Source organism: Vibrio sp. V30_P3S12P165, assembly GCF_009904905.1.
GTDB lineage: Bacteria > Pseudomonadota > Gammaproteobacteria > Enterobacterales > Vibrionaceae > Vibrio > Vibrio fujianensis.
This window is the reverse complement of the sequence record NZ_WXWH01000007.1, coordinates 1-48,403: the sequence shown is the minus strand read 5'-3', so window position 1 is coordinate 48,403 and position 48,403 is coordinate 1. Positions and strand designations below refer to the sequence as shown.

At 43.5% G+C, this 48,403-nt stretch carries 40 protein-coding genes; 21 read left to right on the top strand and 19 right to left on the bottom strand.

What is annotated here, in order from left to right:
- Positions 1 to 188 precede the first annotated feature (188 nt).
- A complete protein-coding gene (locus CAG57_RS02110) occupies positions 189 to 1,121 on the top strand; it encodes a LysR family transcriptional regulator (RefSeq protein ID WP_161427659.1) in 933 nt (310 codons plus the stop codon).
- 56 nt (positions 1,122 to 1,177) lie between these two features.
- On the opposite strand, the gene CAG57_RS02105 is transcribed toward CAG57_RS02110, so the two are convergent.
- Positions 1,178 to 1,567 carry a cytochrome b562 gene (locus CAG57_RS02105; protein ID WP_099610910.1) on the bottom strand — a complete coding sequence of 130 codons (390 nt, stop codon included), beginning with the start codon at positions 1,565 to 1,567 and terminating at the stop codon, positions 1,178 to 1,180.
- 197 nt (positions 1,568 to 1,764) lie between these two features.
- Positions 1,765 to 2,520, bottom strand: a complete 756-nt coding sequence (locus CAG57_RS02100; RefSeq protein ID WP_161427658.1) for a phosphatase — start codon at positions 2,518 to 2,520, stop codon at positions 1,765 to 1,767.
- Positions 2,521 to 2,730: 210 nt separating this feature from the next.
- Between CAG57_RS02100 and CAG57_RS02095 the strand changes: the two genes are divergently transcribed.
- The 5 genes from CAG57_RS02095 to CAG57_RS16015 all read left to right on the top strand — a co-directional run bounded on the left by CAG57_RS02095 (position 2,731) and on the right by CAG57_RS16015 (position 9,799).
- Positions 2,731 to 5,604, top strand: a complete 2,874-nt coding sequence (locus CAG57_RS02095) for an HD domain-containing phosphohydrolase (RefSeq protein ID WP_099610912.1) — start codon at positions 2,731 to 2,733, stop codon at positions 5,602 to 5,604.
- Between the two features lie 245 nt (positions 5,605 to 5,849).
- On the top strand, positions 5,850 to 7,352 hold the full coding sequence (gene zwf, locus CAG57_RS02090; RefSeq protein ID WP_161427875.1) for a glucose-6-phosphate dehydrogenase: 1,503 nt from the start codon (positions 5,850 to 5,852) through the stop codon (positions 7,350 to 7,352).
- The gene (pgl, locus tag CAG57_RS02085) at positions 7,349 to 8,065 is read left to right on the top strand and encodes a 6-phosphogluconolactonase (RefSeq protein WP_099610913.1); all 717 of its coding nucleotides are present in this window, start codon (positions 7,349 to 7,351) and stop codon (positions 8,063 to 8,065) included. Before zwf ends, pgl begins: the two co-directional genes overlap by 4 nt.
- 13 nt (positions 8,066 to 8,078) lie before the next feature.
- Complete coding sequence (gene gnd, locus CAG57_RS02080; protein ID WP_161427868.1) at positions 8,079 to 9,527, top strand: decarboxylating NADP(+)-dependent phosphogluconate dehydrogenase; 1,449 nt, start codon at positions 8,079 to 8,081, stop codon at positions 9,525 to 9,527.
- A gap of 134 nt (positions 9,528 to 9,661) precedes the next feature.
- Entirely contained in the window at positions 9,662 to 9,799 is a 138-nt protein-coding gene (locus CAG57_RS16015; RefSeq protein ID WP_170887331.1) for a hypothetical protein, read from the top strand.
- Between the two features lie 123 nt (positions 9,800 to 9,922).
- Here the strand turns inward: CAG57_RS16015 and CAG57_RS02075 are convergent, their stop codons facing one another.
- Positions 9,923 to 10,861 (bottom strand): LysR family transcriptional regulator, encoded by a 939-nt coding sequence (locus CAG57_RS02075; RefSeq protein WP_161427869.1) that lies wholly within the window; start codon positions 10,859 to 10,861, stop codon positions 9,923 to 9,925.
- A 123-nt stretch (positions 10,862 to 10,984) separates the two neighbouring features.
- Here CAG57_RS02075 and CAG57_RS02070 point away from each other — a divergent pair, with 123 nt between their 5' ends.
- Both CAG57_RS02070 and CAG57_RS02065 read left to right on the top strand, forming a co-directional pair.
- Positions 10,985 to 11,848: an MBL fold metallo-hydrolase gene (locus CAG57_RS02070; protein ID WP_099610916.1), complete on the top strand. Its 864-nt coding sequence runs from the start codon at positions 10,985 to 10,987 to the stop codon at positions 11,846 to 11,848.
- Complete coding sequence (locus CAG57_RS02065) at positions 11,842 to 12,489, top strand: DsbA family protein (protein WP_161427870.1); 648 nt, start codon at positions 11,842 to 11,844, stop codon at positions 12,487 to 12,489. Before CAG57_RS02070 ends, CAG57_RS02065 begins: the two co-directional genes overlap by 7 nt.
- A 103-nt stretch (positions 12,490 to 12,592) precedes the next feature.
- Here CAG57_RS02065 and katG read toward each other — a convergent pair whose 3' ends face one another.
- Positions 12,593 to 14,770 (bottom strand): catalase/peroxidase HPI, encoded by a 2,178-nt coding sequence (gene katG, locus CAG57_RS02060; protein WP_161427871.1) that lies wholly within the window; start codon positions 14,768 to 14,770, stop codon positions 12,593 to 12,595.
- A 676-nt stretch (positions 14,771 to 15,446) separates the two neighbouring features.
- On the opposite strand from katG, the gene gdhA reads away from it, so the two are divergent.
- A complete protein-coding gene (gdhA, locus tag CAG57_RS02055) occupies positions 15,447 to 16,799 on the top strand; it encodes an NADP-specific glutamate dehydrogenase (protein ID WP_161427872.1) in 1,353 nt (450 codons plus the stop codon).
- A 60-nt stretch (positions 16,800 to 16,859) separates the two neighbouring features.
- On the opposite strand, the gene CAG57_RS02050 is transcribed toward gdhA, so the two are convergent.
- Both CAG57_RS02050 and pncB read right to left on the bottom strand, forming a co-directional pair.
- Positions 16,860 to 17,918 (bottom strand): oxidoreductase, encoded by a 1,059-nt coding sequence (locus CAG57_RS02050; protein WP_161427873.1) that lies wholly within the window; start codon positions 17,916 to 17,918, stop codon positions 16,860 to 16,862.
- Positions 17,919 to 18,050: 132 nt separating this feature from the next.
- On the bottom strand, positions 18,051 to 19,358 hold the full coding sequence (gene pncB, locus CAG57_RS02045) for a nicotinate phosphoribosyltransferase (protein ID WP_161427874.1): 1,308 nt from the start codon (positions 19,356 to 19,358) through the stop codon (positions 18,051 to 18,053).
- 302 nt (positions 19,359 to 19,660) lie between these two features.
- Here pncB and CAG57_RS02040 point away from each other — a divergent pair, with 302 nt between their 5' ends.
- Both CAG57_RS02040 and CAG57_RS02035 read left to right on the top strand, forming a co-directional pair.
- Positions 19,661 to 20,377 carry an NUDIX domain-containing protein gene (locus tag CAG57_RS02040; protein ID WP_099610921.1) on the top strand — a complete coding sequence of 239 codons (717 nt, stop codon included), beginning with the start codon at positions 19,661 to 19,663 and terminating at the stop codon, positions 20,375 to 20,377.
- Positions 20,378 to 20,447: 70 nt separating this feature from the next.
- Entirely contained in the window at positions 20,448 to 21,071 is a 624-nt protein-coding gene (locus CAG57_RS02035) for a PGAP1-like alpha/beta domain-containing protein (protein ID WP_099610922.1), read from the top strand.
- Positions 21,072 to 21,129: 58 nt separating this feature from the next.
- On the opposite strand, the gene CAG57_RS02030 is transcribed toward CAG57_RS02035, so the two are convergent.
- Together CAG57_RS02030 and CAG57_RS02025 are read right to left on the bottom strand one after the other, a co-directional pair.
- Positions 21,130 to 22,755, bottom strand: a complete 1,626-nt coding sequence (locus CAG57_RS02030) for a methyl-accepting chemotaxis protein (RefSeq protein WP_161427518.1) — start codon at positions 22,753 to 22,755, stop codon at positions 21,130 to 21,132.
- A 120-nt stretch (positions 22,756 to 22,875) separates the two neighbouring features.
- Positions 22,876 to 23,160: a DUF134 domain-containing protein gene (locus CAG57_RS02025; protein WP_099610923.1), complete on the bottom strand. Its 285-nt coding sequence runs from the start codon at positions 23,158 to 23,160 to the stop codon at positions 22,876 to 22,878.
- 308 nt (positions 23,161 to 23,468) lie between these two features.
- On the opposite strand from CAG57_RS02025, the gene nhaD reads away from it, so the two are divergent.
- Positions 23,469 to 24,905: a sodium:proton antiporter NhaD gene (gene nhaD, locus CAG57_RS02020; RefSeq protein WP_099610924.1), complete on the top strand. Its 1,437-nt coding sequence runs from the start codon at positions 23,469 to 23,471 to the stop codon at positions 24,903 to 24,905.
- Between the two features lie 49 nt (positions 24,906 to 24,954).
- On the opposite strand, the gene CAG57_RS02015 is transcribed toward nhaD, so the two are convergent.
- The 8 genes from CAG57_RS02015 to CAG57_RS01980 form a co-directional block, all read right to left on the bottom strand.
- Positions 24,955 to 25,344, bottom strand: a complete 390-nt coding sequence (locus tag CAG57_RS02015) for a hypothetical protein (protein ID WP_161428264.1) — start codon at positions 25,342 to 25,344, stop codon at positions 24,955 to 24,957.
- Positions 25,345 to 25,355: 11 nt separating this feature from the next.
- The gene (locus CAG57_RS02010) at positions 25,356 to 25,835 is read right to left on the bottom strand and encodes a methylated-DNA--[protein]-cysteine S-methyltransferase (protein WP_099610925.1); all 480 of its coding nucleotides are present in this window, start codon (positions 25,833 to 25,835) and stop codon (positions 25,356 to 25,358) included.
- A gap of 182 nt (positions 25,836 to 26,017) precedes the next feature.
- The gene (gene gltS, locus CAG57_RS02005; protein ID WP_099610926.1) at positions 26,018 to 27,247 is read right to left on the bottom strand and encodes a sodium/glutamate symporter; all 1,230 of its coding nucleotides are present in this window, start codon (positions 27,245 to 27,247) and stop codon (positions 26,018 to 26,020) included.
- Between the two features lie 260 nt (positions 27,248 to 27,507).
- Positions 27,508 to 28,734 (bottom strand): sodium/glutamate symporter, encoded by a 1,227-nt coding sequence (gene gltS / locus CAG57_RS02000; RefSeq protein ID WP_099610927.1) that lies wholly within the window; start codon positions 28,732 to 28,734, stop codon positions 27,508 to 27,510.
- A 580-nt stretch (positions 28,735 to 29,314) separates the two neighbouring features.
- Entirely contained in the window at positions 29,315 to 30,196 is an 882-nt protein-coding gene (locus tag CAG57_RS01995; RefSeq protein ID WP_161427367.1) for a L,D-transpeptidase family protein, read from the bottom strand.
- 19 nt (positions 30,197 to 30,215) lie between these two features.
- Positions 30,216 to 31,643 carry a deoxyribodipyrimidine photo-lyase gene (gene phrB, locus CAG57_RS01990; protein WP_099610928.1) on the bottom strand — a complete coding sequence of 476 codons (1,428 nt, stop codon included), beginning with the start codon at positions 31,641 to 31,643 and terminating at the stop codon, positions 30,216 to 30,218.
- 2 nt (positions 31,644 to 31,645) lie between these two features.
- Positions 31,646 to 32,455 carry a MerR family transcriptional regulator gene (locus tag CAG57_RS01985; RefSeq protein WP_161427363.1) on the bottom strand — a complete coding sequence of 270 codons (810 nt, stop codon included), beginning with the start codon at positions 32,453 to 32,455 and terminating at the stop codon, positions 31,646 to 31,648.
- Entirely contained in the window at positions 32,445 to 33,398 is a 954-nt protein-coding gene (locus CAG57_RS01980) for a YbgA family protein (RefSeq protein ID WP_099610930.1), read from the bottom strand. Before CAG57_RS01980 ends, CAG57_RS01985 begins: the two co-directional genes overlap by 11 nt.
- Positions 33,399 to 33,780: 382 nt before the next feature.
- Here CAG57_RS01980 and deoD point away from each other — a divergent pair, with 382 nt between their 5' ends.
- The 9 genes from deoD to sstT all read left to right on the top strand — a co-directional run bounded on the left by deoD (position 33,781) and on the right by sstT (position 44,383).
- Positions 33,781 to 34,497, top strand: a complete 717-nt coding sequence (gene deoD, locus CAG57_RS01975) for a purine-nucleoside phosphorylase (protein WP_161427364.1) — start codon at positions 33,781 to 33,783, stop codon at positions 34,495 to 34,497.
- Positions 34,498 to 34,519: 22 nt separating this feature from the next.
- Positions 34,520 to 35,989 carry an IS1 family transposase gene (locus CAG57_RS01970; protein WP_161427365.1) on the top strand — a complete coding sequence of 490 codons (1,470 nt, stop codon included), beginning with the start codon at positions 34,520 to 34,522 and terminating at the stop codon, positions 35,987 to 35,989.
- A 224-nt stretch (positions 35,990 to 36,213) separates the two neighbouring features.
- On the top strand, positions 36,214 to 37,701 hold the full coding sequence (locus CAG57_RS01965; RefSeq protein WP_161427366.1) for a hypothetical protein: 1,488 nt from the start codon (positions 36,214 to 36,216) through the stop codon (positions 37,699 to 37,701).
- The gene (locus CAG57_RS01960) at positions 37,682 to 39,265 is read left to right on the top strand and encodes a GGDEF domain-containing protein (RefSeq protein WP_161430544.1); all 1,584 of its coding nucleotides are present in this window, start codon (positions 37,682 to 37,684) and stop codon (positions 39,263 to 39,265) included. Before CAG57_RS01965 ends, CAG57_RS01960 begins: the two co-directional genes overlap by 20 nt.
- Before the next feature lie 725 nt (positions 39,266 to 39,990).
- On the top strand, positions 39,991 to 40,908 hold the full coding sequence (locus tag CAG57_RS01955; protein ID WP_161428072.1) for a DUF368 domain-containing protein: 918 nt from the start codon (positions 39,991 to 39,993) through the stop codon (positions 40,906 to 40,908).
- Between the two features lie 157 nt (positions 40,909 to 41,065).
- The gene (locus CAG57_RS01950) at positions 41,066 to 41,491 is read left to right on the top strand and encodes a hypothetical protein (protein ID WP_161428073.1); all 426 of its coding nucleotides are present in this window, start codon (positions 41,066 to 41,068) and stop codon (positions 41,489 to 41,491) included.
- Positions 41,488 to 42,090 carry an SCO family protein gene (locus CAG57_RS01945; RefSeq protein ID WP_161428074.1) on the top strand — a complete coding sequence of 201 codons (603 nt, stop codon included), beginning with the start codon at positions 41,488 to 41,490 and terminating at the stop codon, positions 42,088 to 42,090. The genes CAG57_RS01950 and CAG57_RS01945 overlap by 4 nt, the downstream gene beginning before the upstream one ends.
- Positions 42,087 to 42,584, top strand: coding sequence for a copper chaperone PCu(A)C (locus tag CAG57_RS01940; RefSeq protein ID WP_161428075.1), 498 nt, complete (start codon positions 42,087 to 42,089; stop codon positions 42,582 to 42,584). Before CAG57_RS01945 ends, CAG57_RS01940 begins: the two co-directional genes overlap by 4 nt.
- Before the next feature lie 488 nt (positions 42,585 to 43,072).
- Entirely contained in the window at positions 43,073 to 44,383 is a 1,311-nt protein-coding gene (gene sstT, locus CAG57_RS01935; protein WP_161428076.1) for a serine/threonine transporter SstT, read from the top strand.
- 79 nt (positions 44,384 to 44,462) lie between these two features.
- On the opposite strand, the gene CAG57_RS01930 is transcribed toward sstT, so the two are convergent.
- The 3 genes from CAG57_RS01930 to CAG57_RS01920 form a co-directional block, all read right to left on the bottom strand.
- Positions 44,463 to 45,632: a tetratricopeptide repeat protein gene (locus CAG57_RS01930; RefSeq protein ID WP_099610940.1), complete on the bottom strand. Its 1,170-nt coding sequence runs from the start codon at positions 45,630 to 45,632 to the stop codon at positions 44,463 to 44,465.
- A gap of 358 nt (positions 45,633 to 45,990) precedes the next feature.
- Complete coding sequence (locus CAG57_RS01925; protein ID WP_161434074.1) at positions 45,991 to 47,601, bottom strand: alpha-amylase family glycosyl hydrolase; 1,611 nt, start codon at positions 47,599 to 47,601, stop codon at positions 45,991 to 45,993.
- A 275-nt stretch (positions 47,602 to 47,876) separates the two neighbouring features.
- Positions 47,877 to 48,383: a glycosidase gene (locus tag CAG57_RS01920; RefSeq protein WP_161430698.1), complete on the bottom strand. Its 507-nt coding sequence runs from the start codon at positions 48,381 to 48,383 to the stop codon at positions 47,877 to 47,879.
- Between the last annotated feature and the right edge of the window lie 20 nt (positions 48,384 to 48,403).

The window sequence follows — 48,403 nt, the reverse complement described above, 5'->3', positions numbered from 1 at the left end:
AGCATAGACAGGCTAGTTGATTGGGGTGAAAGAACGTAGCCAACACCCGTGCAGCTTCAAGTAGGAAGGGGATATTGATAAATAAAAATAAAAACATAATAAAAGCGAATAATTTAGCCATACAACTATCCTATCGATAGATGGTTATAAACTCCTATTAGCAATTTATCAGAGTAAGCACACCCATTATGCTTAATACGAAACTCATCAGCCTACTCCCAGATCTAGCCACTTTTATTTTAGTGGTTAATGAAGGTAGCTTTACTGCTGCCGCCCAAAAACTGGGGGTTACGCCATCAGCATTGAGCAAGCTGATTACTCGCCTAGAACTGGCGCTTTCTGTTAAATTATTTGAAAGAACGACCCGCAAACTGGTCATTACTCAAGCCGGACAAAGAGTCTATGATCAGTGCTTAGTGATGGTTAATGCCGCCCAGCAAGCTTTTGAATTATCTCATGCTGACCATACTGAACCCTCTGGAGCATTAACGATTGCAGCTCCCGAAGCCTTTCTTAATTCGGTTCTCCAGCCTTTCGTCATTCCTTTCCTCAAGCAGTACCCTCTCATTCAGCTCAAATTGCGGGTTATCGATGGAGAGATTGATCTGTTCCGCCATAACATCGATGTGGCTTTTAAACTAACAGATAAACCCGATGAAAATTTAGTGCTACGTGAATTGTGCAAAACAAACTTAGTGCTGTGCGCGAGCCCTACCTATTTGCAGGAGCGAGGCACGCCTTGTCACCCAACAGAGTTGAAAGAGCATGATTGCTTATATCTTGCAGAGACGGAACACGATCATATTTGGGATTTTCTTAAAGAGGATGAATTCCATACCGTGCCCATTTCAGGTCGCTATGCCGTCAACCATTCGCAAATGCGCCTAAATGCAGTAAAAAGTGGACTGGGAATTGGAATTTTCCATGATTTTGTTATACAAAATGCTTTAGTAAAGGGGGAAGTGGTTCAATTACTACCAGATTGGACGATAAAAAGTAACTACCACGGAGCCATTGCCATGCAGTATGCTCAAACCAAATATATGCCCGCTCGATTACGCGTCTTTATTGATTTTATTCTGCTGCACCTCAAACCTAAATTAGCAACACCAGCAAAATGATTCCCCATCCCCAAACGCACATGGGCGATGGGAGAATCATTATCATCGCCTAACCGCTAGCCAAATAAACGTTGCCACAGACTCGGCTTTTTTTTCTCATGATATTCAATACGAAGATCATCGACTTCTTTTAGTGACCGTTTAGCCGCATCAAATTCACCTGCTGAGAGTTCATTCGTCACTTGATCTAAGGCCACCGTCAGCTTGTTAAACCCTTCTTGATAAATACTTGCTCTTTCTGGTGGGTATTGCGCCTGTTTTGCTTGTGTTACCAACACGCTCAACTGTGCAATGGGCACTTGCATGTCTTCAACAGTTTGCGCTTCTGCTGCGGCCTTAAATTCCAATTTCATCTGTTGCATGAGTGGTTTCAGATCCATATTAGCCGCCCATGCCTGACTAGCGACTAATAATAGTCCCGTACTCAACAGTAAACGTTTTTTCATTGTATAACTTCCTTATAATGTCTATGTCCAAACGACTTGCAGTTGCCGGTAGGCGGCAAAGGAGTTTATCCCCATTAACATAGACCAACTATGTGATTGGGGTAAACGAAAACAGCTAGCACCACTGCGTCTTCAAGTAAAAGGGGATATACCTATTTTGCTTAAACAACCGATCAAAAAACCAGACATATTTACCTTTATTGATATTCAAAAATAGATTGATATTCAGAAATAGGCTGGCGTCCGCGTAGTGCAAGAAAGGCCAAAAATTGTTGCGGGCAATGAGTAATAACGCTGGATGGCTTCACACCAACCTTATCTAATAATTCACTCGCGAGCGTTAAATTGCCGACGTCATGACAAAAGTGCGCGTCACTCCCTGTTGTGATCCAGGCTCCCACCGATTTGGCTATTTCAGCGATATGATAACAACGCTCAACACTGCCCACTCGACTATGTCCTTTTAAGGTACTGTTATTAATTTCTATTGCAACATTATACTCTGCCGCACACTTAATCACGGTTTCAAAGTCAAAATCAAAATTGGGATTGCCTAAGTGTCCTAATGCATCTACCCGACCGCTTTTTATCGTGTTGATCAGCGCTTGGGTATGAACAGCTTGGGTACTCGGCTGAAAAACTGGCTCATGAAAACTAGCGATAACCCAATCTAGATGTTGATCAACGGAAGGGTGAAGATCCACCTCACCTTGTACATTAAGAATATTTGATTCTATTCCTCGAATAATCGCTACATCATGTAAAAAGCGGGGTAAAATTCGTTGATTGGCAAAAAACCAATAATGAGGAGCCCCAGGCATCGACTCAGCATGATCGGTAGTACAGAACATCTGCAGCCCTTTTTCTTGCGCCGCTTTAGCATTTTCGATTAACGTACTATAAGCGTGACCACTAGCGTATGTGTGTGTATGAGTATCGACCGCAAGTTTCATAACCAACTCCCTTATATTTAGCAGGTGAACAGTTTACCAGCCTGAGAATCAGCTTACCAATCGTATACCCAGAGGCCCTTTCAATGTCATATATCGGATCAAATCTCGCCCTCCGTCATCTTGGGTGAGATTCACACAATCACTCCATCCGCTTGGCAACTCAATCGACCTGAACAATACTTAATCCATGACCTAACTTAGGATGTGATCATGGTGAAGCGCTATTTCTCCCTCAGCATACAAATCAGTACACTATTCATGGTACTGGTTGTGTTTATTGGCATGATACTTATTATGGTGGGCTCCCATTATTCTAAACAACTGGTTCAAGTTAGCCTGACACAGAGCCATCAAGAAAAACGAGAAAAAATAGAGCAGACTTTCCAGCAAGGTATTGCCCCAATCATCACCACGCTTGATTTTATGGCCTTCAGCCATTTTATTGATGGGCACTATCCTATTGATGAAGACATTCGCTCACTCAACGCATTAAATCTAATTTTTCAGCAAAATCCATATTTAGTAACGGTTTATTTCGGCAATGAAAATGGCGATTTCACCATGCTGGTTCCTTTATTTAACGAACAGAGCAAACAACGTTATCAAGCTCCGCAAGAAGCTCACTTACTGATTAATGAAACACTAGTCAATGGATATAGCCGCATCACCTTTTTAGATCAACACTTTATTCCTATTCAACAAACAGAACATCACGACACACCATTTGATCCACGTGTCCGCCCGTGGTTTGTGAATGCAAAAAGTGATGGTGCTATCCGCCTGACTGAACCTTATTTTTTTTACTTTATCAATCAGTACGGTGTATCGCTCTCGCGCCGATCCTTGGATCAAAAAAAAGTGGTGGGTGCCGATTTCACCCTAGATGGCCTCTCAGAACAGTTGTCAAACATCGCTTATACCGCCAATACTCAACTGGCACTCTTTGATCAAAATTTCCAACTATTGGCACAGCACAACACTTCAATGACATTCCGTGAACCTAGCTCAGGAGATCAAACCCCGTTTTCATCCAGTATCTTTGCCAATTTAACATCAGAAGCAGCCAAGAAAAGTACGCTGAAAACCTTCACTTTTGCGGATCAATCCTGGATTGGAGCAAACTCCTTGATTAAGTTAAGCCCAGAGGTAAACCTAATTCTTGCCCATGCAACCCCAGAAAATGACCTAATGGCAACCTTATTAAGCATTCGGGATAAACAAATATTCTTAGCTTTGTTCATGTTGAGTATTAGTTTTCTTTTTGTCCGGTTTGTTTCGAATAGAATTGCCAAGCCACTCAGTGATTTAGTCGTGCAAACCGGTAACATTTCTCGTTTTGATTTCCAAAAAACTCGCTATCCCAAAAGCATCATTAAAGAAGTTGCCGATCTAACGAAATCGATCGAATTGATGGAACACACGCTGCATGACTTATTACGCCTACTGCGTGATGCTGCCTCTAACCAAGACTTTGACGTTTTTGCGAAAACCATTACTCATCAAGGTTATTTGATCACGAAGGCTGAAACTATTTTACTTTATACCTATAACCACGATCAGCAGCAGTTCACCACCGCCGCCAACCACGCAATCATACCATTTAAAATTGACATCAATACCTTAGTACAAAGCACACCTTGGCTATTGACCAAGCTACGTCAAGGACAAATCATACATTTAAATCGTAACGACAATGTATTATTCCCTTATAAAGATCAGCTATTTAATAGCGATATTTATCTGTTTCCATTAATTAATAAATCACGTCAACTGATTGGTGTACTGAATTTGGGGTACGAACGGGCAATCAAAAAATCGCAACTTGACAAACACGCGTTCCTGCGTGAAGTGCTTAGCTTTGCAGAAATTGCCAAAGATAATATTGATAAAATGCAGCAGCAAAAAGAGATGCTGAATGCTTTTATTACCTTAATCGCCTCGGCCATTGATACTAAATCTCCCTATACAGGAGGCCATTGTCAACGAGTGCCTGAATTGACCCAAATGCTCGCCAAAGCCGCAACTAAAGATAAGCGTTATTTCCCCGACTTCATCTTATCTACCGAACAGTGGGAAGAATTAATGCTCGCCGCTTGGATGCACGATTGCGGGAAAGTCACCACGCCCGAATATGTGGTCGATAAAGCGACCAAACTTGAGACGATTTATGACCGAATCCACGAAATACGTATGCGTTTTGAATTGCTGAAAGTACAAGCTGAAGCCGATTACTGGCAAGCCATCGCTAACGGTGGTAATCCCGTCACTCTACAAAAAACACTCACCAAACAACACCAGACGCTTGATGATGAATTTACCTTTGTCGCACAGTGCAATATTGGCAGTGAATCAATGACGGAGCAAGATATCGCCCGACTTGGACAGATTGCTCAACGACAATGGAAGCGCACCTTAGATGATCAAATCGGTATCTCTTGGCTGGAAGCTCAGCGTCATCGCAACAAACCCACCTTGCCAGTGATGGAAAACGTTCTGGCTGATAAAGTGGTTCATCAAATAAAATGGGATAGCGCTCCACTAGCAACAATAGAACAAGAAGGCTTTGTACTTAAGCCCAAACCGCTGCGCTATAACCGCGGTGAGCTGTATAACCTCAGTGTGCGCCGCGGCACCTTAACCGAGGAAGAACGCTTTATGATCAATGACCATATTATTCAAACAATTGTCATGCTAAAACGTCTTCCCTATCCAGAACATCTCAAAAATGTGCCCGACATTGCAGGAGGACATCATGAACGAATGGATGGAAAAGGCTACCCAAGAGGATTAAATGAACAACAACTTTCCATTCCAGCTCGCATTATGGCCATCGCCGATGTTTTCGAAGCACTGACATCGAGTGATAGGCCATATAAAAAAGCCAAAACACTCACCGAATCGATAGACATCATGACGACCATGGCGACCAGTGGCCATATTGATCCAAAACTTTACCTACTTTTTTTAGAACAGAAGGTGTACCAAACCTATGCCGATCAATTTCTCGATGAAGCACAACGAGACCAAGTCGCGATTGATCAACACATTCAAGCCGTGAAAACTTATTTACGCGACCAGTTTTAATTTATCTCGCACTTTGAACACTCAATATTTAATCGATTGCGTCATCAATAGTTGATGTATGTCAAATTGTCGTAGACAATACCTGCCAAAGAACGGTAGCCATTTCACTCACTGTGTGATCTGGATATCGGTTTTGACTATGAGCATGATAGCCAAAAACTACTTTTTATACGTGTACTGCGCTGCTAAAGTCAACAATCCTAGAGTTGGCGCATACTAAGTACTTCGTTTTTAAGGGAAAGATGATGGTAATACCTGAAAACAGCTGCATCGTTATTTTTGGTGCATCGGGAGATCTCACCTACCGTAAGTTAGTTCCTGCTTTATATCATTTATATGCAAGCAAACAACTTCCTGAATCCTTTTGTATTTTAGGTGTTAGTCGAACGGAATATAGCGATCAAACTTATCGAGAAAAATTAACACGCTCCCTGCAAGAGTTAGAAAAAACCGAACCCGCCATTCTTGATGCTTTCAGTGAACACCTTCACTATCAAGCCATTGACACTTCAAACGTTGATGATTATGCCAAGTTATCGACACGCCTTGATCAACTTGCGCTGCAATATCAACAAACCAAGCGTAATACGCTGTTTTATCTTGCTACCCCACCCAGCTTATATGGTGTCATCCCGAGTAATTTGGCCGCTCACGGATTAAATAGTGAACAAAATGGCTGGAAACGATTAGTTATCGAAAAACCATTTGGTTATGATTTAAAATCTGCACAGGCATTGGATATCGAAATCCACCGCTATTTTTCCGAACACCAAATCTACCGAATTGATCATTACTTAGGCAAAGAAACCGTCCAAAACTTACTGGTTTTCCGCTTTGCCAACGGTATGTTTGAGCCATTATGGAACCGGAATTTTATCGACTATGTCGAAATTACTGGCGCAGAATTTCTTGGCGTCGAAGAGCGTGGCGGTTATTACGATGGTTCCGGTGCAGTGCGTGATATGTTCCAAAACCATTTACTCCAAGTACTGGCTATGATGAGTATGGAGCCTCCGGCTGAAATTAATGCCAATGCCATTCGTAATGAAGTGAATAAAGTGTTGCAGAGCTTACAACCACTGTCTGAACAAGATCTACGAAATAACCTAGTACTCGGTCAATACACAGAATCAGAAGTACGAGGTAAGTTTTTACCCAGTTATCGAAATGAGCCAGGCGTGGCCGATGATTCTCGTACTGAAACGTATATTGCTTTGAAAATGTTTATTAATAACTGGCGTTGGAATGGTGTACCTTTTTACGTGCGCTCAGGTAAACGTCTGCCGACTCGAGTCACTGAAGTCGTCATCCATTTCAAACGTACACCCCACCCAGTTTTTGCTCACAATGCGCCAGAAAATAAATTAATCATCCGTATTCAGCCTGATGAAGGTATTCAGATGAGCTTTGGATTAAAAGAGCCAGGTGCTGGTTTTAAAGCCAAAGAAGTCGCAATGGACTTTCACTACACGTCACTCTCTGAGAAAAAAATGCTGACAGCTTATGAGCGTCTATTACTTGATGCTCTTAACGGTGATGCGACCTTGTTTGCAAGAACTGACGCGGTAGAAGCCTGTTGGAAATTTGTGCAGCCTATTTTAGATTTTAAACAAGATCCCCAATCACTTTATGGCTATGCTTGTGGCACTTGGGGGCCCAAAGAGTCAGATGATTTATTACAGCGAGATGGCCGTGAATGGCGCTTCCCATGTAAAAATTTAACCGATACGGATTATTGCGAATTATGATTAAAAATAAGATTTTTCCAACGGCAAACGCGGTTGTTGAATCCTTAGCGAAGGACTTACAGGCATACAGCCAACAAGGCCAGCCAATACATATCTCTCTTTCTGGCGGCAGCACACCGAAGATGTTGTTTAAATTGTTGGCTTCTCAACCGTACGCCTCCAACATTCAATGGCAAAACTTACATTTTTGGTGGGGTGATGAGCGCTGTGTGGCTCCCGATGATGCCGAAAGTAACTATGGCGAAGCGAACACGCTTTTATTTAGCCAAATCAACATTCCCGCGGAAAATATCCACCGTATTTTAGGCGAAAATGAACCCCATGCCGAAGCAAAACGTTTTGCCGAAGAAATGACGCAAATCGTTCCGGTGGAAAATGGCGTCCCAGTTTTTGATTGGATTCTATTGGGAGTCGGCGCTGATGGACATACCGCATCGCTCTTTCCTAACCTGACCAACTATCAAGATGAACAGCTATCGGTCGTGGCCACTCATCCAGAATCGGGGCAACTTCGTATTTCTAAAACAGCAAAAGTATTAGAAGCGGCAAAACGGATTAGTTACCTTGTTCTGGGCTCAAGTAAAGCCGAGATCGTCCATCAAATTCACACCACTCCAGCCGTAGCTCTCCCTTATCCAGCGGCGAAAATTCAGTCATCTCACGGTGCAACGGAGTGGTATTTAGATTTAGACGCAGCAGCAAAAATTGCGTAAAGGAGAATAAGAAATGAAAGGTGATATCGGTGTTATCGGCCTAGCAGTCATGGGCCAAAACCTTATCTTAAATATGAATGATCATGGCTTTAACGTGGTGGCTTATAACCGTACTACCGCGAAAGTGGATGAGTTTTTACAAGGCCCAGCCAAAGGCACCAAGATTGTCGGTGCTTACTCACTACAAGACTTAGTGGATAAACTTGCCACACCACGCAAAGTCATGCTGATGGTACGAGCTGGAGATGTGGTGGATGCATTTATCGATCAATTAGTTCCTTTACTCGATAAAGGCGACATCATTATCGATGGGGGCAATACTAACTACCCAGACACCAACCGCCGAGTCGCTGCGCTACGAGAGAAAGGTATTCACTTTATTGGTACTGGTGTTTCTGGTGGAGAAGAAGGTGCACGTTTCGGGCCTTCTATCATGCCGGGTGGTGCCGAGGAAGCTTGGCCAGCCGTAAAACCTATTTTTCAAGCCATTTCAGCCAAAACGGATTCTGGAGAACCTTGTTGTGACTGGGTCGGTAATGATGGTGCGGGACACTTTGTGAAAATGGTTCATAACGGTATCGAATACGGTGACATGCAGCTTATCACTGAAGCTTACCAGTTTATGAAAGATGGACTTGGGATGTCTGCGGATGAAATGCAAGCGGTATTTTCTGATTGGAACAAAACCGAACTTGATAGCTATCTTATTGAAATTACCGCCGATATCCTTGGCTATAAAGATCAAGATGGCCAACCATTAGTAGAAAAAATTCTTGATACTGCTGGTCAAAAAGGCACGGGTAAATGGACGGGGATTAATGCCTTAGACATGGGTATTCCGCTGACGCTAATCACTGAATCCGTATTCTCTCGCTGCTTATCCGCACTTAAAGATCAACGTGTTGCCGCTGAACAATTATTTACCAAAACCATCGCACCGGTTGAAGGTGATAAACAAGCGTGGGTTGATGCCCTTCGTCAAGCCTTATTGGCATCGAAGATCATCTCTTATGCACAAGGTTTTATGTTGATGCGTGAAGCCTCGAATGAAAATGGTTGGGATCTTAACTACGGCAACGTAGCGCTAATGTGGCGTGGTGGCTGTATCATTCGTTCCGCTTTCTTAAGTAATATTCGTGATGCGTTTTCAGCAAACCCAGCTATTGCATTCTTAGGTTCTGATCCCTACTTCAAAGGTATTTTGGATAATTGCCTTGGCGCATGGCGTAAAGTGGCAGCTAAATCACTTGAAGTCGGAATCCCGATGCCGTGCACCACCTCGGCATTGACCTTCTTAGATGGTTATACCACTGCACGTCTACCTGCAAACTTGCTGCAAGCCCAACGTGATTACTTTGGCGCTCATACTTATGAACGTATCGACCGACCTCGTGGTGAGTTCTTCCATACCAATTGGACAGGAACGGGTGGTAATACCGCTTCCACGACTTATGATGTATAAATTTACTCGCCCTATTGACGGTAAATAAATTCATCCCTATTATCTACGCCTAAAAAATAAGCATCAGGGAGGATGTTAACTGAGTTAACATCCTCTATTTTTTTGGTTGATTTTTATTACTGAGAGAATTAACAATGACCTTCAATAAGTACTTTGTATTTGCTCCTAAAGCATTGGAAGAAGGAACGCAGCAAAACACTGAATGGACATCGGATAAGGAAACTCAGCGCCAAGCAATGGTTAAACAGGCGCAGCAACAAGGCGGTTGCTAACGGCTTCCCCACCTTAACCGCTTTTGTTGCGACTATGGTGGGGCATCTTCCCGCAGTGATACTCAAGCATAAGACACGATCAGCGAAGCTCGCCGATATCGTTGTCGCAATCTAGTAAATGGCTCACAAACATAAGGGTTGCCACACTCTATCCATCCCGATGCCTTGCTTAGAAAGCGACTCGCCAGGTAAAAACTCTGCGACCAAATGATCGATCAAATGGCGAACAGCAGGAGCAAGATGCTTTCGTGATGGATATAATGCATAGATTGCCATCGTTTGTGGTTGCCAATCGGGTAATAAGCGTATTAATTGTCCATTCGCTAATGCTCGCGCAACAAGGTAAGTCGGTTGTAAACTCACCCCCATTCCATAAATCGCAGCACTCAAGAGTGCCGTTGCCTCGTTAGCACTGAATGCACATTGTACCTCTACTGACGTCTGTTGCTCTCCTTGACTTAAATGCCAAATATGTCGCTCTGCACTTTTATATCCTAAACAGCGGTGCAAGACTAAATCTTGCGGAATGGTAATCTCAGGCTGAGTAGCTAAATAGTCTGGAGCGGCGACCAATACCGACTCACACTCCGCAATCTTACGCCCAATCAAACTAGGGTCAGGATTAGAGGCAATCCTGATCGCAAGATCAATTCGCTCAGCAATAAGATCAGCCGTTTTATCCTGCACTTCCATATCAATCGATACCAACGGATGCTTTATTAAAAACGTCTTGATGGCAGGCACTAACTGCGAAAAACCAAAAGACATACTTGCCGCCAATTTTATCTTGCCACGCAAATCCTCTTTATTCATTGTCTGATGTAATAAAACTTCTGACTGCTGAACCCAAGCTTCAATTTCCGGCAAACATTGCTCACCAGCGCTCGTTAGTGACACCATCCGTGTTGTCCGGTTGAATAATCGAATCGCCAACCAATTTTCCATGGTATCAATATAACGGGTCACCATTGGCCGTGACATGGTTAAACGTTCTGCGGTTGCTGTAAAGCTTTGAGTTATCGCCACATCTAGAAAAACTTTTGCTGCCGTGAGTCGATCCATAATTTGCTCGATTTAAGAAACAATGATGTCAATTATTAGCTATATATCCGAACAAGTCTAATTCGTATGATAGCTCCCGAACCGATAACCCACTTTCGATACTCTATTTTAGGATCAATCATCATGAAAAAACTGACTCTACTGACCGCAACGACACTGATCACCAGCACTGCATTTGCGGCACAGCAACCTCTAACACTGGACGTTTACAACGCCGATGGCAATAGCTTTCATGTAAACTCAACCTTAGTTTACGGCGCAACAGAAGCCATGGTGATCGATACTGGCTTTACCAAAGCCGATGCCTTACGCATTGCCGCTAAAGTCATCGATTCAGGTAAAAACCTAAGCACGATTTTTATTAGCCAAGCGGATCCGGATTACTATTTTGGCGCGGAAGTATTGCATGAGCTATTCCCTGATGCGAAAGTCCTCACCACTCCGGGAGTTCGCGCGACAATTGAAGAAAAGCTCGATGGCAAATTAGCATTCTGGGCTCCGAAAATGGGCACTAACGCGCCAGTGAAACCAGTATTACCGACCGCTTATCATGGTAAAACGCTCACCATTGATGGACAAACCATAGAGATCCACGATGCAGACGGTGAGCTAGCCCATCGCCCTTACTTGTGGATCCCAGCCAACAAAGCCATTTTGGGCAATGTAGCGGTCTACGGTAACGTTCACTTATGGATGGCCGATGCGCAAAGCGATGCCAGCCGTCAAGCGTGGGCACAGCAGCTTGAGCGTATGCAAGCCTTAAAACCAGAAGTGGTGATCCCTGGTCACATGATTGCCGGTACTCAATTAGATGCCTCAGCGATTAGCTTTGCTCAGCGCTATTTAGCGGATTTTGCCCAAGCAAAACAAACCAGTAAAGATAGTCAACAATTAATCAAACGTATGCTTAAGCTTTATCCTGAAGCCGGTTTACCCATGGCATTAGAGATTGGCGCAAAAGTACATATGGGTGAAATGCAATGGTAAAAGTACACTACTTTTTTGACCCAATGTGTGGCTGGTGTTTCGGTGCTAGCCCACTACTAGAAACACTGGCTGAAATGCCGACTATCACACTCAAGTTACATCCGGGTGGCATGTTGCCACGCTCCGAGTTGGCCGCCGAGTTTCGAGCGCATATATTAGAGGCAGATCAACAGATTAGCCTGGTGACTGGACAAGTTTTTGGTGAAGCGTACCGCTCGCGAATTGCCAGCCAGCAGCCGCTCATCGTTGACTCTTACCTTACCGCTCAGGCGATCATCGCCGCGGAAGCATTGCAAGGCCTAGGATTGGCGATGTTGAAAAAAATTCAGCAAGCCCATTATCAACGAGGATTAACCGTTGCCGAGCCAGAAGTATTGGCTCAGTTAGCAAGCCAATTAGGTATTGAACACGATAAATGGCAAAACGCCATGCAGCAAGCCAAATCTGATTTACCGGCCACGATTGCCAATAGCCAACAACTGATGGCTCAGTATCAACTACGGGGATTTCCATCACTGATGATTGAGCAGGCAAATGGCCAGTGGCACTCGGTTCAGCCGAGCGTTTATTATGGGAAGCTTAATCAGTGGCAAGCGTTTTGGCAATCAATGACAGGTATCTCATCTGGCAGCCATGCCTAAACCAGTTAGGATGACCGATAATATTGAGGCCAGATTAAATCGAAAAACGATCATTCACTTAAAAAACAGCCCCCAAACTTGGGGGCTATTGACGTTGATAAAGCTATTTTATCAGATCAAAACGATCAGCATTCATCACTTTGCACCAAGCCGCAACAAAGTCATGCACAAATTTTCCTTTGTTATCGTCTTGTGCGTACACTTCCGCATATGATCGAAGAATAGAGTTTGAGCCAAATACTAAGTCGACTCGCGTCGCTGTCCATTTGACTGCGCCAGATTGACGCTCGCATATTTGATACAAATTTCGCCCTTTAGGTTTCCAAGTGTACCGCATATCAGTTAAGTTCACGAAAAAGTCATTACTTAACACGCCGACATTGTCGGTAAAGACACCATGCGATGTTTCGCCATAGTTGGTACCTAATACGCGCATTCCCCCCATTAATACGGTCATTTCTGGTGCGGTAAGACGCATGAGCTGAGCGCGATCAAGCAACAATTCTTCTGGGCTAACAACATAGTCTTTCTTCAACCAATTCCGAAAACCATCAGATAAGGGTTCAAGAACATCAAATGATGCCACATCAGTTTGCTCTAATGTTGCATCGCCACGCCCAGGAACAAATGGTACCTTGACCTCAACACCCGCCGCTTTAGCCGCCATTTCAACTCCGACATTACCAGCAAGCACGATGGTATCCGCGACACTTATGCCAAACTCACTGGCGATGTTTTCTAGCACAGCAAGCACTTTTGCTAAGCGCTCAGGTTCATTACCTTGCCAATCTTTCTGTGGCGCAAGACGGATCCGCGCACCATTTGCACCACCCCGTTTATCGGATCCACGGAAGGTGCGGGCACTATCCCAAGCGGTGGAGACCATTTCACTAATACTTAAGCCGCTGGCGGCAATTTTCGCTTTTACCGCATCAACGTCATAATCGCTACGTCCCGCTGGGATTGGATCTTGCCAAATCAAATCTTCTTTAGGAACATCAGGGCCAATATAGCGAGCTTTAGGCCCCATATCACGGTGCGTCAGTTTGAACCAAGCACGAGCAAACACCTCAGAGAAATAAGCCGGATCTTGATAAAAACGCTCAGAAATCTTGCGATAAGCAGGGTCCATTTTTAGCGCCATATCGGCGTCAGTCATGATTGGGTTATAGCGAATACTTGGATCTTCGACATCAACTGGCTTATCTTCCTCTTTGATATTGATGGGCTCCCATTGCCAAGCGCCCGCTGGGCTTTTTTTCAATTCCCAATCGTAAGTAAACAATAAATAGAAGAAACCGTTATCCCACTGTGTTGGATGGGTTGTCCATGCCCCTTCAATACCACTGGTGACCGTATTACGCCCCACACCACGTGTGGTGTGATTGATCCAACCTAAACCTTGTTCTTCTAATTCCGCCCCTTCCGGATCAGGCCCTAAATTGGCCGCGTCGCCATTACCATGACATTTACCCACGGTATGACCACCAGCGGTTAACGCCACCGTCTCTTCATCGTTCATTGCCATACGTTCAAAAGTAACGCGCATATCATGAGCCGTTTTCAGTGGGTCAGGATTGCCATCAACGCCTTCTGGGTTGACATAAATCAACCCCATCATGACTGCCGCTAATGGGTTTTCTAGATCACGAACGCCAGAATAACGGCTATTTTTAGCGCCACTCGGTGCCAACCACTCTTTTTCTGATCCCCAATAAGTATCTTTTTCTGGGTGCCAGATATCTTCCCGACCAAAAGCAAAACCAAAAGTCTTAAGCCCCATCGATTCATAGGCCATGTTACCCGCGAGGATGATCAAATCTGCCCAGCTGATCTTATTGCCGTATTTTTGCTTGATTGGCCAAAGTAAACGACGAGCTTTATCTAAGTTAGCATTATCAGGCCAAGAGTTTATTGGTGCAAAACGCTGATTGCCGGTGCCTGCGCCACCTCGGCCATCAGCAATACGATAAGTTCCGGCCGAGTGCCAAGCCATACGGATCATTAAACCGCCATAATGCCCCCAGTCAGCTGGCCACCACTCTTGGCTATTGGTCATTAACGCTTTCAGGTCGTTTTTTAAGGCATTAACATCGAGTTTTTTTAATTCTTCACGGTAATTAAAATCAGCCCCCATTGGGTTCGTTTTTGCGTCATGTTGATGCAAGATGTCAAGATTAAGTGCTTTAGGCCACCAATCCATGTTGGACATCTCGGCAGAGGTAACACCACCATGCATGACTGGGCACTTACCACCTGAATTTATCCCATTATTTTCCATTCTATTCTCCTTGCTATACATTGCTGCAGTGACTACCGAGTAATTTCACACATAAACGGTTATCTAGATCTAGGCTAAGCTATTTAAAAATCAAACACTAATACACTATAGCTATCAATTTAATAGACACTATCCCCAAACCACTTGAAGTAACCAGAAAACGGCAAGTAAGTGATAAATTCACCCAAAAGGCTGATTTTTATTAAAAGCCAATCTAAATCTATATGATTGCGGAAAACCAACATCGCCAATACCGCTGTCGCTTCAAGTCACAAAGGGAATATCTCCCTTTAAAACATATCGATACTAAGGATAGGCGAGCCTAAAAAATTTTCCTTGTTCCCGTGACATGAATGAGTAAACTTTGATATTTATCAAGCGAGCAGATCGTTTTACTCTTTATTTTGTGAGTGGCGACATGAAACCAAAGTATTCACCATAAAAATACTTAGCTGGTTTTTAGCCTTAATATTTATTTTTCCGACGTTGAATACATTTATACACATTTTTGCTGCATTTTATTTCATGATTCAATAGCATATACGGGTTGCTCTGGAATCATCAACACCCATTAACGAGCGAAAAACTCTTATTTTATCAAAAATTTAGGAAAAGCCATGAGGGCATCATTTCCTAATCAAGGACATCAACAAATTAATCTCACAAGGAAATCATCGTGACTTACATTCATAACACTATAGCCAGATTAAAAAAAACAAGCCCCGCACAAGCCGAATTTTATCAAGCAGTAGAAGAGATCTTAGACTCACTACAACCCATCTTAGAAACCAATGAAAAATACAAAGCGCATGCCATCATCGAACGGATGGTTGAACCTGAGCGACAAATTATGTTTCGTGTACCTTGGGTTGATGATCAAGGAAATGTGCAAGTTAACAAAGGCTATCGGATTGAATTTAACTCGGCTTTAGGGCCATACAAAGGTGGACTACGTTTTCACCCGAGCGTCAATGCCAGTATCATCAAATTTTTAGGCTTTGAACAAGTGTTTAAGAATGCCTTAACTGGCTTACCCATTGGCGGTGGAAAAGGGGGCGCAAATTTCGATCCCAAAGGGAAGTCGGATGCTGAAATTATGCGTTTTTGCCAATCGTTTATTAATGAGTTGTACCGTCACATTGGCCCGACAAGTGATGTTCCAGCAGGCGATATTGGCGTTGGAGCACGTGAAATTGGCTATATGTTTGGTCAATATAAACGCTTAACGGGTAATTATGACGGCGTATTCACAGGAAAAAGCCTACTTTGGGGCGGTTCTTTGGTTCGTAAAGAAGCCACTGGTTATGGGTGCGTTTACTTCGCACAATACATGCTAGAAGATCACAATCAATCATTAGCAGGCAAAACCTGTCTAGTTTCGGGGGCCGGTAATGTGGCGATTTACACCATTGAAAAGCTCTATGAACTCGGTGCTCGCCCCATTACATGCTCGGATTCAAGCGGAACCCTCTACCATGAAACAGGCATTAACTTGGCGACCTTAAAAGAGCTCAAAGAAGTGCGTAAAGTTCGTTTAGCAGAATACCTACAGTATCATTCTGATGCTCGTTATATTCCGGCTAGCGATTATCCAGCCGATGGTCATGCAGTTTGGCGCTTCCCTGCTGACTTAGCCTTTCCATGTGCCACACAAAATGAACTGACCGCACAAGATGCGCAAGCTCTTGTGGCCAATGGCGTTATCGCGGTATCGGAAGGTGCAAACATGCCGTCAACCCAAGACGCAGTAGAAGTGTTCCTTGATGCAAACATTTGCTACGGCCCAGGTAAAGCGGCCAATGCAGGAGGCGTGGCCACCAGCCAGCTAGAAATGGCGCAAAATGCCAGTATGCAAACGTGGAGTTTTGCCAAAGTCGATGAAAAATTAAAAGTGATCATGAAAAATATCTACCGCAATGCACGTGATACGGCAGTAGAATTTGGCGAACCGAACAATTTGGTTCTCGGAGCCAACATTGCAGGCTTTCGAAAAGTCGCTGACGCAATGATCGAGCAAGGTGTGGTTTGATTATCACCGAGGAGGGGGAAAATCCCCCCCCCTCACCTTTCTCTTAACAACTGAATATCGCTACATAATGCCCATCTCAGAAGCAATGACCGCTAACGTTCGTCCGGTTTTGCTGCTTTCTTGTGCTAGCTTAATTAAGGCGATATTTTGCAGCGCTTGCTCAGCAGGAACGGGGTTTTCAGTGCCCAACCGAATCGCATCGGCAACGGCTTTAAAGTAGTGCTGATAGCCGCCACACTCAGTGGTTATCGCCTGAGCTCCGGATTCACTATAGCGTTGACCATAAAGCGTTGGGTCTTCACTTACCCAGTGGTCACCAATAGGCTCTACCCCTTGTTTAAGCTGCGCTTCTTGTGGGTCAAGCCCCATTTTTTCGTATTTGGCAAGCGTTCCTAAGATCTTATAACGTAGATTGGGCTCGGGGCTGTATAGGTTAGAATGCAAATGCACTAAATGATTAGGGTAGTGCAAAATAAGATTATAGTAATCAATGGTTGTCGCGCCTGGGCGCATCATTCGACATTGAGCATTGATGGCTTGTGGAAGACCAAACAGCACCAACGCTTGATCCAATAAGTGTGGAGCTAAATCAAATAAAATGCCACCCCCCTCTTGTGCCTGTTCACGCCAACGCTGGCGAACGTCTGGACGATAACGATCAAAATGAGACTCGAATAAGCGCACCTCCCCCAAACGACCTTGTTCAATCATTTTTTTTACGGTGAGGAAATCCCCATCCCAACGCCGATTATGGAACACACTCAACACTCGCCGTTGCTCTTGCGCCAAAGTAATTAAAGCTTTGCCTTGTTCAATTTGGGTGACAAATGGCTTTTCAACGATCACATGTTTGCCATTTTCTAACGCACGCTTGGCCAAAGGGAAATGAACATCATTAGGAGCGGTAATAATCACCAGTTCTGCATCGCTGTGATCGAGTAATGCCTCTGCATCTTGATACCACTTCGCCTGTGGCCAATCATGTTCAACGGCAGATTGTTGACTAGAACTGATCGCGCATAGCTCTAGCTCAGGTAAGGTTTTTATAAATGGGAGGTGAAAGGTTTTAGCAGAATAACCGTAGCCAATAACGGCGGTTTTGATTGGCGTATAAATCATGACGTTTCTCTTTATGCATCTCGAGTTTTATTATCATGCCGAATCGGACTAATTAGGTAAAGTTTTACCTATTGCATGCACCACCTAAAAAGAAAACCACCCTCGAATAGGGTGGTTTTCAGTCATGATTAGCTATGCAGCGGCAATGTATTGTCGTTTTCGACTCTTTTTTTGCTGTAACTCTAAAATTAACCGATCCATATCCACCTCAATATTAAAACGTTGCTTCAGGTTAGCGAGAAAAATTGGGTCTTCACACATGGCTTTTTCTGGTTCATCACTCACCTTCGCTACCGGACGACCATTGCACTCAGTTAATTTAATCACCATCGACAACGGTTGATAGGCTTTATCCCGATCATTTTTCCAGCCCGCTAAATCATTAGTAAGAAAGGTTCCGATACCAAATGAGATACGAACTCGCCCTGCAAAGTATTCACACAATGATAATGCCTGGTCAAAGTTAAGCCCATCGGAGAAAATAAACAGCTTATTTTTAGGGTCAATGCCTAACTTTTTATAGTGAGCGAGCATTTTATCGCCCCAAGTAAACGGACAACCGGAGTCATGGCGAACCCCATCATAGGCTTTGGCAAGGTGCACATTAAAATCACGAATAAAGGCATCAATGGTTAAGGTATCGGTTGGGGCAATAGACAGCTGCCCATCAAACGCTCGTAACCACTGTTCTAAAGCAACTCGTTGTGAATCGCCGACATTGACTAAAGCTTGATGGCCCATAAACCACTCATGAGCAATTGTACCAATCGGTTTAAGATTAAATTCACGAGCAAAATGGTAATTACTGGTACCAAGTAATAACTCGGGAATTTCTTGGTGCAGATAAGCAATCACATCGCGCTGAACTTGGCTGGAAAAACGGCGGCGAGTGCCCATTTCTGTCAATGAAAAATTCTCTATACCACGTTTTTTAAGTTCGACTTTTAAAGTCTGAACTTTTTCTGCCAATACTTGCAAAGGTAGCTCAATAGGCACTTGTGACCATCGACGGCGACTACGAACTTCAGAGACGATCGCCATCACTAAGGTTTCATACAAAATGGTATCTCGCCATGCTCCCTGAATCGCAATACGTAACTGGTGCTTTCCCTCTTGCTTGATAATCCCCATCTCAACCTGACGCTCTGGTTGAAAATGAAAATAACGCAAGGATTGTAAAAACGAAGCTTTAAGATGAGGGGAGCTTTTCTCTAGATAGGTAATATCCGCATCAGAGAAACGTAAAGAGGCTAAATGCGCGATCTTTTCACGCACCTCTTCCAAAAGGTCACTAACATCTTCATCACTCCGAACAATCAATTCATAGCGAACTTGAACGTCAGGATAAAAAGAATGAATGGCCTGCATCATATTGATTTTATAAGCATCAAGATCCAACAAGCTGCGGATAAGGTGGGGAGAAAACAGGCAAGCGTTCATTATGCCATCCTTCCATTCAAGGTTAACAGATCTGCATGTTAGTAACATTATGTTGCTAACTTTTTCAGCACAATAAATTAGCCTTACAAGTTTGTCAACTATTGTGACAAACTAACGCTTATCTTATATCCATATAATTTGTATGTTTATTTATGGCGATTATATAAAAATAACAGCTCAGTGAAGGCGTTACCGAAATAACACCACTGATAAAAACCATGTTTGTCACAAACTGTTATTTACATTTGACCCTCTCTCAGCTCTTACCTAGAATAAAGGCTCAATTTTTTAGGAATGTCAGCATGATTGTTACCATTGATCTGGTTTGTTTACGCCTTGCACCAACCGGTATTCAAATATTATTGGTTAAACGCAGTAATCCTAATCGGCCAGATTGCGGTCAATGGGCCTTGCCGGGAGGACTCGTGTATGATGAAGATATGACGGCCAAGGGCGGTGAACCCGCCGATGAAGATTTTGATTCTGCCCGACGACGTATTTGTCGGCAAAAAATTCATACTTATCCGAATTTTATTAGCGATCCACTCGTTGATGGTAACCCTAAACGCGATCCCGATGGTTGGAGCGTCAGTATCTCGCATTACGCGCTGCTTAATCCTTCTAATGTTCAACAAATTGAAGATTTTGGTATCGATCGCAATCGCGCTAATTGGTTTAGTCTGAAGATGCTGCTAAATAATGAAATGGAACTGGCTTTTGACCATGTCGCTCAAATTCAACACGCATGGAAAAAACTACGTGCCGCGGTCGAATACACATCGGTTGTACTTTTCTCATTGGAAAAAGAATTTCTGGTGGCAGATATCATTGATGCTTATGCAAAATTTGGGGTAGACATGAATCGCATGACGGTCAAACGGCGGCTGATTAATACAGGAGTAATTGTCAGCGCGAACAAAATCGCCGCTTCATGTAAAGGAAAAGGTGGGAAACCCGCCACTGTATATCGCCTTGCCAACCACGAAGTCACTTACTTTCAAACCTGCTTACGCGGATAAAAGGCCACTTTAACTTGTCATAAAAGCATGGTTAGATCACCACTTCGAGCCGTTTGTAGGACGACCTATCATGCCAATTATTATTCTTCATGGACTCTACATGCATAGCATTGTTATGCATCCCTTACGCCAGCAACTGACTAAGTTGGGTTATCAAGCGATCGCACTTAGTTACAATACACTGTCGATTAATGAGGAAAAACTGTTTCTCCAAATTGATGCCGCACTCGATTGCAAACAAAGCAATGTGTTGGTCGGGCATAGCTTAGGCGGCTTGATGATCAAACGCTATTTAGCTTCACGCCACCCCAATACTCAGCATATCTCTCATGTGATCACCATCGGTTCTCCTTTGCAGGGGGCCTCGATTGTAAGCAAAATAGAACAATTAGGGCTGGGAATGATTCTTGGAAACGCCACTGAATATGGCTTAAAAAAACATCACGATAGCTGGCATTTTCCACAAAAGCTCGGCAGTATCGCGGGGACGCTTCCCATCGGAATGCGCACATTATTAATGGGGAATCAAAAGGAGTCCGATGGCACGGTGACGGTGGAAGAAACCAAAATTGCAGGCATGACGGATCATCTGGAAACACGAACCACACACACCAGTATGTTATACAACCATTATATCGCCAAACAAATTGACCACTTCATTCGCTATGACCAATTTGAACATGAAAAGACCTGAATCAGCATCAAGAGAACAACTCGATTCAGGTCAAGCAAACCATGAAAAATTGAAACCACTAAACGGTAAATGCACCAATGTACTGCTTTAAGTGTTCAGTTTGTTGCTGAACAAGGTGATAGGTCTGCGTGGTTTCACTAGCAATATGTTCAATATTAAGAGAAGATCCTTCAATCGTGTTGACGCTCTCACTCACATGCATTGATAACTGTTGCTGCGTTTGTGCCAATTGAGCAATTTGTCCATCAAGTTTTGCAATAGCTTGCGCGGCCTCCACGATTTGGTGATAAGCAGCTCCCGCCTCTTTGACTTGCTGTAAACTTTCCCCAATTTCAATTTGACACTGTTTCATAAAACCTTGCGCATCCGAAGCTTGAGCTTGCAGGTTTTCAATCACTCCGGCAATTTCTTCAATCGACTGCTGGGTCTGCTGAGCTAATTCACGAACGTGATCGGCTACAACAGCAAACCCTCGTCCAGCCTCACCGGCTCGCGCAGCTTCAATTGCCGCGTTTAATGCCAGTAAGTTGGTTTGCTTGGTGATATTACCAATCACCTCAGAAATAAGGCTAATATCTGAGCTACGTTGATACAGCCCATTAATCACTTGTCCGGTTTGATCCAGTAATTGTGATAAGTGTTCTGTCCGCTCAATGGAATGCACAATACTTTGCTCACCTAGCTGCGCTTGTTGTTGAGTTTCCTCACTCTTGTACGATGCCTTATGCGTCACTTGATCAATATGCTGAGTGTTGCCTGATAAATCTGCCACAGATGAGACAATTTTCTGGATCTCGTATTTCTGCTCATCCACACTTTGCTGAGTATGCGCAACCTTAGCGGCCAGCTCTTCAGAAGCCAAGTCTAACGAATGGACACTCTCTTTTACGGAAAGGATCAATGTGGTTAAGTTCTCTTGCATATGAATAAATGCTTGCGCCGCTTCACCAAATTCATCGTGCTTAAACTGTGTCAGTGATAAACGCGATTCCAACTGCCCCTGTCCAACAATCGACATGTGTGCTTTTAACCGAGCCAATGGCCGCAATACTCGTTTGGCTGTCAAATATCCGCTGACAAGTAACGCAAGTACCACTAAAGCAGCAGCCCCAACAGAACTACGGATCACTCGCTCAATCTGTGCTTGTTTCTCATTTTTCATGCGAGTCGCATCTTGCTCTAGTTGATGCTGAAATTGTGTCAATCCTTCCACAATCTCATTAAAAGGTGCCAACATTGGACCCAGCATTTGACGGCGAGCTTCTTCAATCCGGTTTTGATCAATGAGATCTACATAATGCTGCTGCATTATTTGGTAGGCCTCTATCTGGCGTTCAAAATCAGATACTGATGTTTGAATATCGGGCAAATCCGCTAACTGCTCCATACGTTGTAATGCCTGTTTGACCGCTTGATCATTAAATTCGATGGTTTGCATAATCGTGCGATGTTCATCAACATCATCAGTTAAGCCATAGTCGAGAGCAAAACGGCGGTAAGTCACTGTGTAATAACGCAGATCAGAAATCGCGGTGAGCAGTTGAACATTACGATCAACCACCGTACCAAACTGCTGCTGGACACGGGTTAAATTGAGAATAAGGAAAAAGCTTAAGCCAACAATTGCAAAAACCGCCAACGCGGCATTGGCTCGGACTAATCGAGTAATGGAAAGTGAACGCATAACACGGTGCCCTGTCTATCAATGTCATAAGAGCACAGTATAAAGGAGGGGGTGATATTCGAACGCTCGATTGTACCTATTTCTTTGATAGATAAAACCGTCAAAACTTGGTGGTGGCCGTTATTGTGGCTGTTCTTCCATCAACAGTGCTTTGCCATGAAGCAAGCAGTCTGAGACTTTACGCCTCGCCGATTTCACTAGATTCGCTAAGGTTTGACGAGAAACGCCCATCACCATGGCGGCTTCTTGCTGCTGCATTCCTTGATAATCAACCAAACGCAGCGCTTCAAACTCATCCGCTTGAATGGAAACCGCTTCTAACTGAGCCATCGGAATTCCATTGGGTTTAAAACAACTTTGAGCTGGAAAGCCACAAATTTGTCTTGGAATTTTTGGACGCGCCATAACCTTCTCTTTTTATCGGGAACATGGGAATACGAGCTATTGTGGCATTTTGGCTTGAAAAGGCAACTCAACACCTCAGGCTCAAGGTAATTAACATCACAAAATAAAGTAACCAATATCACGACCATATATTAAGTGGCCCATATCACCGGATGCCCAACACTTTTTCTGCGACACGCCTCGGATAAATCCCATTAACAAATAACACAAAAATAAAACAAATCAAACATTTCCAACCTGCTTCACAGTCATTTTTATGGATAATCATTACACTCTGAGCAATTTTTTTGACTATCGGAGTACCAATAATGAATCGAATATGGGTGGGCTTTTGTCTGCTATTTATTCCCCAGCTTGCTTTTGCAACCACGATAACCCCAGGTTCCCCCTTACCACTGACGCATTCCACAATAGGTTATGCGTCGTTAATTCTATTTTGTATTGCTTATGCTCTGGTGATGTTAGAAGAATACTTACATCTGCGGAAATCAAAACCCGTACTGCTTGCGGCAGGATTAATCTGGGCGATGATCGGTTATGTTTATCAACAACATGATAACGTAGAGATCGCTCGGGCTGCGTTAGAGCATAATCTTCTCGAATATGCAGAACTTCTACTCTTCTTGTTGGTTGCCATGACTTATATTAGTGCCATGGAAGAACGCCGTCTTTTTGATGCTTTGCAAGCGTGGATGGTGGGTAAAGGGTTTAACTTTAAAACGTTGTTTTGGCTTACCGGTATCCTCGCTTTTTTCATCTCCCCTATTGCCGATAACCTGACTACCGCACTACTTATGTGTGCTGTTGTCCTTAAAGTGGGTGGCAATAATATTAAATTTGTCAATTTAGCTTGTATTAATATCGTTCTTGCGGCTAACGCTGGCGGGGCCTTTAGTCCATTCGGTGATATTACCACGCTAATGGTATGGCAAGCGGGTCACGTCACCTTTATGCAATTTATGGATCTCTTTATCCCGTCGGTGATTAACTACGTGATCCCTGCCGTCATCATCTCGTGGTTCTTACCCACTGAAAAACCGGACGCGCTTTATGAACAGGTAGAGTTAAAACGAGGCGCACGTCGTATCGTGGCTTTGTTTATTTTCACTGTTGCTACGGCGGTATCTTTTCATGCCTTATTCCACTTTCCACCCGTTATCGGCATGATGATGGGGTTAGGTTACCTACAATTTTTTGGCTATTTCCTGAGAAAAACGTTAGCCAGCTCATTAGCGAAAAAAGCCGCAATTGCGATGGCGAAGAAGGATGAAGCCGCTTTAAAACGTCTCGGTTCCGTGGTTCCTTTTGATGTTTTTCGCCGCATTTCCCACGCAGAATGGGATACCTTGCTCTTCTTTTACGGCGTTGTCATGTGTGTCGGTGGCCTAAGCTTATTAGGTTATCTCGGCATGGTATCTGAGGTGATGTATACCCAATGGAACCCGATTTGGGCCAATATCGCATTAGGTGGCATTTCTGCCATTGTGGATAACATTCCCGTTATGTTTGCGGTACTAAGTATGGATCCTTCCATGTCATTAGGAAACTGGCTACTGATCACTTTAACCGCCGGTGTTGGGGGAAGTTTATTATCGATTGGTTCAGCCGCTGGCGTGGCCTTGATGGGAGCCGCTCACGGTAAATATACCTTTATCGGTCACCTAAAATGGACGCCCGTAATTATGCTCGGTTACATTGCCAGCATTGCGGTACATCTGCTGCTTAACCAAGCGTTATTTTCTTAACCCCCCCTTATTCAGGCTCTCTTTCATTTTCGATAAGAGAGCCTTTTGTTTACTCCTTATTTTGCGGTAATGCATCAATACGAACCCAAATATTACTTAATTGATATTTGGCACAAGCACTACAGGTCAAGACCTCACCGCCACCATGAATCCTCATCACCAGATCATCTCGCTTTTCTTTCGAGTTATTACGAATTTCGATATAGAGGAGGTTCTCCTTGACTGTATAATTACGCTGCCACTCTAAGTTTGCTGTTTCAGATTGAAAAGAAACCTTACCATCCTTAAATTTCAAGGTGTAAGGGGTATGTTGATTATCATACGCGCCTTCAAAAGCAAACGTTTCTTTATCAGCCATGCGCTCCAAATCGTCCTGAGTACATCCATTCAAGAGAGAGAGCAACAGCATACCGATAATGTGCATTGGCTTATTACGCATCAAGGTGATCCTTATTCTGTGTACTTTTTCTCCAATTCAAGCAGATACGCTTTCCGTTCGATTCCCCCAGCATAGCCCGTTAATGCGCCATTTTTACCAATTACTCGATGACAAGGTATGATGATAGATATGGGGTTACGACTACTTGCCACTCCAACAGCTCTCGTCGCAGTGGGTTGGTTAATCACTTGAGCGAGTTGTCCATAACTCCATGTTTTACCATAAGGGATACCGCGCAACACTTGCCATATTTTTTGCTGAAATTCCGACCCTTGGAGCGACAGTGGCAAATCAAAATCGGTGCGACGGCCTAAAAAATACTCGCTTAACTGATTGATTGTTTGTATCAGTATAGGACAAGACTTGGTATATGCCCCCAGTTCTATAGGCATACCCACCGTCGTGATAAACCAAAGGCCAGATAAACCATTAGGGTCGGACTGTAATATGATTTTCCCCAGCGGGCTTTGATAGTCGGTAAATTGATACATTGCGCCACACCTTAACCCATTTCATCGCTTGAATCCTTAGATAGAGTACGACATCTGGGCTACTGAAGCCAATATTAGGGTCTACTTTTGCGCTTGAAAATAGACCTCACAAACGATGACTGCGAACTGAACCAATTCCAGCGTATAAACCTAGGCTTTGTTCATCCTCTACTTTATTGCCATCAATGGGTTAAAAAAGAGAGACTGGCCTGTAAGATGACTAAATTAACAATATCAATAAAAAAAGCGCCCACAATCGGCACGACCATAAAAGCCTGTGGAGAAGGGCCAAAGCGGTTGACGACCGATCCCATATTCATCACCGCTGTTGGGGTTGCACCTAGCCCAAAACCACAATGACCGCTGGTGATAACGGCGGCATCATAACTACGCCCCATCACTCGGAAGGTCACATAATAAGCAAAAAGTGCTAACACAACCGACTGAACGGTTAAGATCACCAAAAAAGGGATCGCTAAGTCAAAAATATTCCACAGCTTTAAACTCATCAATGCCATGGCAAGGAACAGTGCTAATGATACCGTCCCTAAGATATCGACCGTCTCCATATCGATTTTTCGAACATGAGTCACTTCCATCACATTAGTTATTGCAACACCGATAAAAAGTGCATAGACAAAATCAGGGATCATTAGCCAACTAATCTCGAAATGACGAACCCATTGCCCAAGATAATGAGCCCCGGTAACACAAAGCAAGATAATCGATAAGCTTTCTATCACTTTTTTCGATGTCACCCGATCTTCTTCATGCTCGTTGTAGGTGACCAGTTCTGGGAAACGCTGGTGTGTTTGAAGGCTGCGTCCATATTCAGATTCTAAATGACGTTTTTCTATCAGATGGTTAGCAATCGGGCTACCGATAATCCCCCCAATAATTAAGCCAAACGTTGCAGATGCCATAGCAACTTCGAGCACATTATTTAGCCCATACATATTTTGAAATGTCTGCGCCCACGCAGCTCCCGTACCATGCCCACCAGAGAGTGTAATAGAACCCGCAATCAATCCCATCAAAGGATCAAGGCCAAGTAGCGAAGCAAGAGACACGCCCACAGCATTTTGGATAACAATATACACGGATGCGATGATCAAAAACAAAAAGACCTTCATGCCGCCCTTGACCAATTGCGTATAATTAGCGGCTAATCCTACGGTTGAAAAAAACATCAACATAAAGGTATTTTGCAGTGGTAGATCAAAAACCCAATCGATGCCATGCAAATGCATTATGGTAATCAGGCAGGCGACAATAAGCCCCCCAACTATGGGTTCGGGAATATTAAATCGTTTTAAGATGGGGAATTTATGATTGATGAACTGACCTAAAAAAAGCACGCCAATCGCAACTAAAAATGACTCCTGTGGGCCAATAGAAATAACCTGATTCATAACACCTCTTTCCTACTTTTTCTCATGTTTTTTGAGAATCGATATAAAAACATGATTGGGTATAAAGTCAGGTTGCCTAGAGAAAGCCAACATTACTAGGGTCTAAAAAAGCAACTTTCTCATTAAATAAGAATAAAGAATAAATAAATCGCAAATAATTCTCATAATTTGATAAAAAAGAAAAAGGAACCTAGCGGTTCCTCTTTCACTGGTGGTTCGCTCACTGAATCTAGTGACTAAACAATAAACAAAAAGAGCGATTAGCTTATCAGTGTGATGTATCCCTGTAAGATAATGAGATTCACAATATCAATAAAAAAAGCGCCAACAATCGGTACCACCATAAAAGCCTGCGGAGAAGGGCCAAATCGATTGACGATAGACCCCATATTCATGACCGCTGTGGGTGTCGCACCTAGGCCAAACCCACAATGACCACCAGCGATCACCGCGGCATCGTAATTACGCCCCATGACTTTAAAGGTGACATAGTATGTAAAAAAGGCTAACACCACCGACTGTACCGCTAAAATCAATAGAAATGGGATCGCTAAATCGAAAATATTCCACAATTTTAAGCTCATCAATGCCATGGCAAGAAACAGCGCCAAAGAAACCGTGCCCAACATATCCACCGTTTCCGCATCCACTTTACGAACCTTAGTCACTTCTAATAGGTTGGTGATCAATACCCCAATAAATAAGGCATAAACAAAATCAGGGATCATCAGCCACGGAATATGAAATGTACTTACCCACTGCTCAACATACTTAGCGCCCGTAACACAGATCAATAAGAAAAACAGGTTCTCAATTACCGTTTTCGCTGTCACGCTATCTTCTTCATTCTCGTTATAAGTCACCACTTCAGGAAAGCGCTCATGTGTTCTTGAGCCGCGACCATATTCCGACTCAAAATTGTGCTTATCCACTAAGCGCTGAGCCACAGGACTACCAATAAGCCCGCCAATAATCAGGCCAAATGTCGCCGATGCCATGGCAATTTCTAATACGTTATCTAAACCGTACACCGCTTGAAATGTTTGTGACCAAGCCGCGCCAGTGCCATGGCCGCCTGACAAGGTGATAGATCCAGCAATCAAGCCCATTAGCGGATCAAGCCCTAATGCGCTGGCTAAAGAGATACCGATAGCGTTTTGAATAATGATATACAACGAGGCTACCGCTAAAAAAATAAACACTTTAGCACCGCCTTTAATCAGTTGAGTGTAATTAGCCGCCAAACCCACCGTTGCAAAAAACATCAACATAAAGGTGCTCTGCAACGGGAGTTCAAAATCCAAATCAATCCCATTGAAGTGTAAACCTGCAATGATACAAGCAATAATCAAACCACCGACAATGGGTTCTGGGATATTAAATTTATTTAATATTGGTAGCCTAGCATTCACAAAATGGCCAAGAAAAAGAACACTGATGGCCACCAAAAAGGACTCCAATGTGCCAATAGAAATCAAATGATTCATATAACCTCATTATTTTTATTCTCTTCATCCTCCATGATGACTGAGGGAAAATTGATGGGTTTGTTCAAAGCGATCGCCGACTAAGAAAGCCTACTCAACACGTTACTTATGCGCCTGAAGCTAAATTAAAGGGATGACTAAACGGTGTTTTTATTACGCTGCTATTCCCCATAAAATATAAAAAGAGCACCTTGGTATAAATGATAGGGCTCTTTTTTTACGCTGAGTACCGGCGATACAGTCATGTCTGCGCCTCTCCATAGGCTCCTTTTTTAAACAGACATGGCCTTTCCTTGAACAAAATTACCCGCTATTACAAAAAAATAGAGCGCTGTTTTAAAGCGCTCTACCTCTAAGATTGACTTGTTCCCGTTGTAGCGAAATCACTCTGACTCATGACAAATAACGAGCCGAACCTCGGGAAACACTCAAGTTCTCAATAGAGGTGATTATCATAACGAGACCAGATTCTAGCATATTAACTGACATTTTCGTAAATTATGTTATTTTCGTCTAATTATTGAGCAAAGCAACGATAGATTTCTCTGCGCTACGAGAAGCAATCCTTTCCTCGAGTCGTTTACTGTTCACTTGGCGGAACCACCTCGATTGGAATGCCATTTTGAGCCAAAATAGCAGCACGAGCTCGTGCTTCAGGTTGATTAAATTCACGCATCCACCACGTTAACTCAATGGGTAAACTCAAGATTTTTTTACTGCCATCACTACGAGTTAACGGCTCATGCGCCTCAATAAAAACACTGCGATCCACTTCTAAGGTGACTTTTATTGGCTCGTTAATTACACGAACTTTCATCCCTCGTTCGGCTTGCTGAAATAGCCACTCAATATCTTTAGGCTCCATCCGAATACATCCAGCACTGACCCGCATACCAATGCCAAAATCTTTATTGGTGCCATGGATCAAATATTCTCCAGAACCATAAGCTAAACGCATCGCGTATTCGCCGAGTGGGTTGTTGGGCCCGGCCGGTACCACCGCTGGCAGCTCAATGCCTCGCTGCAAATACTCATGACGAATAGATTGAGGGGGTGTCCATGTTGGATTCGGTCGCTTTTGACTAATATAGGTTTCCATTTCGGGTGTATCACGACCAATGCGGCCAATGCCAACAGGGAAAATATGCACTTGACGCTGCTCAGGTTGAAAGTAATACAAGCGTAATTCCGCTAAATTAATCACAATGCCTTCATATGGCACATCAGGTAAAATCATTTGCGACGGAATGGTTAAAACACTGCCTTCGGCAGGCAGAAAAGGATCAACCCCTTTATTCGCTGCCATTAAAGCCAAAAAACCCACTTCATACTGGTTAGCAATGTTGGCAAGAGTTTCTCCTTGGCTAACCACATGGTATTGCATACGGCCAACCAAACGGCTTCCTTCTTTAGGAAAATCATAAACTGTCGCTTGGCTGGTCGTCGCATAACTCAACCACATCAGCAAAAATATCAACCCATTACGCAATACCATTCTCCATTTCTTTGGCTTCTTTGTATAAACGCAAGGTTACTTCTCTTTGTACTTTATGATCAACCATTGGCGATGGGTATGACATCAGATTAAATTCAGACCATGTCCACGGCGAATGCAAATAAGTGAGCGGCACATGAGCTAGTTCAGGAACCCATTGGCGAATAAACTGGCCATTGGGGTCAAACTTTTCACCTTGAGTAATTGGGTTGAAAATTCGAAAATAAGGTTGACCATCACATCCAGTTGATGCGCACCACTGCCAGCCTCCATTATTTGACGCATAATCGCCATCGATCAAATGACGCATGAAGTAATCTTCTCCCCAACGCCAATCAATATGTAGATCTTTAGTTAAGAAACTCGCCACAATCATTCTTAATCGATTATGCATCCAGCCCGTTTGTTTAAGCTGACGCATGGCGGCATCCACAATAGGAAACCCCGTCTGCCCTTCGCACCAGCGCTCAAATGCAGCGGTATCATTGTACCAAACCAGTTGAGCCGCCCAAGAGTGGAAGTCTTTTCCTTGCGAAAGTTTGGCTTCAAATGCCATTAAATGTTGATAAAACTCTCGCCACACTAATTCACTCATCCACATATCAGCCCCCGCAGAAAGCACGCCGCCGGTCGATTGCGTATAGAGTCGAGCAAGACATTGGCGAGCAGAAAGGGCCCCAATAGCCAGATAAGCAGAAAGGCGACTGGTATACTCTTGAGCGGGATAGTCGCGTTGTTGATGGTATTCATCCACCTTATGCTGACAGAATTGACGAAGCTGTTGCCGTATTGCATCAAAATCGACCGGCCATTGCTCACTCGTGTAACGTGGATAGGTAAAAGGCTGTGCTTCACTCCATACATAAGCACGATAAGCCTCTGGTACTTTAACCTTTTGCGCGACAGGGGTGGTTAAAATCGTCGGTGGAACAAACTGAGTTAGCCAAGCGCGTTTAAAAGGGGTAAAAACTTTAAAATAATCCCCTTGTTTGGTTAACACCTGCCCAGGAGGAATCACACATTTATCATCAAAATCACACCACTCTATCGCTTGTTCGGCGAGCAGTCGCTGCGCTAACGCATCCCGTTGTTGTTCATTATATTCGTACTCACGATTAACCAGCACTTGATCCACCCCAAGCGCGGCGGACATCTCTGCCACCGCTTGAGCCGCCTGGCTAAAGTCATCACATTCTATGTAAAGAAGTGGCACATTTAACGCTGCTAACTCTTGCTGTAATTCAAATAAGCGACGATAAATTAAATCCGCTTGAATCGCGGCCATTCCATGCTGCTGCCATTGTTGTGGCGTTGCAATATAAAGTGCATAAACCGGTTGAGTACTGGTGATGGCATAACGTAAAGCGGTATTATCCACAGCGCGAAGATCGCGCCTTAACCAAACCAATTTCATTCCTAGTCTTCCTGTTTTACCAGAGTGGCTAATACCTCTGAAAAATAGATCGCTTCAGAGAACTGTGTTTTCAGCACGGTTAACGCCTTACGTTGGTTATCCGATAAATGACGATACGAAAATAATGCAAGGCTTGAATAGTTCATACTGCCTTGATGGTCAACTAAGCCAGTAATATCGTCAATGCCTTCCATGAAGGTCACCTGATATCCTTTCTCTGCCCAGCTCACGGCCCATAGCCACGCGAGAATATGACCGGCATGCTCAAAACTGACACATAAGCATTTTCCCTTATAAGCGGCTTTATTTTCCGCCTCAAGAATGCTCGATAGCTTACTCAACATCACACTGTTAAATAATCCTTTTTGTAAAGATCGCAGTGGCCCTTTTACTTTTTCCAACGCCTCAATCACAGGCAGTACAAATTGTGTTTCAACAATATCTAAAGGATATTCTTTCATCACTGTAGCAAGCACATTTGCCGCTTTTACACCATTTAACTGAGCCAAAGCATCCAGTAATTGGTGACACGCTTGCAACTCTGCCGCGGTTTCTAATGGTAACTCGGCATCAATCAACTCATTGGCTTGCAGTAACTGGCTTACTTTGCCAATAGCGACCCCTTTTAACAGCCAGCTCTGTATTTGACGAATGGTATTGATATCGTGCTCGCTGTACAGTCGATGTCCTTTGTCTGAACGCTTTGGTTGAATTAAATTATAGCGACGTTGCCAAGCGCGTAACGTGACAGGCTTAACCCCTGTCAGCTCCGACACTTCACGAATAGCATAACGGGTTTCTTTACAATCCATAACGTAGTTTCAACTCCTGAGGATGAGGGTTTAGATAGCGTTGTTGGCTAAGGTACGCATCTGGATACATGGCTAAATAGTGTTTGATTAACGTTAAAGGAGCCAAAAGTGGTAATAATCCGCGACGATATTCATCAATCACTTGAGCAAGCTCTGCTTTCTGTGATGAGGTGAGTGAACGTTTAAAATAACCTTGAATATGCATCAGAACATTGGTTTGATTTTTTCGACTCGCGCGAAAAGTCAGGGCTTGCATCAGCTCTAAACGATACTCTTGAATAAAATCCGCTAATTGATATTGAGCCACGTTTGCCACTAACCGCCCTAAGCGTTGATAAGACGTAGGATGATGGGCCATTAAGGTCAATTTATATCGCGAGTGAAAATCCACCACTTTACCAGCGGTTGGGTTATCACCTAAGCTTTGGTAAAAATCGTGTAAACAAAACACACGGGTAATAAAATTCTCACGCAACACCGGATCATTCAGTCGCCCATCTTCCTCCACGGGTAACCAAGGCATACGTTGCATTAATTGTTCGGTGTATAAACCAACCCCATTTTTTTCTGCACCATGATCTCGATAGACTTTGACTCGCTCCATGCCACACGTGGGGGATTTGGCACAAACAATGTAACCACACAAAGCTTGAGATTGAAGATGGTCAATTTTTTTGTGGGTGTACTGTAGCAAGGCTTCGGTATGATCGCGACTCGCGTCTTTGGTTTCGACTAACGCAATACGTTGCTCATCAGCAACAAGACGAATAGTGGGACGCGGAACAGGTAACCCCATCCCGACTTCCGGACAAACAGGGACAAAATCAAAAAAAGGGCTTAACTCTTGAGTAACAAAATGGCTCACTTTGTGCCCCGCATCAAACCGAACGCGTTCACCAAGTACACAGGCACTAATGCCCACACGAATGAGTTTAACCGTCATATTGCCTCCCGACCAACCAAGCCTTATTCACCAACAACGATGAAAAGATTATACATAAAATATTCTTGTATAAGATATAGCACAGTATCTCAATGTTATACAATTTTATTTTCTGTACACATTGAATGTTCCACCCCTTGATGCGCTCTGCTTGTTGGCCTAAATGTTATTGGCTTAAGTCGCAACAAATCGCTTGCGCTACCAATTCCAACACATTTAGTTATCAATAAGGTAAAATAACTCGTACTCACTATATTTTGTGACCGATATCTCATGGGGCCTTGGTGTTGCTCGATATTATTGCCTCAACCGATTTTCATTCATCAACAGTATTCGTAAATAGTCGTATTCTGTTGATTATTTAACTTTTGGAGAACAACCCATGCCGACCCCACATATCAATGCTAAAGCAGACGCTTTTGCTGAAACGGTATTAATGCCAGGCGACCCTTTACGCGCAAAATTTATTGCTGAAACTTACTTAGATGACGTGACTCAGGTGTGTGATGTACGCAATATGTTCGGATACACTGGCTTCTATAAAGGTCAAAAAGTTTCCGTCATGGGACATGGAATGGGGATCCCATCATGCAGTATTTATGTCCATGAACTGATTGCCGAATATGGCGTAAAAAACATTATTCGAATTGGTAGCTGTGGTGCAATTCGCGATGACGTGAAATTGATGGATGTTGTCATTGGCATGGGAGCTTCTACTGACTCGAAAGTAAACCGTATTCGCTTTAATGGCCATGACTTTGCTGCGATTGCCGATTATGATCTACTTGAAACCGCTGTCAATCAAGCCAGAGCGCACAAAGTCGCGGTTAAAGTCGGTAATGTTTTTTCTGCTGATTTATTCTATACCCCAGAGCCTGAGATTTTTGAAAAAATGAAAAGTCTTGGCATCTTAGGCGTTGATATGGAGGCTGCAGGCATTTATGGTGTCGCTGCTAACCTCGGCGCTCGAGCATTGACAATTCTGACCGTATCCGATCACATCTTACGTGGTGAGAAACTCAGCTCAGAAGACCGTCAAAAATCGTTCCATGACATGATGCAAATCGCACTGGACACTGCCATCAACATCGATTTCTAATTTTTACCCCGAGGGGGCGATCGTGCCAAATGACCAATTACCGCTGGCGGCTGAGGGTTTACAACTCAACTTTTGTAAAACATTGGCGTGTAACAACTTTGGCTTGAGCGATGCAAAACATTACGTTTTGCAACATGCGAACCCGAAGCGGCCAACGATGGTTTGTCGAGAGTGTGGTGCTTTCCCCCCTTTACTTAATAATGCCGATGTACTCAACGAACTGCATCGTCTACGCCAGTTGCATAGCGATGGCTTACCTGCATGTCGCCATACTGACTGCACAAATTTTGGCTTATCGGTTCACACACATAAACACCTTTACCATGCCTTCGGTTACAGCGGGGATCGCCAGCGCTATCGCTGTAAAGCTTGTCAAACCACATTCGTTGATAAATGGTCGGGTGCGAATCATAAACTCGCGTTGCAAGAAAGCCTGCTAGGATTACTGTTTACTGGCTATTCTGTGCGTGAAATTTGCCGCAAACTGACGATTAACCCTAAAACGTTTTATGACCATGTTGAACATATTGCCAGCCGTTGTCGACGCAAATTAGCCATGATTGATGCACGTTGGGTCAACCACGCTGACTCATATCAGTTAGCCTCTCACTATACCGCTTTGCAACCCCTCAGCAATAATGGTGCATTGTGGATCACCACTGGCGATGCCAAAACCGGTTATATTTTATGTCAACACGTTAACTACTCTGCTAATGAAGACGCCCCCAGTTGCGGCGATCACGATCCTTATCGCCTTCCTGCCCGTTTTGTGGCTCGCGATTATTCTTCCGAGTCGAATCTGGCTATGCCAGAGCCGTCTTCAATATTACGTGAACGTATCGATCAAAAATATCAAACGATCTTAGCTAGAGGCAATGTTGAAGACCCAATGGGGAACCTCACCGCCTTTCATTATCCTTCTAAAGGCGCGTTAATTCGACCACCTTATACCGCTTATGCGCACTATCTGCATGTATTAGATATGTGTTTACCCAATAAACATGTTTCTCTATTTATGCCGCAAGATCCGCTGCTACGCTCAGCGGCACTCAGTGTTTGTTTACCTCGTATTCGTCAGCAACAAGTTGATTTAATGTACGTGGAAGAAGAGCATCAGTGGAACGCCAGCGAGCCTTTTACTCGCATTGATATTGTTTTAATGGGCTGGTGGCGAGATCGTTGGGCGATTATCCACCAGCATCACGCGACCAAAGGCATCTGCTATCTGGCAGGAAACCATCCCTCGCCACAACATTGGCTACCCATTGCCAGCACCCGCCAAATTGATTTTTATCAGCAGCGATTTCAATTGTTGTTTGAATCACTCATCAATGAACCAAGAAGAAAGCTACGTCCAGGCGGAATTATGCCGCTATTGGATATTTTTCGCGCTTGGCACAATTTATGTTATCAAGATAAATATGGCTTTACTGCCGCGCAAAACTTAGGCGTGACAGAGCATCCCCTGACATTAAAAGAATTACTGTCTTAATACCTGCCCTTGGCCATACAAAAGTGGCAGGCATAAATTAACTTCAAATTTCTCAATTAAAAATGTGAACCAAGATCAATAACTGTGATAACCAGTGGTAAATAAACCTAAATTATTGTCATATAACACTAAGCTTAGATTTGTACTTGAGTCCGCTCACCATGCCTGTCGGCACCTAGCAAATTTGGCCTCTTTATCAGCGAGATATTGGCAAGGACAACCATTTGGATAAGCATCAACACATTCTTGAACTTGAGCTTGAACAATTAAAAAGCCGTCTAGAATCTGACCCTCAACAAGTGATATCCGCTGCGGAGCAATGCTTAGCACAAGCCAAGCAACTGAATTTTTCTGATGGTATTTTGCAATCTCATATTCTGATCTCGCGCGGTGCTTGGTGCAAAATGGATTATCGATTTGGCCTTAAGACCATTAAGCAAGCTCTTCAGTATCAACATAGTCTTGAGAGTGATGAATATCTACCCGAGATCCTACATATCCATGCACTCCATTTTTGGGGACAAGCAAAGTACTACACCGCTCAACAATATTGGATTAATGCACTAGAACAGGCCTCTTTAACCGATGAGATCGAAATCATCATCGAAAGTTTAATTGGCTTAGGAAATATCTGGCGAATAACCAATGAATATTCGCTTGCTTGCTGTACACATGAATTGGCGGTCAGTGTTGCCAACAAAACTCGAATTCATTGGCTGGAAGGTAAAGCCCGTATTTTATGGGCCTGGGATCTCTATTTACTCGAGCAATATTTAGAGATGCTTTCTGTGTTAGATGGGGCCGAAGAAGCTTTACGCGATCACACCGATAATACATGGCAAGCCGAAGTTTGGGACTTCCGAGGCTTGGCGCTGCTCGGGTTAGAGCGATTAGAAGATGCAGAGCAAGCGACAAAACGGGCTCATGAGCTGGCCAAAAAACATAATCTAGTATGGATGAAAGCGCACTCTTATATCAGCCGAGCACGGCTTGAGCTACTGCGTAAAAATCATCACAAAGCCACTGAGTTATTACTCTGTGCAGAACAATCAGCACAAACGTTTGATAATGGCGAATTGTTATCACAAATTTGTTTGCAGCAATCGCGGGTTGCTGAACAACAAGGCGATCACCAAAAAGCCCTGATTGCGTTTAAAAAATATCGCCGTTTTTCCCTATCAATGTTACGAGAGCAAACTTTTCGCCTCGGGCTCGATCGCGCCCACATTTCCAAGCGTCAACTCGAACAACGTGCTCACAAACTGATTCGACGCGTCCGTAACCACTATGAATATAATCCTGAAAAACAGCTCTCGCATGTTGTAGCAGAAAACGATTGGTGGGAACAATTAATGATGTTTAAAGCGGAACTACAACATTGCCAACATTCTGTCATGCTGATCCACCATGACGAGCCACATTATCTCGATATTTGTACCGAACTTATTCATACCATTTGCACACAGCACGACTTACTTTCACGTTTAAGTCCGACCCAACTCGGTTTACTGCTAGCAGAAACTGGGCAAAGTGCCGAACAACTCAAAGCAACCGTCGCTAACATGATTCAAATTTACCCATGGCAGCGTAAAGGATTGAGCGATTCTCTGCCCGTCATCACACTGCAAACTATTTTAAGTTTCCCTTTTACTTTAGAGCAGCTGGAACACGTTCAACAACAGGATAATCATCATGGAAGCGCTACTGAATAAAATCCAGAAAGCAGGGTTGGATGTCACGTCAGTGAATGGCGAAGAAGCGGTGATTTTTTGGCATCATGTTGAAAAAAATATTGCCAGTAGTCCCGAGGAACAAGCACTGTGTCTCACTCTCAGTGCAGAATATTACACAGAAATAAAACACATCGCCAACAGCATCCAAGAGCTACGTAGCGCACTCGCTTTGTTATCAACCAGCCAAAATATTGAGCTCATTCTGCATATAAAACGAAGTCTGAGCGATAGATTAGTCGAATATGGGGAGTATACCGCTGCACTAAACGAATACGTCTCTAGCTCAAGTTTAGCGGTTGAGCATGGCTATATTGATGATTATGCTCAAGCCGTGCTAGGGATGGGTAATTTATGTGATGCGTATGGGGATCACAAACGTGCTTTGCGCTATTACCAAAAAGTCGATGCACTCGACCGTGCATTAAGTAGCCGTTCACTGCGTTTACGCTATAAACTCTGTATGCTGGCTTGCCACTTGCAGTTAAACCAATACTCCGCAGCACAAACGCTGCTCAGCGAATGTGAAACCTTAAGCGCTCTCGCCACTAACAAAACGTTAATTGGGCAAATATCACTCTATCAGGCCAAATTATATCGTCAGAAAAATCAACTTGAAAAAGCGATTCATACACTAACTAATGTACAGTATATCAAGGGGAATATTCACTCAATCTGGCTATTCAATATGGTACGAATTGAACAAGCTTACTGTTTGCTGGAGCTAAATAAAATCCATATTGCAAATATGTTACTGAGCGCAGCGGAAAGGCGAATCCCTTTATTAAAAAATGTCTCAATTCTAGAACAAAGTCTTTATGCTGCATTCAGTGATGTCTGTGCTCGCCAAGGTAATTACGCTCTTGCACTCCACTATGAAAAAAAAGGATTTAAGATCGAATCGACCCTGATCAAATCGATTCCGATCGGTGATCTAGGAGCGACTCAATTACGACGGCTTGCTCGTTTCGAACCTCAGCTCAAACTGATTGTCTCTGAACAAGAGAATCGAGAACTCAAAGAAGCCACTGAACATCAAAAGAATACGGTCGCCCAACTGCAACAAGATGTATTAACCGACCCATTAACTCAATTGCATAACCGACGCTGGCTAGAGATCAAACTGAAAGAACTTATTCACCATGCTACGCCTTTTGCTTTCCTTGTGGTCGACATTGATCACTTTAAAGCGATTAATGATGATCTCGGCCATTTAGTCGGAGATAAAGCCATTGTCCAAGTGTCAACAACATTAACCGACTATTTCCAGCACTATCCCGCTTCTTGTATCCGTTTTGGTGGAGAAGAATTTTTGATCATTTTAGAAGGTGAAACCTTAAAGCAGTCAGCTTTACACGCTGATGCCTTCCGTCAACGGATTGCCGATGTTGATTGGCAACCGATATTAGGGGATCGAAGGCTAACGGTCAGTGTCGGTATCACGGTGCATCGTCCTGGAGAAAATACCCAACGAACCTTCTACCGAGCAGATAAAGCCCTGTACCGTGCAAAAGCTAATGGTCGAAATCAAATTTGTACAGAGTAGACCAACTCTCATTACCAGCATTCAGCTGATGTTTATCCCCAAACAACTTGGCGTTGCAAGTAGGCATCAAGTGAGTGACAAATTTGTCTGGAACAAATTTGAACAGCTGTAGGCTGGCCTTTGGTGAGAGCACGGATGGCTCTCATCATCCATGAGCATAGACAGGCGATGTAATTGGGGTGAACAAACGTAGCCAACACCTCTGCAGATTGAAGTAGGAAAGTTATATAAATTCGCACGAATAAAAAAATAGCCAATCGCAATAGGTCGATTGGCTTATATTATGTGTGAACAAATTTCTATTCACTAACAACGTCAGTTGGCTAGGTGACCCTCGGCTTTAGTAAGGGTCAACAAACATAAAGCACTTAACGTGCCAATTTATAAAAAATAAGAAAAAATAAATACTTTTAGCACTTATCGCTTATATCAACATTAAAATCATCAACAATTAGTAGAAAAAAACACAAATTACACTAATAACGCGCTATTACTCTTTTTTATTTTTATCCTAATAAAGGCACAACGCGAATCCATCCTGTAATTCACCTCAGATGCCAGTGAGTAAATTGCAAAATAAAATTGCAAAATGCAAAAAAAACACTGAAAATCCAAACAACCGCAGTCACAGATAAGACAAGGGCTCACAATAATCTGTACAACACTTTCAAAACCATGTCTGCTATACTGCGCGACTTGTTATTTAACATGATGTTAGGTGTACAATGAATTATATAAGTACCTTTTTCAAAGGAATCGCCATGGGAGCAGCTGATGTTGTTCCGGGCGTATCTGGTGGGACAATTGCTTTTATTACAGGTATTTATGACACCTTACTGGAAAGTATCCGACGCATTAACCCAAGCCTTATCCTCTATTGGAAACAACGAGGTATTCAAGCAACTTTCCAGCATATTAATGGGGGTTTTTTACTCGCATTATTTGGTGGGATATTCACAAGCATCATAAGTTTAGCTAAGTTTATTTCTTGGCTATTAGCCACGCATCCGATTCCAACTTGGGCATTTTTCTTTGGTCTAATTCTCATTTCTGTGTGGCATATGTTACAACAAGTTCACCAGCGTTGCTTATCCCGCTGGTGCGCTATTGGTATTGGTGTGCTGCTAGCTTATACGATTACCGTCCTTAAACCTATCGATATGGAGATCACTCATCTCAATATACTTATCGCTGGCAGTATCGCCATTTGTGCCATGATCTTACCGGGAATTTCGGGCAGCTTTATTTTACTACTCCTTGGTATGTACACCCCAATACTGAATGCGATTAAAACATTACAAATTGATATCTTGAGCGTATTCCTTGTCGGATGTGTTATTGGACTGACGAGCTTTTCTCATCTATTGTCTTGGCTACTAAAGCACTACCGCGATGTAACGCTCACCTTTCTAACCGGACTCATGCTTGGAACCTTACCTAAAATTTGGCCTTGGAAACAAACCCTCAGTTGGAGAATCAACTCCCACGGCGAGCAAGTGCCACTCATTCAACAAAATTTATCACCATTTGACTATGAATCCCTTACCGCTCAGTCAGCTCATTTAAGCCTTGCTATACTCGCTATGCTTGGTGCAATGATTCTTGTCCTTGGGCTAGAAAAATTTGCCTCTCGCACTCGCTAAAGACTGGACATTGCATTTCTCTCGCCGCTATCAGCACCGAGGCGGCGAGAGAAAACCACTCAGAGTTTGACTCGTGACACACTTCTTTCTTATTCACCGCTTACGCCTATTTCCACTATGTTAACATTCTGTATTTATTGTTATGGATACCAGTACGATGTCAATGGTGATCAAGCTACTCTGTGCTGTCCTTGCTCTGCTTGCCGGATTTTACGCCAGCGATCTAATGCAGCATTTTTCATCGGAGGCCAAACAACAAAATCAGCACTATTGCCCTGTTACCAGTAAACCTTGTCAGCAGCAAGGCGTAACGATGAGATTAACGCAAGATACGGTACAGCCACTTATAAGCACGACACTGATGGTCGATTGGCCAACGTCTCAAACTCAGCAATTAACGCTCACTTTACAAGGGCTAGAAATGGAGATGGGGACGGTCAAGTTTCTACTCACCAGAAGCACCGGACACTCGTTTAGCGGCCAATTAATGCTCCCCGTCTGTACCATGCAAAATATGACCTGGATAGGCACATTAACCGATGGGGAAACTACGGTTTATCTTTCAGTAAGGATGGAAAAATGAGTAAAAATTGGTCGCTTTTTTGCGTGGTCATTTTCGCTTTTGGTTTTGGCCTAAAAAACTACTGGGACACACAAGCCTCTCAGCAAAAAACCATACCAGAGGCCGCTTCAACTGCTGATACTCAACATCCGCTCATGGCAGATTTATTTGACCCCCGTGATTCGCGGATTCGTATTGTGTATTTTGGTTTTACGCGTTGCCCGGACGTCTGCCCGACGTCACTAGCTATGCTAGGAGCAGCACTCAACCAGCTCAGCGAGTCCGCTCTGCAACAATTGCGCCCTATTTTTATCTCATTGGATCCTCAAAGAGACACACCACAAGCAACGGAAATTTACGCGGCGTATTTTCACCCGCAAATAGAAGGTCTCGCTCTTCCTTTCGCTCAGACTCAGCGTTTGACTGATCGATATGGCGTCATCGTGCAAAAAACCGATCTGCCAAATTCTGAATTAAACTACACCCTTGATCATAGCTCCTACTTTTATTTTCTAAAGCCTGACGGCACGTTACTCACTCAAGTTCCTCATACCAATACCCCCACCCCGATTATCACAGCCATTGAAGCACTTATAACTCAAAAAGGACGGTCACAATGAAATATCGCTTGTTGATTTTAATTGCCAGTTTATGCACCGCTCATACTTATGCGCATGATAGTTCTTATACACATGATAATTCTTATACAGATACTAGCGCTTATGCAGATCGTTTGATGATGAAAGAACCTTACGCGCGCGCTACCCCACCGAATGCTGCGACCAGCGCCGTTTTTGGCACATTAATCAATCACAGCAAAACTGACCGTTATATTGTCGCAGCTTCGAGTCCTTCGGCAGGAAAAATTGAGTTACACGACATGATCAAAGACGGTGATGTGATGAAAATGCGCCAAGTTGATAAATTAACAATACCTGCACAAGGGGTTTTATCATTAAAGCCAGGCAGCTTTCATATTATGTTATTTGACCTTCAGCATCCGTTTATTGCCGGTGAGCAGATCACGCTTCAATTAACCACGCAAGACGGTCAATCGTTTTCATTTGTCGCTCCGATAAAAACGGTGATGAGCAGTATGCAGCAACATCATTAACTGATCAGAAGAGGGCAGCGATAAATACCCGCTATACCCAAACAACTTAGCGTTGCAGGTAGGCGGCAAGTGAGTGACAAATTTGTTTGAAACCAATTTGAACAGCCGTAGGCTGGCCTTTGATGAGAGCCACGGATGGCTCTCATCATCCCCATGAGCATAGACAGGCTATGTGATTGGGGTGAAAAAACGTAGCCAACAACCATTAAAGATTGGCCCTCTCGAAAAAACCACAATCCATTAACATTGATTTGAGCTGTATTTCACTCTTCTTCGTAATTTTTATGCTTGTTATCAATAAAACCTAGACACATTGTTTGGCAACGTTAATATTGGCTGCCTCGTTCACTCGATATTACTGAGCACAGCTCGTAATCACAGCATGACAGAGCGATCCAAGAAACACGATGGTGCAGGGGATTCTATGCCAGATGGCTAACATTTCTTGGAAAAAATAAAATAAATTCATTTTCATTACAGGGATAACTATGCAAAGCAACTCTATTTTTGCCCGTTTTGCTCGTGGGAATCTAGTACTACAAATTTTAACTGGGATCCTATCTGGTGCAATACTAGCAACCTTAGCGAGTTTTTCACCAGAGCAAATTCAAACTGCCTTGGTGAATTTCTCACCTAAGTATGCACCAAAATTACAATTCCTCGGCCATTTGTTCGAATTCACACCAGAACACGCACAAAAAGTAGGATTACTGGGTAATTTATTCGTCGGCGCGCTAAAAGCAGTCGCACCGATTCTAGTTTTTATTTTGGTTGCCGCCTCGATTGCGAATCAAAAGAAAAACCAACACACCTACATGCGCCCAATTGTCATTCTTTACCTTTTTGGTACATTTGCTGCTGCACTGACTGCCGTTGTACTCAGCTTTATGTTTCCAACCACTTTAACTCTGGTTTCAGGCATAGAAGGTTCAACACCACCGCAAGGAATTACTGAAGTTCTGCAAACATTGCTGTATAAATTGGTCGATAATCCGGTCAATGCGCTACTGTCGGCGAACTACATTGGTATCCTTGCTTGGGCTATCGGTTTAGGACTAGCACTTCACCACGCCTCGGCAACCACGAAGTCAGTATTTGAAGATCTTAGCCATGGTGTATCGCAAATTGTTCGCTTTATTATTCGCTTAGCGCCGTTTGGTATTTTTGGCTTAGTGACATCGACGTTAGCCACCACAGGTTTTAATGCCTTAGCCGGTTATGCTCAGCTACTTGCTGTATTACTCAGTGCAATGTTCTTTATTGCCTTAATCGTAAACCCATTAATCGTCGCCCAAAAAATCAAGCGCAACCCTTACCCACTGGTTTGGCAATGCTTACGAGAAAGTGGGGTGACAGCGTTTTTCACCCGGTCAAGTGCGGCTAATATTCCGGTCAACATGGCTCTATGTGAAAAACTAAAACTGGATAAAGACACCTATTCGGTTTCTATTCCGTTGGGTGCCGCTATTAACATGGGTGGCGCTGCAATTACCATTACCGTATTAACGCTCGCCGCCGTGCATACGGTGGGAATTCAAATCGACCTATTGACCGCCTTGTTACTCAGTGTTGTCGCGGCAATATCCGCCTGTGGTGCATCGGGTGTCGCTGGTGGCTCACTATTATTGATTCCTCTTGCTTGTAGCCTATTTGGTATCTCTAACGATGTCGCGATGCAAGTTGTCGCGGTTGGCTTTATCATCGGCGTCATTCAAGACTCAGCAGAAACGGCGCTGAATAGTTCAACCGATGTTGTGTTTACCGCCGCAGTTTGCCAAGCAAAACAAAACCAACCATAATCAATATATTACTTATTCAAACAAAAAACGGCCCGATCCAATCGAGCCGTTTTTCTTCTCTCTTACCTAACCATCATGGTTACTGATGTTTATCCATTGCGGCTTGAGAAAAGTCTAATGGTTTAGGGCTGGATTTTTCTTGGCTCTCTTCAGGTTGCCCCTCTTGCTCATCCACCAAGTCATGACCGTCGAGAACCGACTCAAAAGGCTCAAGAATATCGTCATCTTCAAGCACTTCTCCTTTATTCGGCACAGGGACACTTCGTTTATACAACTTATTCAGTGCCCGAATAATCGAATGTTTATTCACGGTCGAGGCGCTAATTTTTTTCTGCAACGGTTTGGCTAAAGACTGCAATCCAACGACTGAATCGACCCCAATTTTACCACCAATATGATCGCGTAGCCCTTTGGCTGGCTGATAACCAAAAAAAGCAGACAGAAATAGCCAAATATAAGCAATCGCATTGCCGCTTGTTCCACGTTCAATCCACGCTTCACCCGCGTGAAACATGGCTTCTGCATGGCCTTTTTCTGCGGCGCGTTCTAGCCAATAACAGCCTTTACCGTGATCGGCAGCAACACCGACGCCTTGTAGATAATTCAAGCCTAATTTCATCATGCCTTCAAGGCTGTTCAACTTGGCCGCTTTAGTAAACCAAAATGTTGAATCACGAGGGGCTGGCGCAATATTATCTTTCGAGACACACCATTCACCCATGAAGATAATCGACTCAATGTGCTTCGCTTCCGCCGCCTCTTGAATTAAAGTAAGACCTTTTGCCACATCGATTTCAATCCCTCGGCCATAAATGAGAGCAAGCCCTGTCTCAAACTTCGCATTAAGATCCCCTTCAATGGCTCGGATAAATTGCCACCAAAACTTAGCCTTTCCTCTTAGGATCATGTCATCACGCGCTTTTTCACAAATGCGCACGACACCATACATGCCATTAATATTGTCTAACTGCGCCGCTTTCTCATACCAAAACAGCGCTTCTTTTAAATTGGTTCGCTCGGCTTCTTTGGCTAAATATAAGATAGTCGGTACATGGCCGGATTCAGCTTTAAACAAACGCTCTTTTCGTTCTTGCTCACGCATTCGATCGAGTGCTTTGCGATAGGCCTCTTCCCGAGCTTTTCTCTCTTCTTCTAAACGCTTTTTACGGATCGATAATGAAATCATCCAAACAAAAATTAGAATTAGAGAAAGCCCAGCCGCACCAATTGCCATACCAATGGTATTCATATCATCTCTTTTTATTGACGGTTCCATCTCTATTCAATCGTTTCTTTTGATCTAGCAAAGTTCCACCTAACGACAATGACACGAGCAAAGTCGTCGAATTACTGTCATGAATAGAGTTTTATTCCTTATTTCACTCCCTGTAAGCTTACTGTATATCGGCCTATTCCCCAATCGATTCTCCTTTTTCCTCGTCAAGAATTTGTTGTAGGTTCAATAAGAAAAAAGAGCGTCGCATCCAGCTGATCATTTGGGCTACATGACATACCCAGAGATAACAATCTTCAAAGTAAAAATATCGACTTTAGGAGAAACCAATACGGCAACCTCAGCGTCAACAAACAGAGGTTGCCATATCGAGTTAGTTTGTCGCTTGAACCTGTAAAAAACGAGCCTGTAAGGGCTCCATCACAATCGTATAATTACCGTGGCTAGGGGCAATGCTTGTACCGTCAACAAGTAAGTCAATAAGCTCAACCGAGGAACCAAGCTCTGCAACAGAAAAAGAAAACTGCTTGGTTTCTTGAGAGGTATTTAATAAAAATAACACTCGATCGTCACCTGATTGTTTGAGATCCGCATAACGGGTTTCATCGGCAAGTAAATGAGTTCTAGAACCTTGATAAAGGGCGGGATGCCTAGCTCGTAGTGCCAGTAATGATGCAACGTAGTCTTTTAAATCCATTTGGTTTGCATCAAGCGTTGCATTGACGCCGTCAATTTTTGCACTGCTGCGAGCGACATGATCGTCACAGACACCACGTATTACGCACGTTTGGTTATCTTCTTTCGCAGCAAAATTATCCACTTGATCGCCAATTTCTTCACCATAATAGAGTGTAATTGGCCCGGTATAAGCGGCTTGGAAAGCAAAGGCGGCTTTGTGGCGCAGCCAATAATCCACATCATTGGGTTGAGCAAGTCCACCGCGTTGCAATAAATCCCCAAAGCGCACTAAATCATGGTTCCCAAGCATTAGGTTAGGCTGAGCGTGTGCGGGGTATTGGTCGTGTGTCGTAAATCCATTATTTAGCCATTGCGCCCCCTTTCCACCGACACCACTTTCATTGACCGCGAGCGTTTCGACGATTCGATAACGCATCGGGAAGTCAAACGCAGAGCATAGCGCTGGGGTTTGTGCTTCGCCATAAGCTTGACGAGCAATGTCAGATTCACCTTTCCAGACTTCGGCCACCATATACCCCAATGGATTGACGGCAACGCCATCGGCATTAATATAAGTAACGCGTTGAGAAGCCTGTTCAACCGCTTGACGAATTTGAACCCAATCTGCCAGCGGGACTTGATAAGCCTGATCAAGCCGCCAACCATCAATACGAAGCTGTTCGATCCAATAAGTTGCCACTTCTTTATAAAACGCCAAACTTGCTGGGTAATCAACCGGGTTATTTCCCCCCGCAGGCAGTAAACCAGAAGGTGAAGGTTTAATTAAGCCTTGTTTATGATGGCCAAAGACCCCATCAAAGAAAACGTATAACCCTCTTTTATGCGCTTCATCCACTAAGGTTTTCGCGGTGGCCAAATCCCCAAAACGGGGATCTATTTTAAAATAATCGGTCGCAAAATAGCCGGTTGCATCTAGGCGATCAGCCCAATGATCTTGTCCTGCTATCGGCTGAGATTCAAATATCGGAGTCAACCAAATCGCATTCACGCCTAATGCTTGAATATAATCCAACGCATCAATAATGCCTTGTAAATCCCCGTTATGGTCGCTCGTCCCATACCCTGTCCCATGGCCAATACTGGGATCACCATCGACAAAGCTTTCGACCATGATTTGATAAGTCATTAATGTATTAGTTTTTTCTGCGACTTGGGTCGAGCACGCATAATGTTTTAAATCACCACTTGTATCTGGATTTTCTTGATCATCAGACCAAGAACAACCAATTAATATCAAGCTAATCGCTGATATTAAACTTAATCGTTTATATAATTTATTTTTCATTGGAATAATCGAATAGAGCTAAAATACAGCAAGCGATGAAAATAGCCTTACTGTATTTTAGTGAGTTGAAATAAAGCTATACCCAAACAACTTGGCGTTGCAGGTCGACGGCAAGTGAGTGACAAATTTGTCTGGAACAAATTTGAATAACCGTAGGCTGGCCTTTGTTGAGAGCCACGGATGGCGCTCATCATCCCCATGAGCATAGACAGGCGATGTGGTTAGGGTGAACAAACGTAGCCAAGCCACTGCAGATTCAAGTAGAAAGGGTATAATTATTTACAAGGGTTAACCATGACGTTAAGTGGTTTACCTTTTTCATCAAATTGTAGACTCCAAACATATTTACCGGCTTGCTTAATGTCTACCATGGTATCGGTACCATATCCACCGAATGTTAATTCTGTTAACTCACCGACATTAAGTCGTCGGCCTTTGGCGGTAAATTGTGGTGACCAAAGTTCGGTCGCATACTGCATTTTATAACCACCTTCTTTTTCAACCGTCACGGCTTGATAAAAGTTATTTCCCTTATAATGATATTGTCGAGCTGATACATGTTTCCATTCAGCATCAGGGAAACTGCCAACCACATACAGCGGCTGTTTGATAGGGCCTGAGGCAAGGCTATCTGGATTATCACAACGGGACATAAAGTCTATCGTCTCTTGTGGCGATAAATTGGTTACTGTTTCTTCTACAACACTAGACTCGGATGTTGATTGACATCCCATTAAACCAATCATAACCGCAATAAACAATGAGGATTTTTGTAGTTTCATATTAATTCCTTTTATTATAA

What these genes read in the sequence shown, in the direction of transcription:
- CAG57_RS02110 (WP_161427659.1), top strand. Translation starts at nt 189, where the DNA reads ATGCTTAATACGAAACTCATCAGCCTACTCCCAGATCTAGCCACTTTT.
- CAG57_RS02105 (WP_099610910.1), bottom strand. Translation starts at nt 1,567, where the DNA reads ATGAAAAAACGTTTACTGTTGAGTACGGGACTATTATTAGTCGCTAGT.
- CAG57_RS02100 (WP_161427658.1), bottom strand. Translation starts at nt 2,520, where the DNA reads ATGAAACTTGCGGTCGATACTCATACACACACATACGCTAGTGGTCAC.
- CAG57_RS02095 (WP_099610912.1), top strand. Translation starts at nt 2,731, where the DNA reads ATGGTGAAGCGCTATTTCTCCCTCAGCATACAAATCAGTACACTATTC.
- zwf (WP_161427875.1), top strand. Translation starts at nt 5,850, where the DNA reads ATGGTAATACCTGAAAACAGCTGCATCGTTATTTTTGGTGCATCGGGA.
- pgl (WP_099610913.1), top strand. Translation starts at nt 7,349, where the DNA reads ATGATTAAAAATAAGATTTTTCCAACGGCAAACGCGGTTGTTGAATCC.
- gnd (WP_161427868.1), top strand. Translation starts at nt 8,079, where the DNA reads ATGAAAGGTGATATCGGTGTTATCGGCCTAGCAGTCATGGGCCAAAAC.
- CAG57_RS16015 (WP_170887331.1), top strand. Translation starts at nt 9,662, where the DNA reads ATGACCTTCAATAAGTACTTTGTATTTGCTCCTAAAGCATTGGAAGAA.
- CAG57_RS02075 (WP_161427869.1), bottom strand. Translation starts at nt 10,861, where the DNA reads ATGGATCGACTCACGGCAGCAAAAGTTTTTCTAGATGTGGCGATAACT.
- CAG57_RS02070 (WP_099610916.1), top strand. Translation starts at nt 10,985, where the DNA reads ATGAAAAAACTGACTCTACTGACCGCAACGACACTGATCACCAGCACT.
- CAG57_RS02065 (WP_161427870.1), top strand. Translation starts at nt 11,842, where the DNA reads ATGGTAAAAGTACACTACTTTTTTGACCCAATGTGTGGCTGGTGTTTC.
- katG (WP_161427871.1), bottom strand. Translation starts at nt 14,770, where the DNA reads ATGGAAAATAATGGGATAAATTCAGGTGGTAAGTGCCCAGTCATGCAT.
- CAG57_RS02050 (WP_161427873.1), bottom strand. Translation starts at nt 17,918, where the DNA reads ATGATTTATACGCCAATCAAAACCGCCGTTATTGGCTACGGTTATTCT.
- pncB (WP_161427874.1), bottom strand. Translation starts at nt 19,358, where the DNA reads ATGAACGCTTGCCTGTTTTCTCCCCACCTTATCCGCAGCTTGTTGGAT.
- CAG57_RS02040 (WP_099610921.1), top strand. Translation starts at nt 19,661, where the DNA reads ATGATTGTTACCATTGATCTGGTTTGTTTACGCCTTGCACCAACCGGT.
- CAG57_RS02035 (WP_099610922.1), top strand. Translation starts at nt 20,448, where the DNA reads ATGCCAATTATTATTCTTCATGGACTCTACATGCATAGCATTGTTATG.
- CAG57_RS02030 (WP_161427518.1), bottom strand. Translation starts at nt 22,755, where the DNA reads ATGCGTTCACTTTCCATTACTCGATTAGTCCGAGCCAATGCCGCGTTG.
- CAG57_RS02025 (WP_099610923.1), bottom strand. Translation starts at nt 23,160, where the DNA reads ATGGCGCGTCCAAAAATTCCAAGACAAATTTGTGGCTTTCCAGCTCAA.
- nhaD (WP_099610924.1), top strand. Translation starts at nt 23,469, where the DNA reads ATGAATCGAATATGGGTGGGCTTTTGTCTGCTATTTATTCCCCAGCTT.
- CAG57_RS02015 (WP_161428264.1), bottom strand. Translation starts at nt 25,344, where the DNA reads ATGCGTAATAAGCCAATGCACATTATCGGTATGCTGTTGCTCTCTCTC.
- CAG57_RS02010 (WP_099610925.1), bottom strand. Translation starts at nt 25,835, where the DNA reads ATGTATCAATTTACCGACTATCAAAGCCCGCTGGGGAAAATCATATTA.
- gltS (WP_099610926.1), bottom strand. Translation starts at nt 27,247, where the DNA reads ATGAATCAGGTTATTTCTATTGGCCCACAGGAGTCATTTTTAGTTGCG.
- gltS (WP_099610927.1), bottom strand. Translation starts at nt 28,734, where the DNA reads ATGAATCATTTGATTTCTATTGGCACATTGGAGTCCTTTTTGGTGGCC.
- CAG57_RS01995 (WP_161427367.1), bottom strand. Translation starts at nt 30,196, where the DNA reads ATGTGGTTGAGTTATGCGACGACCAGCCAAGCGACAGTTTATGATTTT.
- phrB (WP_099610928.1), bottom strand. Translation starts at nt 31,643, where the DNA reads ATGAAATTGGTTTGGTTAAGGCGCGATCTTCGCGCTGTGGATAATACC.
- CAG57_RS01985 (WP_161427363.1), bottom strand. Translation starts at nt 32,455, where the DNA reads ATGGATTGTAAAGAAACCCGTTATGCTATTCGTGAAGTGTCGGAGCTG.
- CAG57_RS01980 (WP_099610930.1), bottom strand. Translation starts at nt 33,398, where the DNA reads ATGACGGTTAAACTCATTCGTGTGGGCATTAGTGCCTGTGTACTTGGT.
- deoD (WP_161427364.1), top strand. Translation starts at nt 33,781, where the DNA reads ATGCCGACCCCACATATCAATGCTAAAGCAGACGCTTTTGCTGAAACG.
- CAG57_RS01960 (WP_161430544.1), top strand. Translation starts at nt 37,682, where the DNA reads ATGGAAGCGCTACTGAATAAAATCCAGAAAGCAGGGTTGGATGTCACG.
- CAG57_RS01955 (WP_161428072.1), top strand. Translation starts at nt 39,991, where the DNA reads ATGAATTATATAAGTACCTTTTTCAAAGGAATCGCCATGGGAGCAGCT.
- CAG57_RS01950 (WP_161428073.1), top strand. Translation starts at nt 41,066, where the DNA reads ATGTCAATGGTGATCAAGCTACTCTGTGCTGTCCTTGCTCTGCTTGCC.
- CAG57_RS01945 (WP_161428074.1), top strand. Translation starts at nt 41,488, where the DNA reads ATGAGTAAAAATTGGTCGCTTTTTTGCGTGGTCATTTTCGCTTTTGGT.
- CAG57_RS01940 (WP_161428075.1), top strand. Translation starts at nt 42,087, where the DNA reads ATGAAATATCGCTTGTTGATTTTAATTGCCAGTTTATGCACCGCTCAT.
- sstT (WP_161428076.1), top strand. Translation starts at nt 43,073, where the DNA reads ATGCAAAGCAACTCTATTTTTGCCCGTTTTGCTCGTGGGAATCTAGTA.
- CAG57_RS01930 (WP_099610940.1), bottom strand. Translation starts at nt 45,632, where the DNA reads ATGAATACCATTGGTATGGCAATTGGTGCGGCTGGGCTTTCTCTAATT.
- CAG57_RS01925 (WP_161434074.1), bottom strand. Translation starts at nt 47,601, where the DNA reads ATGAAAAATAAATTATATAAACGATTAAGTTTAATATCAGCGATTAGC.
- CAG57_RS01920 (WP_161430698.1), bottom strand. Translation starts at nt 48,383, where the DNA reads ATGAAACTACAAAAATCCTCATTGTTTATTGCGGTTATGATTGGTTTA.